Origin of the sequence: Citrobacter sp. wls716 (assembly GCF_005280975.1) — a bacterium.
GTDB lineage: Bacteria > Pseudomonadota > Gammaproteobacteria > Enterobacterales > Enterobacteriaceae > Citrobacter > Citrobacter youngae.
On the sequence record NZ_SZWX01000039.1, the window covers coordinates 1 to 57,671 of the forward strand.

Consider the following 57,671-nt stretch of genomic DNA (forward strand, 5'->3'; position numbering starts at 1 on the left):
TCAGGTGGCCAAATTTACTGTGCCACTACAAATTGTGAGTCTTGATGTGGCGCAGGCGTGGTTGCATCAGCCCGATAAAATCAGCCATGGGCTGCTGAGTGTCAGTAACGATGTCGGTCAGGTGGAAAACTATGCCAGCCGATTGCAGGCTCAATACCCGGATCTGGAGAACCGTCCTATACGGAAAGTCTCCGCATCAGAAGGACAGGTACTGGATAAAATAAAAGGGTTAATGGGGCTGGTATCGGTTGTGATCCTTGCGCTGTCATCTTTGTGCGTGAATACCACGTTGATGGCCATTGTGGGTGAGCGGGCCAGGGAATTTGCGCTGCAAAAAGCGTTGGGGGCCAGCAACGGTGATATTGTCCGGCAAATTCTCCTTGAAACCTGCATTATCGCGCTGGCTGCAGTGGTTTGTGGGTGGATCTTAGGGTACATGTTGGCCCAACTACTGGGACTGACCGTATTCAATGCCGCAATAGCGCTACGCTGGCCAGTGCTGCCCATCACCCTGACATTATCTTTACTGGTCGCCATTCTGGCGGCGATTGTTCCGGTCCGTCGCGCGGTTAGCGTCGAACCCGCAAAAGTGTTGAAAGGAGAGTAACGCAATGTCCGTTGTGCAGACCCCGTCAATGGCGATTGAAACCCGCCATTTATATAAACGGTTCGGCGATGTTACCGCCTTAGATGACATTAACCTGCAAATAGTGCAGGGGGAGTTTGTCGCGATTATGGGCGCTTCTGGTTCGGGTAAAACGACACTGATGAATATTCTGACCTGCCTGGACACCGCGACAGAAGGTCAGGTGTTTTTAGATGGGATTGATGCTGCCGCACTGGATGAAGAGGGGCGTCGCCGTTTTCGTGCTGAGAAAATAGGGTTGGTATTCCAGCAGTTTCATCTGATCCCGTTTTTAACCGCGCTGGAGAATATCATGCTGGCGCAACACTACCATAGCGTGGTAGATGAAGCGGCGGCCAGAAAGGTTCTGGAACAAGTCGGTCTTGGGCATCGAGTAACACACCTGCCGAGTCAACTTTCTGGGGGAGAGCAGCAACGGGTGTGCATTGCCCGGGCGCTGGTCAATGAGCCGCCGGTGATTTTTGCCGATGAACCTACGGGTAACCTTGATGAAGAGAATGAACAGCGGGTGTTGGATCTACTCACTGACCTGCATCGGCAGGGGCGTACGATTGTGATGGTGACACATAATCCGGCGCTGGGGTTATTTGCCGATCGTATTATCCGTTTGCAGCATGGCAAATATCAGGGTGAGGAGGCGAATCAACATGCGCTGGATTAACGTATTAACTTTCGCCATTTTGGTTCTGATTAGTGGGTGTAAAGAAGAGAAGTTGGTGGTTGGGCAGCAAGCCCCGGCGCTGGCAACATTCGACCTGCAGGGGGGAGAAGCAGGGCTTGAACGCTGGCGTGGAAAGGCTGTTTATCTAAACTTTTGGTCGGCGGGATGCGGTGGCTGTCTTGCCGAAATGGACGCGCTGGAAGCGCTAAGTAAAAAGTGGGGCGATAACGTTGTGGTCGTGGCCGTGAATACCGATCCGGCGACGGTTAACATAGATAACTTACTGGCGAAACATCAGGTTTCTTACCCGGTACTCCGCGATCAGCTTAAGATTTCCCAGGAGCGCTATCAGGTCATCGGTACGCCAACCTCTGTGTTAATTGACAGGGACGGTCGTGTACTGGAATTACACCAGGGGATGCGGAAACCGCCTGAGTTAGATGCAACGTTTGCGCGACTGGCCGCCCGATGAACGCGATACAAAGAGAAACACTATATGGCATTCAGGTGGAATAAAGAGAGTCTGGCCGTCCTGCGTGAAAACGCAGGCGTTCTCACGACGGAGCAGATTGCGGGGATGCTTCGCACTAATATTACGGTTGTGCGCAATATGGCGTATCGACTGAAACTCAGCCTGCGGGTATCCGCCTACAATCAAAAACGTATTGAGCAGGTACAAACTCTCTATACGTCTTCTGAACCACTAAATCTGAAAGAGATTGCTGCAAAAACTGGACTGACATTCAGTACGGTGCAATACATTGTATATGTGAAATTAAAAAGTAAACCATATACCAAACGGGAATATGTTTCCTTTGAAACTGATGATGCGGTTCATTATCGGATACAACGAGAGTTCATTGATACTGAGCGTTCCCTTTTACACAACATCCCAGATAACACGTGCTTTCAGCAATTGTATCTGACAGACGGAACCTTATATTGTGCACGTAATATCCGCAGCGAAGTGATTATCTGCGAATAATTGGATGGCATATTTCGTCACCCGACGAAGCAAGTATTCATAGTTGCGTTTAACCTGGCTTATCTTTTTTTGTAGGAAAATAAAGAATGGCCAATGTATACGCATTTGAACCCTCCCTGGTGATGATGATTACCGTCACGTTTGTCCTCGCCGGGATGGTGAAAGGTGTCACCGGTATGGGTTTGCCCACGGTGGCGATGGGGATCCTCGGATCGCTTATTTCTCCGGTCGCGGCGGCGGCGATGTTGCTGTTACCCTCTCTAATTAGCAATCTGTTTCAGTTTGGCGGTGGTGGTAACACTGGCCGATTGCTGCAACGATTGTGGCCTATGCTGCTGGCGGTGGTGATTGCCACTTTGCTTGCCAGTGTCTGGATCACCGGGGGCGACACAACCCGGACCCAGTTTGCGCTGGGTATGGCACTGGTTGCTTATGCTATCTGGACGCTGGCGGGAAAGAAAATTACCGTGGATCCGCAGCGTGAAAAACCCTTTTCCCTTGTCATTGGATTCGTGACCGGTTTATTGACGGGGGGAACGGGGGTATTTGTCATGCCCGCCGTACCCTGGATCCAGTCATTGGGGTTTGAGAAAGATGAACTGGTACAGGCGCTTGGGATCTCTTTTACGTTCTCGACCCTGGCATTGGCACTGGGTCTGTGGTGGCACAACGCGCTGCCCGTACAATCCCTAAGTTTGTCGGCTTTGGCCATTGTTCCTGCACTTATTGGCCAGTGGATAGGAACCCGTGTGCGAAGAGTTATTTCTCCGCTCGTGTTTAAACGCTGTTTTCTGTTTTGTCTGATCGGGCTTGGCGTAGAGATGATGCTGCGAGCGGCGTGACCTGTGCAGTGACTTTAGGGCGCTCTCATGGCATCGTTCATTCAGCTATTTAGGGTCAAAGGGGGCGTTATGGCATCAGTGGTGTTAAATGAAGAAGAGGACGATCTGGAGTCGAGAATGGCGCTTACTGCGGCGGCAATGGCCGATAAGTCGCGCTCGCGTATGCTGTGCGCCCTGATGGATGGGCGCGCCTGGACTGCAACCGAACTTAGCGCTGTGGCGGATGTGTCTGCGTCGACCGCCAGCGCGCATCTGGCGCGTCTGTGCGAACAACGCTTTGTTGTGGCGCTTGCGCAGGGCAGGCATCGTTATTTTCGCCTTGCGAGTCCCGATATCGCCGAACTGCTGGAGCGCCTGATGGGCGTGGCGTGGAGCACATCCGTACCACGAAAAATTACTACGCCGCTAAGCTTGCGGCATGCCCGAACTTGCTACGATCATCTGGCTGGAGAGGTGGCGGTAAGGCTGTTCGATACGCTGGTTTCCCGCCAGTGGTTAACGCCGGATGGCGAAACGCTGACGTTACTTGGACAGGAAAAGCTGGCGCTGATGGGGATTGTCCTCACTGCTGGCTCATCCCGGCGGAAATTAACCTGTGGTTGTCTGGACTGGAGCGAACGACGTTATCATCCCGGCGGCGTGCTTGGCGCATCGCTGCTGCGCTGGTTGATTGAAAAGCAATGGATAAAAACGCAGACAGGCAGCCGCCACGTTACCTTTACCCCACTTGGTGTGCGCAAACTTCAGACGGAGTTTGGCATCCAAACGACACGGTAGATGCCCCATTTTTGCGAAAGCGTTCCCGGAAAAATGTCATATATCTGTCACACTCTGTGGTGATTGATAACAACAAGAGGTCGTAGGGATGAATAAATCGTTAATCGCCGCCGCTGTGGCAGGGGCTGTATTACTGTCCACCGCCGCGCAGGCGCAGACCGCGCCGGAAGGCTATCAGCTTCAACAAGTATTGATGATGAGTCGGCATAACTTACGCGCACCTTTAGCCAATAACGGCAGCGTTCTTGAGCAGTCCACCCCCAAACAATGGCCAGAATGGGATGTCCCCGGCGGACAACTCACCACCAAAGGCGGCGTGCTGGAAATCTATATGGGTCACTATATGCGAGAGTGGCTGGCAGAGCAGGGGATGGTGAAATCGGGCGAATGTCCGGCGCCGGATACGGTTTATACCTATGCTAACAGCCTGCAGCGCACTGTTGCTACGGCGCAGTTCTTTGTCACCGGTGCTTTCCCTGGTTGCGATGTTCCGGTCCATCATCAGGAAAAAATGGGCACCATGGATCCCACCTTTAACCCGGTGATCACCGATGATTCTGCGGCATTTAGTCAGCAGGCCGTTCAGGCGATGGAGAAAGAGCGTAGCAAAATGCAGCTCGACGACAGTTACCAACTGCTTGAGCAAATGACAAACTACAAAGGCTCGCCGTCCTGCAAAGAAAAACAGCAGTGTTCTCTGACCGATGCCAAAGACACATTCAGTGCTAAGTATCAGCAGGAGCCAGGTGTGTCGGGGCCGCTGAAGGTGGGGAATTCGCTGGTTGATGCCTTCACCTTGCAATATTACGAAGGCTTCCCGATGGACAAGGTTGCCTGGGGCGAGATTAAATCCGATCAACAATGGAAGGTGCTGTCGAAGCTGAAAAACGGCTATCAGGACAGTCTGTTCACCTCCCCGGAAGTGGCGCAGAACGTCGCCAAACCGCTGGTGAAATATATTGATAATGCGCTGGTTACTGAACGCGCGAAAGCACCGAAAATAACTGTGCTGGTGGGACATGACTCAAACATCGCATCGCTGCTCACCGCGCTGGATTTCAAACCCTACCAGCTTCACGATCAGAACGAGCGTACGCCGATTGGCGGGAAGATTGTCTTCCAGCGCTGGCATGACAGCAACGCAAATCGTGATCTGATGAAAATCGAGTATGTGTATCAGAGCTCGCAGCAGTTGCGTAATGCAGACGTTCTGACGCTGAAATCCCCGGCGCAGCGCGTAACGCTTGAGCTGAAAGAATGTCCGATAGATGCGGATGGTTTTTGCCCGATAGATAAGTTCGACAGCGTGCTGAATGAGGCGGCGAAGTAAAAGAAAAACTCCCCCGTGTTCGCGGGGGAGTCTGAGCGCTAGACGTTTTTACGTTCGATAGTCTGTTCACCCCAAAAGAGCGAATCTTTGTCTGTTTTTTCAAAGGCTTTGATGAGTACCTCGTCGCTACCTTCTTCCCAAATTTTTTCCGCCAGTTTTTCGTCATAATTCGCGACTTCAAAAATGGCTTCGGCTATTTCCGGCGATGTATTGCGCAGACTTGCCCATTCACCAACGTGATGAGCTTTCGCTTCTTGAGTTGGCATTCGAATCCTCCTGTTGAAGATTAGCCGTTGAGTTTTACTGCCAGACCCGCGACATATTCACCCTGATAGCGGGCGATAGATAACTCTTCCTGACTTGGCTGACGAGAGCCGTCGCCTCCGGCGATGGTCGTTGCGCCGTAAGGTGTGCCTCCACGAACTTGTGAGACATCAAACAGTTCTTGCGCCGCATAACCGATGGGTACAATCACCATCCCATGGTGGGCAAGTGTTGTCCAGGTTGATGTAATGGTTTGTTCCTGACCGCCGCCAGTGCCTGTTGAGCTAAATACGCTGGCGAGTTTGCCGTAAAGGCCGCCAGAAGCCCACAGTCCGCCAGTCTGGTCGAGGAAGGTGCGCATCTGGCCGGACATATTGCCAAAGCGTGTCGGGGTACCAAAAATAATGGCGTCGTAATCAGCCAGTTCTTGCGGGGTGGCGACTGGTGCGTTTTGGGTTTTGCCGCCAGCCTTGAGGAAAATCTCAGGCTGCATGGTCTCTGGTACGCGCTTAATAATCACTTCCGCGCCATCTACCTTATTTGCGCCTTCTGCGACTGCATGGGCCATAGTTTCAATGTGTCCGTACATGGAATAATAAAGCACCAGAACTTTTGCCATTTTACACTACTCCTCGAGTTAACTGTGTCCGTAGCGATTCGCTACCTCCCTTTAAAGATATGACGTACGGCCAGGAGTGCAAATTTCACAATCACTTCTTTGATTTATAACAATTTTTATAACAACTGTTTTTGTTGCAAAATGATACATTTTTAACCGAGCGGAATTTGGTAGCCATAAGAAAGACTTATTGATTTCATGCCGCGATTATTAACATCTGGCGGCCATTCCTGTTGCAGAATATTACAGTTCGCCGGTTATCCGGTTACTCTTCACTATGCTTAATCCCACGCAGTAAAAATCAGGGCACGGCCCTTGCGCTGCGTGAGGTATCACTCCTCAGTACCTATGCAATATGATGGCTAATCAATGACGGAGGTCAGTAATGGCAAACCATCGGGGCGGTTCCGGCAACTTTGCGGAAGACCGCGAAAGAGCATCAGAAGCAGGTCGAAAAGGTGGCCAGCACAGCGGGGGCAACTTCAAGAATGACCCGCAACGCGCTTCAGAAGCAGGAAAAAAAGGGGGCAAGAATAGTCACGGCAATAACAAATCGTAATTGTCGGGCTGTCTGTTAGAGATATCGTGACGGCTGAGTGTTCAGAGACAGACGTTACGTCGCCCCCGCCGCCGGGTCGTTCCGGCGGTTTTTTTTGTCTGCAAGGTTGAACTGTAACAAAACGCAACGCAGACTAATGACATTCAGATAATCGGGTGTCTCATGTCATTACTTTCTCGTTATTCCTTCTCTGTTAAACCCCAGGAGGCGATCCTCATTGTGATCACCATGTTCTGGGGCGGAACGTTTTTGGCTGTGCAATATGCTGTCACGCTGAGCGGTCCCTTTTTCTTTGTCGGCGTGCGTTTTGCCACCGCCGCGCTGGCGGTCGCGCTTTTGTCGTTACGCACATTGCATAAGCTAACGTGGCTGGAATTCAAAGCAGGCGTGGCAATCGGTATCGCCATTGCGCTGGGCTATAGTCTGCAAACCTGGGGACTACAGTTTATTCCCAGCAGTAAATCGGCGTTTATTACTGCGATGTACGTGCCACTGGTACCGCTTTTACAATGGCTGTGTCTGGGACGTATGCCCGGACTGATGCCGTGTGTCGGCATTGTGCTGGCTTTTATCGGGTTGATTTTTCTCGCCGGGCCAGGAGGCAATTTGCTGGCTTTAGGCGAAGGCGAGTGGATCACGCTCGCCGGCGCGGTGGCGATTGCGGCGGAAATTATCCTGATTAGCGCGTGGGCGGGAAAAGTGGATGTGCGGCGGGTAACGGTGGTACAACTGGCAACTGCTTCAATCGTGGCGTTTATTGCAATGGCCCCAGCCGGAGAGACCGTACCGCCAATGTCTACCGGATTGCTGGTGGTGGCGCTGGGGCTGGGGATTTTCAGCGCGATTATTCAGGTCACCATGAACTGGGCGCAGCGCAGCGTTTCGCCGACACGCGCAACGGTAATCTATACCGGTGAGCCTGTATGGGCGGGGATTTTTGGTCGACTCGCAGGGGAACGCCTGCCGCTGCTTGCTCTGTTGGGGGCGGCATTCATTATCATTGGCGTACTGGTCAGCGAACTCAAGTTCAAAAAGAAGAAAGCCGTCCAGCAGGAGGCTCCGCCCGAGTCGCTTTAATTTAACGTTTCAGTGTGCGATTTGTTATGCTGGCGCCCTCAGAACAAGGAGAGGGTGCATGGCTCAAGGCGCAGAGAAAAAAACAGGTAAACGCTCGCAGGCCGTGAGTGCAAAACGCCAGGCTATCTTAACCGCGGCATTAAATGTCTTTTCCCAGTATGGCATTCATGGCACGCGTCTGGAGCAGATTGCGGAACTGGCGGGGGTGTCTAAAACGAATCTGCTTTATTACTACCCTTCTAAAGAAGTGCTCTATATTGCCGTATTACGCCAGATCCTCGATATCTGGCTGGCACCGCTGAAGGCCTTTCGCGAGGACTTTGCGCCACTGTCGGCGATTAAAGAGTACATCCGACTCAAACTGGAAGTGTCCCGCGATTATCCCCAGGCATCGCGACTATTTTGTATGGAAATGCTGGCAGGCGCGCCGTTGTTGATGGCTGAGTTAACTGGCGATCTCAAAACGCTGATTGATGAGAAATCTGCGCTGATTGCTGGGTGGATTAAAAGCGGGAAGCTGGCGCCGGTCGATCCGCATCATCTGATTTTTATGATTTGGGCTTCAACCCAGCATTACGCCGATTTTGCCCCACAGGTAGAGGCAGTGACGGGCGCAACGCTGCGTGATGAAGCCTTTTTTAACCAAACCGTTGAGAGCGTACAGCGGATGATTATTGAAGGGATCCGCGTGCGTTAACCTGCCGGCGGTAACGGGCAGCTTAAGTCACCCTCTTCGCACTGTAAGAGCGAGGCGAGAAACGCTTCGCGCTCGTTGGTTTTGTCCGTTAAACACTGGCTGGTGATCATCGACTGTATGCTGCCGCCTTCTGTGCCTGAACTGATCAATGCGCAGTCTGCATCGCGCAGGGTAATCCATGCGACCTGTGCTTTTTTCAGTAAATCACGTTGGGTGGGGGCGGCGCGCTTCAGTGCATTCTGATAAGTATCATTTAGCTTTGCGTCGGCCGTCTTATACTGCTCAGCGGCGCAGGTATTCATTTCAATTTGGTTGTTTGCGTTGGCGCAGTCATCCGCCAGTGCGTGACTGCTTAGCAGCAGTGCGGCACAGGTCAGTACAATTCGTTTCATGCTTCCCTCTGGCTTCATAAAAAAGGCTCCGTTGCCGGAGCCTTAATTAACCACAACCTTAGCCGATTGTCATCAGGCTGGCGTTCCCCCCGGCAGCGGCGGTATTGACGCTCAGGGAACGTTCAATGTACAGCCTCTCCAGCAGAATATTGCTTTCGCCACGGGCAAATCCTTGTACCGAAACAATCGCCCCTTCGCGGGCTGCCACAGCTTCGCACAATGCGCGTAGCTGGTCGGAATCGCCGTGGAAGATAACGGCATCAAACGGCTGCGAGGTGATGTTGTCCGATTTGGCAAACTGAATACGCCCGGAAACCGCAGTTGGCAGACGTTTTGCCAGGTCGCGATGGAATGCATCATCAGGCCACAAGATTAAGCTACCTACGGAAGCCACCGCGGCAACCTGTACCAGTGCATCCTGCTCATCATCGGCGATACACAGCACGCGTTCGCGCGGCAACAGCGTCCAGGTATTGCGCTCGCCGGTTGGTCCTGGCAGCAGGCGTTGCGTTCCGGCCTGTGCCAGTTCGCCAAACTGCTGACAGAGCGCATGCAGCGACGGGCGATCGATTGCCCATGCGGTGAGCGCTTCCAGCGGTTGAATCAGCGCTGATTTAAGCTGTGCATCGACAGGGTAGTCTGCATCCTGACGCGTAAGCGTAATGCCTAACGCATTTTCCGGACGGTTAGCCAGCAGGCGGTACAGATACAGCGGTCCACCCGCTTTGGGTCCGGTGCCTGACAAGCCTTCGCCACCGAATGGCTGTACGCCGACAACGGCACCGACCATATTGCGGTTAACGTACAGGTTACCCACATGTGCCGATCCCGTGACCTGGGCGATGGTTTCATCGATGCGGGTGTGCACGCCCAGCGTCAGACCGTAGCCGGAGGCATTAATTTGTTCAATCAGGCTGCCCAGATTATTACGGGTGTAACGCACGACGTGCAGTACCGGACCAAACACCTCTTTTTGTAATTCATCGAAGCTTTCCAGCTCAATAAGCGTCGGGGCGATAAAGGTACCGGTTTGCCATTCCCGCGCATCGTCGCTATTTTCGCGCACGGCCTGGAACACCGGACGCCCTTTGGCGCGCATGGCCTGAATATGGCGCTCAATATTGGCTTTGGCTTCTTCATCGATAACCGGTCCAATATCGGTGGTCAGGCGGCCCGGGTTACCCATGCGGCATTCCGCCATCGCGCCGCGCAGCATTTTCAGCGTATGGTCGGCTACATCGTCCTGCAGACACAGGACGCGAAGCGCGGAGCAGCGCTGCCCGGCGCTGTCAAAGGCAGAGGCCAGGACGTCGACCACCACCTGTTCCGTCAGCGCGGAGGAGTCGACGATCATGGCGTTCATCCCGCCGGTTTCGGCGATAAGCGGGATTGGACGTCCCTGAGCATCCAGGCGGGTCGCGATATTGCGTTGTAACAGCGTGGCGACTTCCGTGGAGCCGGTAAACATCACGCCGCGTACGCGCTCATCGGAAGTGAGCTGCGCCCCGACCGTTTCACCCTGACCAGGCAACAGTTGCACCACGCCCGGCGGGACTCCCGCTTCAAGCAAGATTGCGATGCCCTGGGCGGCAATCAGTGGGGTTTGCTCCGCAGGTTTCGCCAGCACGCTATTGCCCGCCGCCAGTGCGGCAGCAATCTGTCCGGTGAAAATAGCCAGCGGGAAGTTCCATGGGCTGATACAGACCACCGGGCCTAACGGACGATGGGTTTCATTATCGAAGTCATCGCGCACCTGGCCGGCATAATAGTGCAGGAAGTCGACCGCTTCGCGTACTTCCGCAATGGCGTTGCTGAAGGTTTTACCCGCTTCTCGCACCAGGATGCCAATCAACTGCTGCATCTGACCTTCCATCAGCACGGCGGCGCGATGCAAAATAGCGGCGCGCTCTTGTGGCGGTGTGGCGAACCAGATCGGCGCGTTATTTACCGCGTTCTGTAATGCCTGTTCCACTTCGCTGTGAGTCGCTTCACGCACGTAACCGACAATGTCTTTCGGTTCGGCCGGGTTGACGACGGGCGTCATTTCACCGTCAGCGACCGGTTGTTCGAGTATTGGCTTAGCGTGCCATTTTTGCAGCGCGCTGTTGAGCAGGGCAGAGGACAGCGAGGCCAGACGATGTTCGTTAGCTAAATCCAGTCCGCCTGAGTTTTCCCGGCCTTTACCGTACAGGTCACGTGGCAGGGCAATCTTCGGATGCGGCAGCCCGGCCTGACCTTCCTGCTGTGCCAGTTTTTCAACGGCTTCGACTGGATCGGCAACCAGTTCGTCCAGCGGCAGGGTGGTGTCTGCAATACGGTTGACGAATGAGGTGTTGGCGCCGTTTTCCAGCAGACGACGCACCAGGTACGCCAGCAGCGTTTCGTGCGTGCCGACCGGTGCATAAATGCGGCATGGACGGTTCAGTTTGCCATCAGCGACTTTGCCGGTGACCTGCTCATACAGCGGTTCGCCCATACCGTGCAGACACTGGAACTCATACTGACCTGGATAGTAGTTTTGACCCGCTAACTGATAAATGGCCGCCAGCGTATGCGCGTTGTGGGTGGCAAACTGTGGGTAGATCAGATTCGGTACAGCAAGCAGTTTTTTCGCACAGGCCAGATAGGAAACGTCGGTGTACACCTTACGGGTGTAAACCGGATAGCCTTCCAGACCGTCCATCTGTGCGCGTTTGATTTCGCTATCCCAGTAGGCGCCCTTAACCAGGCGGATCATCAGGCGACGGCGGCTGCGCGTGGCGAGGTCAATCAGGTAGTCGATAACATACGGGCAGCGCTTCTGGTAGGCTTGAATAACAAAGCCGATACCGTTCCAGCCCGCCAGCTCAGGTTCAAAGCACAGTTTTTCCAGCAGATCGAGGGAGATTTCCAGTCGGTCTGCCTCTTCAGCATCGATATTGATACCGATGTCATACTGGCGTGCCAGCAGGGTCAGCGACTTCAGGCGCGGATAAAGCTCATCCATCACGCGGTCATACTGCGCGCGGCTATAACGCGGATGCAACGCCGACAGCTTGATAGAAATGCCCGGCCCTTCATAGATGCCGCGACCATTTGAGGCTTTACCAATGGCGTGGATTGCCTGTTGGTACGACACCATATAAGCCTGGGCATCAGCGGCGGTTAGAGCCGCTTCACCCAGCATGTCATAAGAGTAGCGGAAACCTTTTTCTTCCAGCTTACGCGCGTTAGCCAGCGCTTCGGCGATAGTCTCTCCGGTGACAAACTGCTCCCCCATCAAACGCATCGCCATGTCGACGCCTTTACGCACCAGTGGTTCACCGCTCTTGCCGATAATACGGTTGAGTGAGCGTGAAAGGCTGGCTTCATTATGCGTAGAAACCAGACGACCGGTAAATAACAGCCCCCAGGTCGCCGCGTTGACGAAAAGTGACGGGCTGCGTCCAATGTGCGATTGCCAGTTGCCGTTGCTGATTTTGTCGCGGATTAACGCATCGCGGGTTGCCTTATCAGGAATACGTAACAGGGCTTCGGCCAGACACATCAGCGCGACGCCTTCCTGTGAAGAAAGGGAGAACTCCTGCAATAAACCTTGTACCATCCCGGCGCGGCCGCTGGCGGTTTTCTGGTTACGCAGTTTGTCGGCCAGATCGTACGCCAGCTTGTGCGCTTGCTCAGCGATGGGTTGCGGCAGACGAGCCTGCTCCATCAGCATCGGCACTGCGTCGGTTTCGGCGCGGCGGTACGCGGCGGTGATTGCTGCGCGGGAAACTGACTGCGGCAGGATCTGCTCGGCAAATTCAAGGAAAGGCTGGTGCGCTTCATTCTGCGGCGTGGTTGGCTCCTCACCCTCATTCGCGGCACCCGCCAGCAGGGCCGGTAGTTCAGGAAGCGCGTCGTCATTTTCCAGTCTTTCGAGATAATTAAAGATGGCTTGTTTGATCAGCCAATGTGGCGTGCGATCGATTCGTGATGCTGCTGTTTTAATACGCTCGCGAGTGGCGTCATCCAGCTTAACCCCCATCGTGGTGGTTCCCATGCCGTTTACTCCTGTTGTACTGAAATACGGGTCTGATAGTTACCGAGAAATATCCACTATGTTGCAACTTTGTGCAACCGTGTTAAATGTGACTTGGTTTGCAAGCTTGGAAATGAATGAAATGTTAATAAATGTGAGTTTTATGATGTGGGCTGTAAAAATTACAAAATCTTTTTCTCTGCGGTAGTTAACACTTTTAAAAGGTGCAACCGAAAAAAATGTGAGAAAGTGCAACCTACAGAAAAATGCTATCTACTCTGGATCAAATTTGATGTAAATGGTGTGTTAAATCGATTGTGAATAACCATCGCTTCCGGCAGGATACGGTCGCCCTGGTCAACATAGATATCTTTGCCACGTTCCGGCAGGGTAATAAAACGGCAAGCCACGGCATTGCTGATACATAATTTTGGAGAGTTTTGATGGCTATTAGCACACCGATGTTAGTGACATTCTGTGTCTATATTTTCGGCATGATATTGATAGGGTTTATTGCTTGGCGTTCGACCAAAAACTTTGACGATTATATTCTGGGTGGACGCAGTCTGGGTCCGTTCGTAACGGCGTTGTCCGCCGGGGCATCTGACATGAGCGGCTGGCTGCTGATGGGGCTGCCTGGCGCGATTTTCCTGTCGGGGATTTCAGAAAGTTGGATCGCTATCGGTCTGGTATTAGGGGCATGGATCAACTGGAAACTGGTGGCCGGGCGTTTACGCGTACACACCGAATACAATAACAACGCGCTGACGTTGCCGGATTATTTTACCGGCCGTTTTGAAGATAAAAGTCGTATCCTGCGAATTATCTCAGCACTGGTTATCCTGCTGTTTTTCACCATCTATTGTGCTTCAGGTATTGTGGCAGGGGCGCGTTTATTCGAAAGCACCTTTGGTATGAGCTACGAAACCGCGCTGTGGGCGGGCGCGGCCGCGACGATCATTTACACCTTTATCGGTGGTTTCCTGGCAGTAAGCTGGACCGATACCGTCCAGGCCAGCCTGATGATCTTCGCCCTGATCCTGACGCCGGTGATGGTTATTATTGGCGTGGGTGGGTTTGATGATTCGCTGGAAGTGATTAAACAAAAGAGCATTGAGAACGTGGATATGTTCAAAGGGCTTAACTTTGTTGCCATCATTTCCCTGATGGGATGGGGACTGGGCTATTTCGGTCAGCCGCATATTCTGGCGCGCTTTATGGCGGCAGATTCTCACCATAGCATTGTCCACGCACGTCGCATTAGTATGACCTGGATGATTCTGTGTCTGGCTGGCGCGGTTGCCGTTGGGTTCTTCGGCATTGCTTACTTCAATAACAACCCGTCGTTGGCGGGTGCCGTGAACCAGAATGCTGAGCGTGTGTTTATTGAACTGGCGCAGATCCTGTTCAATCCATGGATTGCCGGTATTCTGTTGTCTGCGATCCTTGCAGCGGTGATGTCGACGCTGAGCTGCCAGCTGCTGGTATGCTCCAGTGCGATTACCGAAGATTTGTACAAAGCGTTCCTGCGTAAAAATGCCAGCCAGAAAGAGCTGGTATGGATTGGGCGTATCATGGTGCTGGTCGTGGCGCTGGTGTCCATCGCGCTGGCGGCAAACCCAGAGAACCGTGTGCTCGGCCTGGTGAGCTACGCCTGGGCTGGCTTTGGTGCTGCCTTTGGTCCGGTTGTTCTGTTCTCCGTAATGTGGTCGCGTATGACCCGTAACGGCGCACTGGCAGGGATGGTCATTGGTGCAGTGACGGTTATCGTCTGGAAGCAGTTTGCCTGGTTGGGCCTGTATGAAATCATCCCGGGCTTCGTGTTCGGCAGCATCGGGATTGTGGTCTTCAGTCTGTGGGGGAAAGCGCCATCAGCAGCAATGCAGAAACGTTTTGCCGAGGCTGATGCGCATTATCATTCAGCACCGCCGTCGCGTTTGCAGGAAGAATAATCAGCCTCTGTCCTCAAGCCCGCCGTGTGCGGGCTTTTTTATTGACCCGGTCGTAAAACCGTCATAACCGTTACCTACCTAACCTTTTACATTCAGTCATCATTCTCAAAACATTCTGCTTGAGTTTTTCTTTGCTGTAATGATAATCACTATCACTGTAATTTACTTTTCTTTGCATCAGTTGACTGAGAATAACGTTAAAGGGTACTTCGCATGTTTGTTCCATTTCTAATTATGTTGCGCGAAGGGTTAGAGGCCGCGCTGATTGTCAGCCTGATTGCCAGCTACCTGAAACGGACTCAGCGTGGCCGCTGGATTGGCGTGATGTGGATTGGTGTGTTGCTGGCGGCGGCGTTGTGCCTGGCGTTAGGCATTTTCATCAACGAAACCACCGGTGAATTTCCGCAAAAAGAACAGGAGCTGTTTGAAGGTATCGTGGCGCTCATTGCCGTGGTGATTCTGACCTGGATGGTCTTCTGGATGCGTAAAGTATCGCGCAATGTCAAAGTACAACTGGAACAGGCTGTCGATAACGCGTTACAGAAAGGCAATCATCATGGCTGGGCGCTGGTGATGATGGTCTTTTTTGCCGTTGCCCGTGAAGGGCTGGAGTCTGTCTTCTTCCTGCTGGCGGCATTTCAGCAGGATGTGGGTATTTGGCCACCGCTAGGTGCGATACTGGGACTGGCTACCGCGGTGGTACTGGGTTATCTGATTTATCTCGGCGGGATTCGCCTCAATCTCGGGGCTTTCTTTAAATGGACCAGCCTGTTCATTTTGTTGGTTGCCGCAGGTCTTGCTGCGGGGGCCATTCGTGCATTCCACGAAGCCGGGTTATGGAATCATTTCCAGGACGTGGCGTTTGATATGAGCAGCGTTCTGTCAACGCATTCGCTGTTTGGCACATTGATGGAAGGGATCTTCGGTTATCAGGAAGCGCCAAGCGTTAGTGAAGTTGCTGTCTGGTTTATCTACCTGATTCCGGCGTTGATTATGTTTGCACTACCGCCGCGTTCAGGCACTACGGCATCGCGTACCGCACCTTGATAAAAACGCGATGCAGAATACTTTTTAGTTACAACATACTTATTTATAGGGATAGGTTATGACGTTTAATTTTCGCCGTAGTGCGCTGCAGTTGGGTATTGCCGCGCTGTTTGCATCCGCTTTTTCTGCACAAGCCGCCGATATTCCGCAGGTGAAAGTCACGGTTAACGACAAACAGTGTGAACCGATGACGATCACGGTTAACGCCGGGAAAACGCAGTTCATCATCCAGAACCACAGCCAGAAAGCGCTGGAGTGGGAAATTCTTAAAGGCGTTATGGTGGTTGAAGAGCGCGAAAACATTGCGCCCGGTTTTAGCCAGAAAATGACGGCTAACCTGCAGCCGGGTGAATATGATATGACCTGCGGTCTGCTGACCAACCCGAAAGGCAAGCTGATCGTGAAGGGGACTGCAACGGCAGATGCCGCGCACAGCGACGCTCTGCTGAGTCTGAGCGGCGCGATTACTGAATACAAAGCCTATGTAACGGCAGAAACCGCGCAACTGGTGACAGGCACGAAAGCCTTCACGGATGCCATTAAAGCAGGTGATCTGGAAAAAGCGAAATCGCTGTATGCGCCAACCCGTCAGCATTATGAGCGTATTGAGCCAATTGCCGAATTGTTCTCCGATCTCGACGGCAGCATTGATGCGCGTGAAGATGATTATGAGCAAAAAGCCGCCGATCCGAAATTCACCGGCTTCCACCGCCTGGAGAAAGCGCTGTTTGGCGACAATACCACTAAAGGTATGGACAAGTACGCCGACCAATTAAACAGTGATGTTCTTGACCTGCAAACGCGTATTAGCGAGCTGGCTTTCCCACCGTCTAAAGTGGTTGGCGGAGCAGCAGGGCTGATTGAAGAAGTTGCTGCCAGCAAAATCAGTGGGGAAGAAGATCGCTACAGCCATACCGATCTGTGGGATTTCCAGGCCAACGTCGATGGTGCGCAGAAAATTGTCGATCTCCTGCGTCCTCAATTACAAAAATCCAATGCTGAACTGCTGGCGAAGGTGGATGCGAACTTCAAAAAAGTCGATACCATTCTGAGCAAGTACCGTACCAAAGACGGTTTTGATACCTATGACAAACTGACCGATGCCGATCGCAATGCGCTGAAAGGGCCAATCACGACGCTGGCGGAAGACTTGTCGCAATTACGCGGTGTTCTGGGTCTGGATTAAGCACTATGCAGCAAGATAATGAAAACGGCGTGAGCGAACCGTCACGCCGACGTTTACTGAAAGGGATGGGCGCCCTGGGTGGGGCGCTGGCGCTGGCGGGTGGATGCCCGGTCGCTCACGCGCAAAAAACGCAAAGCGCGCCGGGAACACTGTCACCTGATGCACGCAGTGAACAACAACCGTTTTATGGCCAGCACCAGGCCGGGATCCTGACGCCGCAGCAAGCCTCAATGATGCTGGTGGCGTTTGATGTGCTCGCCAGTGATAAGGCTGATCTTGAGCGTCTGTTTCGTTTACTAACCAGCCGGTTTGCGTTTCTAACCACCGGTGGGCCGGCGCCAGAAACGCCGAATCCACGTTTACCGCCAATGGATTCCGGTATTCTTGGGGCATACATAGCGCCGGATAATCTGACGATGACGCTGTCGGTTGGCTCTTCACTGTTTGATGATCGCTTTGGTCTGAAAGCACAGATGCCGAAAAAACTGCAAAAAATGACGCGTTTTCCGAATGACTCACTGGATGCAGCGTTATGTCATGGCGATTTGCTGTTGCAGATTTGCGCCAACACGCAGGACACCGTTATCCATGCGCTGCGCGATATCATTAAGCACACGCCTGATCTGCTCAGCGTGCGCTGGAAGCGGGAAGGGTTTATTTCCGACCACGCCGCACGCAGTAAAGGTAAAGAGACACCTGTCAATTTGCTGGGATTTAAGGATGGAACCGCGAATCCCGACGCAGCCAATGCAACGCTGATGCAAAACGTGGTGTGGGTCACTGCGGAGCAGGGGGAACCGGCATGGGCACAAGATGGTAGCTATCAGGCCGTCAGGCTCATCCAGTTCCGCGTGGAATTCTGGGACCGTACGCCGCTTAAAGAGCAGCAAACGATTTTCGGCCGCGATAAACATACCGGCGCACCGCTGGGTATGCAGCACGAGCATGATGTGCCGGATTACGCCAACGATCCCGAAGGCGAGGTAATTGCACTCGACAGCCATATCCGTCTGGCAAATCCGCGCACCAAAGAGACTGACTCCAGTTTGATGATGCGCCGTGGCTACAGCTATTCGCTCGGCGTGACCAATTCTGGTCAACTGGATATGGGACTGTTGTTTGTTTGCTATCAGCACGACCTGGAAAAAGGGTTTTTGACGGTGCAAAAACGCCTGAACGGTGAAGCGCTTGAGGAGTATGTCAAACCTATTGGTGGGGGATACTTCTTTGCCTTGCCGGGCGTCAAAACTGCAGACCATTATCTGGGACAGGCCCTGCTCGAAGCATGATGATTGTGCCCCGCAGTGCGGCGGGGCATTTCCTGACACTCTGATGAATGAAAAAATTATTTTTCATGATCGGCGGCGACTGAAATAATTCTGTCATCTCTCTGCAAGAGACTGTTGCTGGCGATAAGATGAAATTAAGTTAACAATAAGTAAAAGCATTGTTGCATTAACGAAGGGTTATGATGTAATTATAAGTAATAGCGGTAGTTCCCGGCGGTGATAGTCGTTCACTATGGAGATCGCGAATGGAAAAGTCCTGTACTGGACATGTTTTTCAACGTTATTGCAGTCCCTTACGCGGACGTTTCTCTTCCGGTAGCCATCTCGTCACCGTTAAATCTCTCTCCCTTTCACTTCTTATCCTTGTAACTGACACCCTGTACGGTGCGCGTAGCCGTGTATGGCGTCTTATCCGAAGGCAGGCAATGGCTTACAAGGAAGCCAACCCTCAGATGTTCGTGCGCATAATCGTGCCGCCAACGGCGCGTGTGATGTATACCTACAACTCAAGGTGCTATCCATGGGAAGACAAAAAGCAGTGATCAAAGCTCGTCGCGAAGCAAAACGTGTGCTGAGGCGGGATTCGCGTAGCCATAAACAGCGCGAAGATGAATCGGTCACCTCGCTTGTGCAGATGGGCGGCGTAGAAACGATTGGTATGGCGCGTGATAGCCGCGACGCCACACCGATCACGGCGCGAAATGAAGCTCAGGCGCACTACCTGAATGCTATCGAGAGCAAGCAGCTGATCTTCGCCACCGGTGAAGCCGGGTGTGGTAAAACCTGGATCAGCGCGGCGAAAGCAGCAGAAGCCCTGATCCACAAAGATGTGGACAGGATCATTGTAACCCGTCCAGTTCTGCAAGCTGATGAAGACCTCGGCTTCTTACCTGGGGATGTCTCCGAGAAGTTCGCTCCCTATTTTCGTCCGGTTTATGACGTGCTGGTAAAACGTCTGGGAGCCTCCTTTATGCAATATTGCCTGCGACCTGAGATTGGTAAGGTAGAAATCGCGCCGTTCGCGTATATGCGGGGACGTACATTTGAAAATGCTGTTGTTATTCTGGATGAGGCTCAGAATGTGACTGCTGCGCAAATGAAGATGTTTTTGACTCGCCTCGGAGAGAATGTGACGGTGATTGTGAATGGGGATATTACCCAGTGCGATCTCCCCGCTCATGTTCGTTCAGGGCTAAGCGATGCGCTGGCCCGTTTCGAAGAAGATGACATGATTGGGATCGTTCGATTCAACAAAGATGATTGCGTTCGCTCGGCACTGTGTCAGCGGACGCTCAATGCTTACAACTGATCTGTTTTGCGTCTTCAAGGCCCGGGAAACCGGGCTTTGTTTTTTGTACCCCTATGAGCACAACGGACTGATGGCGTGGCTAACATTGTTGGTGAGGTCAGGTGTTCACGTTGTATCCCGCATGGGAAAATAGCTATATAAAAGCCGCTGGTCGCGGCTTTTTAAATAAAACTGAGGTTACTGTGGGAACCACTGGTCACTGATTTTCTGGTACGTGCCGTCCGCTTTGATGGCGGCCAGCGCACTGTTCAGTTTTTCCAGCAGGGCTTTGTTATCCGGGCGAACAGCAATGCCAAGACCCGTACCAAAGTATTGCGGATCGGTGACTTTTGCCGTTGCAGAACCTAACTGTGGATTAGTTTTCAGCCACTCATTGACGACGGCAGTGTCGCCAAATACGCCATCAATACGGCCATTTTTCAGGTCGATAATCGCATTCTGATAGCTGTCGTAGGCCACGGTTTTTACTTCAGGATGTTTGTCCTGCAGGTATTTCTGGTGCGTGGTGCCGTTTTCCATCCCAATACGTTTGCCTTTCAGATCATCAAAGCTTTTATAGGTGTCTTTCTTCGCAATTACCAGCGCTGAGTTGGCATAGTACGGCTGGGTGAAGGAAACCTGCTTGCTACGTTCAGGCGTGATGTCCATGCCGGAAATCACCGCATCATATTTTTTGAATTTCAGCGCGGGGATCAGGCTGTCAAAAGCGTGATTGGTGAAAGTACAGTCAGCCTGCATTTGTTTGCACAGCGCCGTCGCCAGATCGATGTCAAAACCGACAATTTTATTGCTGGCGTCCAGCGACTCAAATGGCGGGTAAGTCGCTGATACACCGAAATTAATTTTATCTGCAGCTGAGGCGCCAGCGGCGAAAGTAGCAAGTAATGCGGCCAGTACTAACTTTTTCATGGTGGAACTCCCGTCTGTCAATCTTATGATTATTTACCGTGTCTGCGGCGTGGATTAACAATGCCATTTAATGAATTTGTATGCAATAAAAATGATTAAATATTTTTATTGGCATAAAAAAAGACGGGCAATTGTGACACTTGCCCGTCTTGTGTTTTTCAGTTTATGCAGTTATTCGGCTTAATTACGCTGTTCAAACGCCAGCGCTTTACGTTCGATTAAGCGCATCATCAGCGTCAGCAAGCCGTTGACGATCAGGTAAATCACACCCGCAGCACCGAATACCATCACGTCATAAGTACGACCGTACAGCAGCTGGCTATAACCCATAACTTCCATCAGGGTGATGGTGTAAGCCAGTGAGGTACTTTTAAATACCAGCACCACTTCGTTGGAATACGAGGAGAGGGCGCGTTTAAAGGCGTACGGCAACAGAATTGCCAGCGTATCCTTTTTGCTCATCCCCAGCGCACCACAGGACTGCCACTGGCCTTCCGGGATTGCTCGAATCGCACCGTAAAACAGTTGCGTGGTATAGGCCGCACTGTTTAAGGACAGCGCGATTAACGCGCACAGCCACGGTTCTGACAGCAAATGCCAGAGCACCGGATATTCCTGCAGCGCAGGGAACTGCCCTGGTCCGTAGTAGATCAGGAAAATTTGCACCAGCAGCGGTGTACCGGTAAACAACGTGATATAGGCGCGAACCAGCCAGACCACAATCGGCGTCTTAAGCGTCAGGATGACAGTGAAAATCAGCGCCAGCACCAGAGCAACTACGATGGAGGCGACCGTCAGCGTCAGGCTGGTATGTAGCCCTTTCAACAATTCAGGTAAATACTCAAGCATCAGCCCGGTCTCCGCTCAAAACGTGTCGCGCGCAGGTCAATGCGTTTGAGAATGTACTGACTCACCAGTGTAATCACCAGGTAAATAGCGGCCGCCACAATGTACCAGGTAAAGGGTTCCTGGGTACGGGTAGCGATGCTCTTGGTTTGCAGCATCAGATCGTTCACGCTGATAAGGCTGACCAGCGCGGTATCTTTCAGCAATACCAGCCACTGGTTACCGAGCCCCGGCAGCGCGTGACGCCACATTTGCGGCATCACCAGGCGAAAGAAAATCGCGGTTTTAGATAAACCTAATGCCTGACCTGACTCCCATTGCCCGAGTGGTACGGCCTTCAGCGCGCCACGCAGCGTTTGCGACGCGTAAGCGGCATACAGCAATGACAGCGCAATCACACCGCACAGGAACGGGCTGACGTCGAAGTTTTCGATCTGCATCTGCACCGGAATTTGTACAAATCCGAGATTGATCGTAAAGCCATCGGCCAGCGTCAGTAGCAACTGTGAGGAGCCGAAATAGATAAACAGAACCACCAGAATTTCTGGTAACCCGCGCAGAATGGTGACCAGGGCCGAACCCGCCCATGCCACCGGGCGCCATTTTACTGACTCCCAGACGGCAAAAAACATGGCGAGCGCGAGGCCGATGATCAGCGCACAAACGGCAAGGCCGACGGTCATCCCGGCGGCGCTTGCTAAAGGAAAAAATTCATTCATCAAATATTACTTCTGGAACCATTTGTTGTAGATAGTCTCGTAAGTCCCATCTTTCTTCACTTTTTCCAGCGCAGCGTTAAATTTCTGCTGCAGCTCGGTATTACCCTGGCGCACAGCAATGCCCAGACCGGTACCGAAGTAATCTTTATCCGTGACTTTGTCGCCAACCGCGGCCAGTTTCGGATTGTCTTTCAGCCATTCCGTTACTACTGCGGTATCACCAAAGACGCCGTCAATACGACCGTTTTGCAGATCGAGTTTGGCATTCTGATAGCTGTCATACGGCACGGTAGTCACTTCCGGATGTTTATCCATGATGAATTTCTGGTGCGTAGTACCGTTTTGAACACCGACTTTTTTGCCTTTCAGCTGATCAATGCTGGTGTATTTACCCTGTTGGCCAACAAACAGCGCAGAGTTGTCGTAATAAGGAGTGGTGAACAGAACCTGTTTTTCACGTTCAGGCGTGATGTCCATACCGGCCATCACCGCGTCAAAACGACGGAATTTCAGGCTCGGGATCAGGCTGTCGAAGGCCTGATTGGTGAAGGTACATGTGGCGTCAATCTCTTTACACAGCGCATTCGCCAGATCAACGTCAAAGCCTACGATCTTGTTGTTAGCATCGATCGATTCAAATGGAGGATAAGACGCTTCGGTGGCGAAACGAATGGTTTGGGCTGCGGTAGCGGAAAGGCTAAAACCTGCGATTAGCGCGGCAATCAGAACTTTTTTCATTGTATTGTCCCGAATCTTAGTGAGAAAGATAGTTTTTAAACGCTTCGGTTTGCGGGTTGGCAAAGCAGCTCGCATCCCCAAACTCGACGATATGACCGTTTTCCATGTACACCACGCGACTGGCCGTTTTACGAGCAACTTCCACTTCGTGGGTAACGATCACCTGAGTAATATTGGTTTCCGCCAGCTCACGAATGATGCTGACGATTTGGGCGGTGATTTCCGGGTCAAGCGCTGCGGTAGGCTCATCAAACAGCAGCACCTGTGGTTCCATCATCAACGCGCGGGCAATAGCCACACGCTGTTGCTGGCCGCCGGAGAGATGCAGCGGATAGCGATCGCTGTATGGCTTCAGGCGCAGACGTTCCAGCAGTTTCTCGGCACGCGCCATCGCCTGCTCTTTTGTCAGACCCAGTACGCGGCAGGGCGCTTCAATCAGGTTCTGCACCACCGTGAGATGCGGCCAAAGATTATATTGCTGAAAGACCATGCCCACGTTTTGGCGCAGATCCCGAATGGCTTTATCTGACGGGGTTTTCGTGAAGTCGAAACGGTTACCCGCAATAGAGAGCGTGCCCGAGCGCGGCATCTCAAGCAGGTTGAGTACGCGCAGTAGCGAGCTTTTCCCGGCTCCACTTGGGCCAAGTAACACCAGTGTTTCACCCTGAGGGCAATCCAGCGTGATATCGAACAGCGCCTGATGTGCGCCGTAGAAGCAGTTAATGCCGTTTAATTGAATACTCATTGACACTCGATACTGGCAGTCTGATAGCTATTGAAGCCGCAGATACTACCTTTGACAGAATAGTTATGCAATATTTATGCGTTAAAAGTTAAATGCAAACCGCATTCTTATCTAAACATAGCACAAAATTGCGGGGCTACCAGTGGGCAAGAATAATTGTCGGCATTCTATGCAGAATGCCAGACAATTTAAGGGGTTTATGATTTTGACGGTGAATGGGGCGGTTAGCGGTTTTCGACAGACTGGCGCAGCGTCCCGGCTGGCGCGTGTACGCTGCCGCCCAGATAACGCACATCATCGATCACCCAGCACTGGCCTTCGCGGATCATTAGCACTTCATCGCGCCAGCTCTGATCGCCTTGTTTGAGTTCGACGCGCAGCGGAATATTGCGTGCATCACTATTCGGAATGGTTGATGCGCTGGCGACGCTGGCGCTATCTGGTAATGTGGCACGACTGGAAAACGGATCGCTGTTAAACAGAGCGCGATGCGCGTTATCACGGCTGGCATCGTTCAGCAGTTTTGCCAGGTTGTCGCTGAGGTATGGGCGCAGGGCGGTAAGATCGTTGTTTCGATGCTGAATACGGTAATCATAGAATTGTTGAGCCACGCTGTCTGGCCCACCTTCTACGCATGAACCGCTACGCGCGCCGTTATCTTTATAAACCGGCGTCACGGTAGTACAGGCGCTGAGAAGGAGTGCACAGGGAACCAGCAGAGAGAGTTTCGAGTAGCGCATAATGATTTCCTTATTAGCTTTCTACGATTAGTGTTCTACGTTGATAGAATATATCCTTTCAATGATAGTGGATCGGTTCGATAATGCTTTTGAGATCGTGCTCTTAGCGCAAAAAGGAGATTAACCATGCAGTTTTCGACTACCCCTACGCTGGAAGGGCAGAGCATCGTGGAATACTGCGGTGTTGTTACCGGTGAAGCCATTTTAGGCGCGAACATCTTCCGCGATTTCTTCGCTGGCATCCGTGATATTGTCGGCGGTCGTTCCGGTGCGTATGAAAAAGAGCTGCGAAAAGCGCGCGAAATTGCTTTTCAGGAGCTCGGTGAACAGGCCAAAGCGCTGGGCGCTGATGCGGTTGTCGGTATCGATATCGATTACGAAACCGTGGGCAAAGACGGCAGTATGCTGATGGTGAGCGTCAGCGGCACTGCGGTGAAAACTCGCCGATGAAGCGTCTGCTGTATTTACTGGTATTTACGCTGCTGCTGGTGGGATGCGCTGGCGAAAAAGGCATTGTCGACAAAGACGGGTATCAGTTAGATACCCGCCGTCAGGCGCAGGCTGCTTACCCGCGCATTAAGGTGCTGGTTATCCATTACACGGCGGATGATTTTGACTCTTCTCTGGCTACGCTGACCGATAAAAACGTCAGCTCGCATTATTTGATCCCGGCTGTGCCGCCGCTCTACCACGGCAAACCTCGTATCTGGCAACTGGTGCCGGAAAAAGATCTGGCCTGGCATGCGGGGATTAGCTTCTGGCGTGGCGCTACGCGTATTAACGATACCTCGATTGGCATTGAGCTGGAAAACCGCGGCTGGCAAAAATCGGCAGGGATAAAATATTTTGCGCCGTTTGAGCCCGCGCAGATTCAGGCGCTGATCCCATTGGCGAAAGATATTATCGCCCGCTACGACATCAAACCGCAGAACGTGGTAGCCCATGCGGACATCGCGCCGCAACGTAAGGACGATCCTGGACCGCTTTTCCCATGGAAAGTGCTGGCCGAACAGGGTATTGGCGCGTGGCCGGATGCTCAGCGTGTGGCGTTTTATCTTGCCGGGCGAGCGCCTCATACGCCGGTAGCAACCGCATCTTTACTCGATCTGCTGTCGCGTTACGGCTATGAGGTAAAATCTGAAATGACGCCGCGCGAACAGCAGCGGGTGATTATGGCCTTCCAGATGCACTTCCGCCCCACGTTGTGGAACGGCGTGGCGGACGCAGAAACTCAGGCTATTGCCGAAGCGTTACTGGAAAAATACGGGCAGGGTTAACGTAGAACACCAATGCCTGATGGCGCTTCGCTTATCAGGCCTACGGCTAATTTGGGCTGGTTTTTTGTAGGCCGGATAAGGCGCTTGCGCCGCCATCCGGCAATGGTTAACGCGGTAGCTTACCGTGGTCGCGCAGCCAGGCCGCGGTACGTTCAATCCCTGCATCCAGCGTCACAATGGGCTTATAACCCAACTCTTCCTGAGCGCGGGTAGTATCCAGCGTAAAATCAAAATTTAGCTTCGAGACGCCGTAATGCGTCAGCTTTGGCTCTTTTGCCGATTTATTGCCCAAACGCTCCATGCTGCGGGCAATCATGTCCAACATCGGGTAGGGAACTGAGCGGATCCGACAATCAATATTCAGCTCGTCGATGAGCTTCTGCACAATGCTGCGCAGAGTGCGATGCTCGCCGTTGGTAATGTTGTACGCGCGACCTGAAGGCAGCTTATCGCAGGCTTGCTGACTTGCCAGCCACATCGCGTGCACCGCATTTTCGTAGTAGGTCATATCCACCAGCGCACTTCCACCGTGCGGTAACAGGATGCTGCCATAGTGGTACATCATATGGGCCAGGCGCGGGATAAAGACCTTATCGTGTGGTCCGAACAGGCTTTGCGGACGCAATACCGTAAAACGCGTCTGCGGGTTGGCCTGCGCCAGCAACGCGATCACGTCTTCGCCAGCTGCTTTGCTGCGGGCAAATTCATTGGCGAAGCGGTGCGGACGAAAGTCCTCTTTGATATCGCGATGGTGGTGATAATCAAAATAGAGCGACGGCGAGGAGATATGAATGAAGTTACGCACGCCCCAGGCCACGGCCCACTCGCCCAGGCGGCGAGTAGCGCGAACGTTAGCCAGATCGAAGGCTTCCTGAGTTCCCCACGGTGAGGTAAAACTGGAGCAGTGCCACAGCGTGTCGATGCCGGCAAGCATCACTTTTGCCTGCGAAGAAACCAGCTCGGTCAAATCCGCATGCACAAATTCTGCGCCCATTTTCTCCAGCAGCTTGCCCATCGCTTCGTTGCGACCGGTGGCTCTGACGCTGACGCCTCTGCTGCATAAAAACTCAACCGCGTTTCGGCCTAAGCCGCTGGTGGCTCCGGTAACCAGTACCTTCATATCAATCCACTGTGTTTAAAAAACGTCGTGCGCATTCTTCCGTGAATTACGTCTGTATGCAATGGGAAACATGAAAGAATACAGTCTCTTTTTCGCATTAGTCTGTGATTTGTTCTGCAAGTTTGGCAATACGCTTCGCCATCCCTCTGAAAATGAACAGGTGGGCGGGGATCATCAACAGCCAGTAGAAGAGGCCAGGCATGCCGTGCGGATGCCACCAGGCGCGTACATCAATGCGTCGGTGATCGCCTTTATCTTCCAGTGTGAAGCTCAGGCGACCCAAACCCGGCGCTTTCATTCCAAACAGCAGCGTCAGCTGTTTCTCGGGTTCAACAATGATAACTTTCCAGCTATCGACAGTATCGCCAACCTGTAATAGCGGGTGTTGTGGTCGGCCTTTTGCCAGCTTATGGCCGACCAGCAGATCTAACGCCGCACGCGTTTTCCACAAAATGTTGCCAAAGAAGTAGCCTTCTTTGCCGCCGAGCCGGTTCACGACCTGCCACAACGCTTTTTTGCTGGCGGAGGTTTCGACGCTAAAGCCAGCCTGTTTGGCGAAATAGCCATATTCAGGACGCCAGCGGGCAAACGCCTGCGCGTCGTAACCCCAGTCGCTGGAATTGACCAGCTTTTCTTCTTCCTTCAACGTGCTGCGCACCGCGTCATCAAAGGCAATCAGCTTTTGCGGGATCAGCGCACGTAATTCGGTATCATCGGCTAACAGGTCGTGTTTCAGGCCCTGGATCAGCGCTTTGGCCGTGGTCGGCGGCACCGACGTAATGACGTTTAAAAACCAGACCGAAATCCAGCGGGTAGGAAAGGGAATGGGGATCAGCAGGCGATGTTTACCGCTGACCGCCATAAAATGCTCGAACTGTTCCTGATAGCTCAACACCTGCGGCCCGGCGGCTTCGAGTACGCGGTGATGTTGTGTGGGATGGTCCAATAGCGCCACCAGGTAGTACATTAAATTCTCCAGCGCGATAGGCGTGGTACGCGAGCGTACCCAGCGTGGAGGGGTGAGAACCGGCAGGTTGTAAACCATATCGCGCATTACTTCAAAGGCTGCGGAACCTGCCCCCACGATAATGCCCGCACGCAATTCCGTCATTGGCACGCCCGATTCACGCAGAGTATCAGCGGTTATTTGCCGCGCACGCAGATGATCGGATTGTTCATGCCGGGGAGCCTGTAATGAGCTCAGGAAAATAAGCTGTTTGACCGGTGTATTACGCAGCGCATCGCGGACGTTCATCGCCACCTGGCGTTCGTGGGCGATAAAATCACCGCCTTCACCCATGCCATGGACCAGGTAATAAACCGTATCAACGCCGGTCAGCAACGGCGTAAGGTTTTCTGGCCAGTTTAAATCGACCTTATGGCAACTGACGTTGGCCAGTTGCTGCTTTTCCAGCCGTTCAATGCGGCGTGCCGCAGCCAGCACCTGATGCCCTTGCTGGCTGAGCGCCTGTACCAGATGCTGACCAATGTAACCACTGGCGCCAAGAACCAAAATCCGTTGCGGCACGCCCATCTCCTTAGCGGGTTAAAAAAGCGCGCCAGTGGGCGACGACTTCGGTAAGTTGTTCACGCGATACGTCCAGATGCATCACCAGGCGCACAATCGGGGAGGCGTTAATCAGCACACCCTGCGCTTTCATATATTCACCCAGCGCGGCCGCGTGCTCTTCGCCAACGCGAACAAACAGCATGTTGGTGTCGTGGCGCATGACGTCCGCCCCTGCTTCGCGCAGTTGTTCAGCCATCCAGGCTGCGTTGTCATGGTCTTCCTGCAAACGCGCCACGTTATTTTTCAGCGCATACAATCCGGCCGCCGCCAGAATACCCGCCTGGCGCATTCCGCCGCCGGTCATTTTGCGCCAGCGAATGGCACGCTTAATGTACTCGTGGCTGCCGACCAGCAGCGAGCCCACCGGCGTTCCCAGACCTTTGGAAAGACAAATGGTGAACGAGTCGCAGTATTGCGTGACATCTTTAAGCTCACAGCCATAGGCGACGATGGCGTTAAAAATACGCGCGCCGTCGACGTGCAGGGCAAGATTGCGCTCCCGGGTGAATTCCCAGGCCTCTTTCAGATACTCGCGTGGCAGCACTTTGCCGTTATGCGTGTTTTCCAGGCTGAGCAGACGGGTGCGGGCAAAATGGATATCGTCTGCTTTGATTTTTGCTGCAACTTTGTCCAGCGGCAGGGAGCCATCCGGAGCGGCATCGATAGGTTGCGGTTGAATGCTACCAAGCACCGCTGCGCCACCCGCTTCGTAGAGATAGTTATGCGCGCCCTGACCGGCAATGTACTCTTCGCCGCGCTGACAATGGCTGAGCAGGGCCACCAGGTTCGCCTGAGTACCGGTAGGTAAGAAAATGGCGGCTTCTTTGCCAGAAAGCTCGGCTGCGTATTGCTGGAGGGCATTAACGGTAGGATCATCACCGTAGACGTCGTCCCCGACCGGGGCGGCCATCATCTCTTCGAGCATGGCGCGACTGGGTCTGGTGACGGTATCACTGCGTAAATCAATCATGGTATCTCCTTATTACACTTCATCCTTCAAGCTGCCTCGGCGTTGGCCTCACCCTCAAACCCCAGTCACATAGTATTCCTATGCTCCTGGGGATTTTCGGGCTTGCCGCCTTGATGCATCATGAATGATTTTGTGTGTGGTTTAATAAGGATGTTTTACCTGAGCCAGTTAGTTTTCGCCAGTTCGATCACTTCATCACCGCGTCCGCTGATGATTGCGCGCAGCATATACAGGCTAAAACCTTTGGCTTGTTCGAGCTTGATCTGCGGCGGGATTGCCAGCTCTTCTTTCGCCACAACGACATCGACCAGAACCGGACCATCGATTGACATGGCGCGTTGCAGCGCCTCATCAACCTCTGAGGATTTCTCCACGCGAATGCCCGTGATGCCACAGGCCTCGGCAATCCGCGCGAAATTCGTGTCGTGCAGTTCGGTGCCGTCGGTCAGATAACCGCCAGCCTTCATCTCCATCGCCACAAATCCCAGCACGCTGTTGTTGAAGACAATAATCTTCACCGGTAACTTCATTTGCACAACCGACAGAAAATCGCCCATCAGCATGCTAAAGCCGCCGTCACCGCACATGGCGACGACCTGGCGTCCCGGTTCGGTCGCTTGTGCGCCGAGCGCCTGCGGCATGGCATTGGCCATCGACCCATGGTTAAAGGATCCAATCAGGCGGCGTTTGCCGTTCATTTTCAGATAGCGTGCCGCCCAAACCGTTGGCGTGCCCACGTCGCAGGTGAAGATGGCGTCGTCAGCGGCAAAGTGGCTGATTTGCTGTGCCAGATACTGCGGGTGAATGGCTTTATCACTGGGTTTGGCTAAATCATCCAGCCCTTTACGCGCCTCGCGATAGTGTTCCAGCGCTTTATCCAGGAACTGTCGCTCGGTTTTTTCTTCCACCAACGGCAGCAGGGCGCGGAGGGTGGATTTAATATCGCCTACCAGCGCCATATCCACTTTGCTGTGTGCGCCAATGCTTGCGGGATTGATATCAATCTGAATAATTTTGGCATCAGAGGGGTAGAACGGGCGATAGGGGAACTGGGTGCCGAGCAAAACCAGCGTGTCGGCATTCATCATGGTATGGAAGCCGGATGAAAAGCCAATTAACCCGGTCATACCCACGTCGTACGGGTTGTCGTACTCAACATGCTCTTTCCCACGCAGAGCGTGAACAATAGGGGCTTTGATTTTAGCCGCAAACTCAACCAGCTCTTTATGCGCACCGGCGCAGCCGCTGCCGCACATCAGGGCGATATTGCTGGAGTAGCGCAGCAGTTGCGCCAGTTTTCTCAGCTCTTCTTCTTCCGGGGTAACTACCGGGAGCGGCGCATGATACCAGTGCGTGGTGGCGCTTTCAGGGGCGGGTTTCAGCGCCACGTCGCCGGGTAATACCACCACGGAGACGCCACGGTTGAGCACCGCTTTACGCATAGCTATAGCCAGCACCTGGGGGATCTGCTCAGGGCTGGAAACCAGCTCGCAATAGTGGCTACATTCGCGGAACAACTCCTGCGGGTGGGTCTCCTGAAAATAACCACTGCCTATCTCACTGGAGGGAATATGCGCGGCAATCGCCAGCACCGGGACATGGTTGCGGTGGCAATCAAACAGGCCGTTAATCAGGTGCAGGTTTCCCGGTCCGCATGAGCCGGCACAGACGGCCAGCTCACCGGTCAGTTGGGCTTCTGCGCCTGCGGCAAAAGCGGCAACCTCTTCATGGCGGGTTGGCATCCAGTCAATCGTGCCCATACGATTCAGACTGTCACTAAGGCCATTGAGCGAGTCTCCCGTCACACCCCAAATACGTTTAACGCCAGCTTGTTCGAGTGTTTTAGCAATAAAAGCGGCAACCGTTTGTTTCATGGTTTTCCTTCTCCTCTAATGTGATACCGGTTACAAGTTTAGATGAAGATAATCGTTATGCTTCTCATTACCCCTTATTTCCGGCAGGTTTCATTTAATCTGTATTAAGCGTAGTTTGTTAATTGCACATGGTGAAACAAGGAATAAATTCAAATGGTTATAAAACTATTAAATACAGTTAACCGGGTACTGGCTCACGAAGATTTTGGCAAGTTTTTGTTACGCCTTGCTGTCGGTGGACTGATGCTGTTTCATGGGCTGCATAAACTGTTCGCGGGTATTGATGGCATCAGCGGCATGCTGATAGCGAAAGGTTTCCCGGGCTTTATTGCGTACGGCGTTCTGCTGGGAGAGGTTGTAGCGCCGTGTCTGATTATTCTTGGGATCCTGACACGCCCGGCGGCATTAGGGCTGGCGTTTACGATGGTTGTGGCATGGCTGATGGTCGGGATGGGCGAAACCTGGACACTGGATAAAACCGGTGCATGGGCGATTGAAAGTCTGGTGTACTTTTTTGTTGGCGCGATGGCGGTGGCGTTCCTGGGCGCGGGAAAATATGCCCTGGGCGGCAATTCAGCCTGGCGGTGATAAATGACCGGATGACGGTATTAATACTCCGTCCGGCCTACAACGGTTCTTGTAGGCCGGATAAGTATGCCATCCGGCAATGACTCTTTACGCAAGTACCAGATCACCCTGCGGATGACAGGAACAAGCCAGAACGTAACCTTCCGCAATTTCCGCATCGGTCAGCGTCATGGTGCTGCTGACCGTGTAGTTACCGTCAACCACTTTGGTTTTGCAGCAGCCGCAAACGCCTGCACGGCATGCGGCAACGACCGGAACCTTGTTGCTTTCCAGTGCTTCCAGTAGCGTCGTGCCCACCGGCGCATAGAACTCTTGTGCGGGTTGCAGCTTGGTGAACTTCAGACCACTGGTGGCGGCTTCGGCAACAGGTGTGAAGAACTGCTCTTTAAAGAAGCGTGTTACGCCAAGCGCTTTCACTTCTTTTTCGACCAGATCCATATACGGAGCCGGGCCACAGGTCATCACGGTACGTGAGGTCAGATCCGGGACGTTCTTCAGCAGTTCGGTGGTCAGTCGGCCGGAAACAAAACCCTGAGTGGCATTGTTTTCAGCGACTAATGTCACCGGATATTCACGCCATTCATCGGCAAAGATGACATCTTCTGGCGAGCGAACGTTGAAAATCACCTGCACGTCGGCTTGTGGACGGTACTTCGCCAACCAGCGACGCATCGACATGATTGGCGTTACGCCACAGCCGGCAGCCAGCATCAGGAACTTGTCTTCTGCTTTATCTTCACAGGTAAATTCACCCATGGCATCGGACAGCCAGATGTAGTCGCCGCGCTTCACGTCACGGGTCAGCCACTGCGAACCTGCACCCTCGTCAATGCGGCGGATGGTCAGCGTAATGTATTCGCTAACGCCCGGCGTTGAAGAAATGGTGTAAGCACGCAGCGTGTCCGCTGAATTACGTACGCTGACCAGTGCATACTGCCCGGCGCGGTACGGATAATAGTCGTGGCACAGCAACGAAATTGTCCATACATCCGGCGTTTCCTGATGGATGTGATGAACCTGCATCCGCCATGGGCACTGATGAGTTGGCATTGTCATTCTTTACTCCTTACGCGCTCAGCAGTTGCTTCATGTCTTCTTCAACGGTGGTCACGGAACGCAGACCAAATTTCTCGTTGAGAACTGCCAGCAGATCTGGCGTGAAGAAGCCAGGCGCAGTCGGGCCAGTCACGATGTTTTTCACGCCCAGCGACAGCAGGGTCAGCAGAATAACAATCGCTTTCTGTTCGAACCATGAGAGCACCAGAGACAGCGGCAGATCGTTCACGCCACAACCCAGTTTCTCCGCCAGCGTGACCGCCAGGATAATGGCAGAGTAGGCATCGTTACACTGACCGGCATCGACCAGACGCGGCAGACCTTCGATATCGCCGAATTCCAGTTTGTTGAAACGGTATTTACCACAGGCCAGAGTCAGGATCAGGCAGTCATCCGGTACGCTGGTGGCGAAATCGGTGAAGTAGTTACGTTCACCACGTGCGCCGTCGCAGCCGCCAACCAGGAAGATGTGACGCAGTTTTTCGCGGCTCACCAGGTCAATCAGGGTATCAGCTGCACCCAGCAGCGTCTGACGACCGAAACCGACGGTGATCAGATGAGGTATTTCGCTGTACGGGAAGCCAGCCATCTGCTGCGCCTGAGCAATAACCGGACCGAAGTCATCACCTTCGAGGTGGCTCACACCCGGCCAACCAACGATGCTACGGGTCCAGATGCGGTCATCATATGCGCCAACGGTTGGGTCGATGATGCAGTTAGAGGTCATGACGATTGGGCCAGGGAAGCGAGCAAATTCAACCTGCTGGTTCTGCCAGCCGCTGCCGTAGTTACCGATCAGGTGTTTGAACTTACGCAGCTCCGGGTAGCCGTGCGCCGGCAGCATTTCACCGTGGGTATAAACGTTAACACCGGTGCCTTCAGTCTGCTCAAGCAGGTTGTACAAATCTTTCAGGTCGTGACCGGAGATCAGAATGCACTTACCTTCGGTTGCTTTCACGTTGACCTGGGTTGGGGTCGGGTGACCGTATTTCGTGGTTTCACCGGCGTCCAGAATGCTCATCACTTTAAAGTTCATCTGGCCGATTTCCATTGAACACTCCAGCAGAGCGTTCATATCGGAAGGCCAGGTACCCAGCCACGCCATGATTTTGTGGTACTGAGCGTAGATATCGTTGTCGTACTGGCCGAGAACGTGTGCGTGCTCCATGTAAGCTGCCGCACCTTTCAGACCGTACAGACACAGCAGACGCAGGCCGAGGATATTCTCGCCGATGGTCGCTTTGTCTTTGTTCGGGGTGAATTCAGCGGCCTGACGTTGCAGGTCGCCCAGATCGTCGCTGACCAGTTGCAGGTCGGCCATCGGGTTTTCAACAGTGGCGTTAGCATCAATGTTCAGGCATTGCGCTTTCAGTGCATCGCGCATGGCGATAGCTTCACGAGCATAGCCAACAATACGCGGGGAATCGAAGTTCACGTTGGTCAGCGTGGAGAAGAATGCACGCGGCGCAAAGTTATCAACCTCATGGTCGATGATGCCGTATTCACGTGCTTTCACAGCCCATGCAGACAGACCTTGTAGGGCAGCAATCAGCAGATCCTGCAGATCGGAGGTTTCAGCCGTTTTACCGCACATACCCTGCGCGTAAGAGCAGCCGTTTCCCGCCGGAGTACGGATGGTTTGTTCACATTGCACACAAAACATGGTCACACCTTTTAAAGTTATATTTGATATACATGTTTAAGGTTATGCCTGCGCGCGAAGGGATTAAAGGGATTTCTGCTACAACTTGCAGGGAGATTGATTTAGCGCAATTTTGGCGGTAGCTGACTACCGCCAGAGAGGTATTTGTCTGTGTATCAGGCGGAGAAAAAGGCCATTAACAGTGGCACTAACAGACTCAGAATAAAGCCGTGCACAATGGCTGCGGGAACCATCTCCAGACCGCCACTGCGTTGTAACACGGGCAGCGTGAAATCCATTGACGTCGCCCCGCAAAGACCCAATGCGGTTGAACGGCTGCGGACCACCAGTCCAGGGATCAGCATAATGGCAATCAACTCACGCGCCAGGTCGTTAAAGAAGGCGGCGCTGCCAATGACTGGACCGAATGATTCGGTCAACAGAATGCCTGACAGGGAATACCAGCCAAAACCCGATGCCATCGCCAGTGCTGTTTTCAACGGCAGGCCGAGGATCAGCGCATTGATGACGCCGCCCAGCAGAGAACTGGCCACCACGACCACGGCAACAATCATGCCCCGACGGTTCAGTACAATCTGCTTTAATGTCATACCGCTGTTTCGCAGTTGGATCCCGACCAGGAATAATAAAAAGATCAGCGTATATTCGCTGGCTTCGGTCGCGTGCTGCAGCATCGACAATCCGCTAAGACCCAACAGAAAACCCAGCACCACGACGCCGCAAAGCTGTAGCGACTCAAGCGCCATCGCGATCCGGGAGGGGAGCTTCTCTTGCTGGTGGCTGTGTCGCCAGGGGAGTGAGCGCTCCAGCCACAGCAGCGCTGCGATATTACATAGCAGAATGACCGTCACACTAACGGCAGAATAATAAAGAATGGATAACAGATTACTGGCGAGATTATCCAGAAACGCCAGACTGATCCCCATAAAAAAGAGAATAAGGTAGACGATCCAACTCAACAGCCGATTGATAAGTTTTAATGCGGCTCTGTGTCGCAGCGGAATGAGGTAACCCACAATAAGGGGTACCAGAATGATTAACAGCCCTGAGAACATGAAACCCCGATCCTTGCTGAGAAGTAAGACGAAATGCACAACTATAACCTAAATAATTCAAGTTGCAGGAAGGCGGCAAGGGAGTGAATCCCCGGGAGCGTACATAAGTACGTAACTGGGGGGAGCGAGCGCAGTCAACACATCTGCAACTTGAAGTATGACGGATATACACACTACTGAAAGCAAAGAGGGGAGTAAAGTTGCAAATAAAAGGAAATATAGCGAGGAAAAAAAGGCCTGACAATTCATCAGGCCTTGTTGTTAGCGATTAATCGCGTTTTTCCAGCAGGGTGCGGTAAATAAGACCGCCGACGATCCCGCCGATAATCGGCATAACCCAGAATAACCAAAGCTGTTGTAATGCCCAGCCACCCTGGAAGATAGCAACCGCAGTACTACGAGCCGGGTTTACGGATGTATTGGTGACCGGGATACTGATCAGGTGAATCAACGTTAATGCAAGACCGATGGCAATTGGCGCAAAACCTGCCGGAGCATGTTTATCGGTCGCACCGTGGATCACTAATAAGAAACCTGCGGTCAGGACGATTTCAATTACGATGGCAGAAAGCATGGAATACCCGCCAGGTGAATGCTCACCGTAACCGTTTGAGGCGAAGCCACTGGCTGCTGCATCAAAACCGGCTTTGCCGCTGGCAATAAGATAAAGTACTGCTGCTGCTACAATGCCGCCCACAACCTGAGCAATAACATAACCAATAACGTCTTTCGCCGGGAAGCGACCACCAGCCCATAAACCGAATGTCACTGCTGGGTTAAAATGGCCACCTGAAATATGACCCACAGCGAATGCCATGGTTAATACTGTCAGACCAAAGGCCAGGGCGACACCGGCAAACCCAATACCTAACTCCGGGAAAGCCGCGGCCAGAACGGCACTACCACACCCGCCAAAAACAAGCCAAAACGTGCCGAAGAATTCGGCTGCTAATTTCCTGAACATAACCACCTCAATTAAAAGTTCCGGGTTAGTTTTTCTATCCCGGTATTTCATCGCTAAAAGGGACGATGATTAAAACGCGCTTATTCTAGAAAAAAATCTCATCCCTTCGCCACTTAAATTAATAAAAAAATTTGATTTAAGGCAATGTGATGCGAATCCTTTTTGGAGTTCAGGTGAATAAAGCATAGTTCAGTTATCAGAAGTCTGATGATTGACGTCTGAAATTATATTCAAAAGTAATTTTTAAAGAGAATATTCTTAACTCTTTCGATTTATCTGCGGATGATATCGGGTGTTCTGAGCGCCCGCTTACCGTTATACTCCTGATAACTTGAAGGAAAAAGTGAGCATTTCCGGAGGCTATATGATTCTCGAACGCGTTGAGATTGTTGGGTTTCGTGGTATTAATCGGCTGTCGTTGATGCTGGAGCAAAACAACGTGCTGATTGGGGAAAACGCGTGGGGTAAGTCCAGCCTGCTGGATGCGTTAACCCTGCTGTTGTCGCCAGAGTCGGATTTGTACCACTTTAACCGCGAAGATTTCTGGTTCCCGCCGGGTGACATCCAGGGCCGGGAACATCATCTGCATATTGTCCTGACATTTCGTGAATCTCAACCGGGTCGCCATCGTGTGCGCCGATATCGCCCGTTAGAAGCGTGCTGGTCGCCGTGCCATGATAACTATCACCGTATATTTTATCGGCTGGAAGGCGAGTGCGCTGATGACGGCAGCGTCCTGACATTACGCAGTTTTCTTGATGGCGAAGGCCACCCATTACCCATCGACAATATTAACGATCAGGCGCGTCATTTGGTGCGTTTGATGCCAGTATTACGTTTACGTGATGCGCGTTTTATGCGGCGCATCCGTAATGGAACGGTGCCGGATTCCGCGGATGTTGAAGTGACTGCGCGTCAACTGGATTTTATGGCACGTGAGTTGGCCACCCGACCGCAGAATCTGACAGATGGGCAGATTCGCCAGGGGCTTTCGGCGATGGTTCAACTGCTGGAGCACTACTTTTCAGAACAAGGTTCCGGTCAATCCCGCTATCGTCTGATGCGCCGACGCTCCAACAACGAGCAACGCAGCTGGCGTTATCTGGATATTATCAACCGTATGATTGATAAACCCGGAGGGCGCACGCACCGTGTGATTCTGCTGGGACTGTTTTCTACGCTGTTACAGGCCAAAGGGTCGCTAAGACTGGATAAAGATGCTCGTCCGTTGCTACTGGTAGAGGATCCTGAAACGCGCTTACACCCCATTATGTTGTCTGTTGCCTGGCAACTGTTGAATCTGCTTCCCCTACAGCGGGTGACGACGACCAACTCTGGTGAACTGTTATCGCTTACGCCCGTTGAACATGTGGTCCGTTTGGTTCGAGAATCTTCCCGCGTCGCGGCCTGGCGACTGGGACCGGGAGGACTCAATGCGGAAGATGGGCGGCGCATTGCCTTCCATATCCGTTTTAATCGGGCGTCTTCACTGTTTGCCCGTTGCTGGCTGTTGGTGGAGGGAGAAACAGAAACATGGGTCATTAACGAACTGGCTCGTCAGTGTGGGCATCACTTTGATGCCGAAGGGATTAAAGTCATTGAATTTGCCCAGTCAGGGCTTAAACCCCTGGTGAAGTTTGCCCGCCGGATGGGAATTGAGTGGCATGTGTTGGTCGATGGCGATGAGGCGGGGAAAAAGTATGCGGCCACGGTACGCAGCCTGCTGAACGATGACAAAGAGGAAGAGCGCGAGCATTTGACCATGTTACCTGCGCTGGATATGGAACACTTTATGTACCGCCAGGGGTTCTCGGACGTTTTTCATCGGGTGGCGCAAATACCGGAAAATGTGCCGATGAATATGCGGAAAATTATAGCGAAGGCGATCCATCGCTCGTCAAAACCGGATCTGGCGATTGAAGTGGCGATGGAAGCGGGGCGACGCGGTGTTGAAGCGGTGCCAACGTTGCTGCGGAAAATGTTCTCCCGCGTGCTGTGGTTAGCACGCGGGCGAGCGGATTAGCGGCGGAACATGACTGATAACTGCGAGTGGATACTGTCGAGTAACTGATAGCGGCGGCGATATTCCGCGCGCTTCTTACTGGCAATATCTGTTTCGCTTTTACGCGCCAGCGTACGCGGAATATGATAGTAGCCATTGCTGTCACATTCGCCGCCAACTGACTCCCAAAATGAATTGTAGTCAGAAAGAATAACCTTGTTTTTATCATGGTAACGCTGGCTGCGAAAAATATGCTGGTCATTGCTGACGGCCAGTACTTGTTCAATATTCAATTGTTCTGCAAAACGACAAATAGCTTCCATTACAATACGTTTAGGAAACAAACCATGGCATGATTTTGTCGCTTTTTGAATTTCTTCGTGCGGCATTAATCGGTTACCCCCCTGCAAGCCACCAATAAAAAGCGCGCTGCGCCCTTCATAGTTGCACAGGGTGAAGGTCATTTCTGCTAATGTATCGCCCTCACTATTACGGACAAGAATGGTACTTTCACCTTCTTTATCCAGGGCAATAAATGATGACATTATAATGGTGTATATTGCGCTGTCTTTGCCTTCAATTTGTGCCAGTTGTAACCCATCGGCACTTAAATAATCATTAAATTCTGTCGATGAAAAAGCGTTGCGAATAACATTGTAATGAAAACGCACAGCATCGAGTTTTGTTTTACGGTCAAGGTTTACTGCGAGATACGCGCGATGCAGGCGAACCGGTATACGGGGTTGGATCGCGAGAATTTTTTCGAGATCCGGCCATTGCGCCAGCTCAGCCATCCATTCACGTGTTAATCGTGGCATCAGCAATGAGCGCCATACAAACTTACGGCGAAAGCTTCGTTGATGCCAAAATTTACCTGGCCGCCATTGTCCGGTTGTCAGACGACAAAAAAGACTAAAACTTGTGGCGGGTCTGGAAGAATGAAAAGTGCTTTCTGTTAGCTGGCTCATAATAACAATCCAATAGATACTCTGATACCAATTTCAGCACAGTGGACCTTAACGGTTCATCAATAACTCTGTTATTCTTTGCACTTTTCAACGTCTGTTAATTTATCGTTGATGGTTATCACTCCACTCTGGTAGGCGTATTGGGGGACACTGGGACATTTATGAAGCTCAAGGGAAAAATTAAAAAACGTTATTTTCTGCTCGCCATCATCATTATTGTGGCGATGATTTCACTTTGGCGAACGCTTAATGCGCCACTACCACAGTATCAAACGTTAATTGTACGTCCAGGCGATCTCCAGCAAAGTGTGCTGGCTACCGGGAAACTGGATGCGTTACGCAAAGTTGATGTTGGTGCACAAGTGAGTGGGCAGTTAAAAACGCTGTCAGTAGCCATCGGCGATAAAGTTAAAAAAGATCAGTTGCTCGGCGTTATCGATCCTGAGCAGGCGCAAAACCAAATCAAAGAAGTAGAAGCGACGCTCATGGAGCTGCGGGCTCAGCGTTTACAGGCCGAAGCTGAGTGGAAACTGGCGCGCGTAACGCTTTCTCGTCAGCAACAACTGGCGAAAACGCAGGCGGTTTCGCAGCAGGATCTCGATACGGCAGCGACCGAAATGGCGGTCAAGCAGGCACAGATTGGCACTATTGATGCACAAATTAAGCGTAATCAGGCTTCCCTTGATACGGCAAAAACGAACCTCGATTATACGCGAATCGTCGCGCCAATGGCGGGTGAAGTGACGCAAATCACCACCCTCCAGGGGCAAACCGTGATTGCCGCCCAGCAGGCGCCCAACATTTTGACGTTGGCAGATATGGGCACCATGCTGGTAAAAGCGCAGGTCTCCGAGGCAGATGTTATTCACCTGCAGCCAGGCCAAAAAGCCTGGTTCACTGTGCTGGGCGATCCGCAGACACGGTATGAAGGCGTGCTCAAAGATGTCCTTCCGACGCCTGAGAAGGTGAATGACGCCATTTTCTACTACGCCCGCTTCGAAGTGCCTAACCCGAAAGGGATCCTGCGCCTTGATATGACCGCGCAGGTGCACATCCAGCTCACAGACGTTAAAAATGTACTGACGATCCCGCTGTCGGCGTTGGGCGATCCTATTGGCAACAACCGCTATAACGTCAGGCTGCTGCGCAATGGTGAAACCCGCGAGCGCGAGGTGGTCATCGGTGCCCGTAATGATACCGACGTAGAGATTGTGAAAGGGTTGGAAGAGGGTGATGAAGTTATCACCGGTGAGGGTAAAGCGGGAGTAGCACAATGACGGCATTGCTTGAGTTGAGCAATATCCGCCGTAGTTACCCGTCAGGCGAGGGACAGGTCGAGGTATTAAAGGACGTTTCCTTGCGCATCCAGGCCGGTGAAATGGTGGCGATTGTCGGGGCGTCAGGCTCGGGTAAATCGACGCTGATGAACATTCTGGGATGCCTGGACAAGCCGACCAGTGGAACCTATCGGGTTGCGGGGAGGGATGTTTCTACACTGGATAGCGATGCGTTAGCGCAACTGCGGCGTGAGCATTTCGGCTTTATCTTCCAGCGTTATCATTTGCTGTCACATTTAACGGCGGCACAAAACGTTGAGGTCCCGGCGGTGTATGCCGGGACTGAACGTAAGCAGCGTCTGGCGCGTGCTCAGGAATTACTTCAGCGCCTGGGATTGGGTGACCGGGTTGATTATCAGCCTTCCCAGCTTTCCGGTGGTCAGCAGCAACGTGTCAGTATTGCGCGTGCGTTGATGAACGGTGGTCAGGTTATTCTGGCCGATGAACCCACTGGCGCGTTGGACAGCCACTCCGGCGAAGAGGTGATGGCTATTCTGCATCAGCTACGCGATCGCGGGCATACGGTAATTATCGTCACGCACGACAGCCAGGTTGCCGCCCAGGCAGAACGCGTCATTGAAATTCGTGATGGCGAGATTGTGCGTAATCCACCACCACAAAAAACCACTGCCGGACGTGATATTGATGAACCAACGGTGACGACGGCTTCTGGCTGGAGCCAGTTTGTCAGCGGTTTTCGTGAAGCATTGACCATGGCATGGCTTGCCATGGCCGCTAACAAGATGCGTACACTGCTCACAATGCTGGGTATTATCATCGGTATCGCTTCGGTGGTGTCGATTGTGGTGGTGGGCGATGCGGCAAAACAGCTGGTGCTGGCAGACATCCGGGCGATTGGTACGAATACTATCGATATCTATCCGGGCAAAGATTTCGGTGATGACGACCCACAATATCAGCAGGCGCTGAAGTATGACGATTTAGTCGCGATTCAGAAGCAACCCTGGGTCAGTTCTGTTACGCCTGCGGTATCGAAGAACCTACGCCTGCGCTATGGCAATATTGATGTCGCCGCCAGCGCAAACGGCGTTAGCGGTGATTACTTCAACGTCTATGGCATGACGTTCAGTGAAGGCGCCACCTTTAATGCAGAACAGCTGGCGGGTAGGGCGCAGGTGGTGGTGCTTGACAGCAATACCCGACGTCAGTTGTTCCCCAGCAAAGCAAAAGTGGTGGGTGAGGTTATTCTGGTGGGAAATATGCCAGCCACCGTTATTGGCGTCGCGGAAGAAAAACAATCGATGTTTGGCAGCAGCAAGATCCTGCGCGTCTGGCTGCCATACAGCACCATGTCAGGGCGGATCATGGGGCAATCGTGGTTAAACTCTATTACCGTGCGGGTAAAAGAGGGTTTTGATAGCGCCCAGGCCGAGCAGCAACTCACCCGTCTGTTATCGCTGCGTCATGGCAAAAAAGATTTCTTCACCTGGAATATGGATGGCATCTTGAAAACCGCCGAAAAAACCACACGTACATTACAGCTCTTTCTGACGCTGGTGGCGGTGATTTCGCTGGTGGTGGGCGGGATCGGTGTGATGAACATTATGCTCGTATCGGTGACAGAGCGTACGCGTGAAATCGGTATTCGGATGGCCGTGGGTGCGCGGGCCAGCGATGTGTTACAACAGTTCTTAATTGAGGCTGTGCTGGTGTGTCTGGTGGGCGGCGCGCTCGGCATCAGTTTGTCGATGTTAATTGCCTTTACGTTACAGCTGTTCCTGCCCGGGTGGGAAATTGGTTTCTCTCCTGTCGCGCTGCTAACGGCTTTCCTGTGTTCAACCGCCACCGGAATTTTGTTTGGCTGGCTTCCGGCCCGTAATGCAGCGCGTCTGGATCCCGTTGATGCTCTGGCACGAGAATAACGCGTTGTATTGCATAAGAAATAAAAATGCCAGCCTTAGGGGCTGGCATTTTGTCTGCGGGATGTACACAATGAGACAGAAGAGCTATGCGACAGCTTCTGCTTCAATGACGGGCACGATAAGACTGGCATGATTGCCTTTTGGCCCCTGGTGGACATCAAACTGGACAGACTGTCCGGCTTTTAGCGTTCTGTAACCATCCATCTGAATGGTGGAGTAATGGGCGAAGATATCTTCACCACCGCCTTCGGGGCAGATGAAACCAAACCCTTTGGCATTGTTGAACCACTTAACAGTACCCGTTTCCATACTTCGACATCCTTCGTAAATCTTATATAAGTAAGATGGAATGAACCGGTGGCGGAGTGGGGGCTGTTCAAAACCTCGCCAACTCTCGAAACTACAATTTAGAGAAATCAGGCGAGGCGTCAAGCGCCAGGCAGGTGGAATAGGGTAAAAATGCATCAAAATTTGAAGCAGTTAACGCTATTGTCGGATATGTGACAGATGTCGCGGATGGCACTGATAGATGATAGTTATCTAATACTTGAGGTAGATTGATTGTCCGCATAGGCTCTTGTCAGCGGCAAGTTATTCTGCCGGTAACCGTAACTGAAGATGACGACTGACAATGGGTAAGACGAACGACTGGCTGGATTTCGAACAGCTGGCGGAAGACAAATTGCGCGACGCGCTAAAACCGCCATCTATGTATAAAGTGATATTAGTCAATGATGATTACACTCCGATGGAGTTTGTTATTGACGTGTTACAAAAATTCTTTTCTTATGATGTAGAACGTGCAACGCAACTGATGCTTGCTGTTCACTATCAAGGTAAAGCCATCTGCGGCGTATTTACCGCCGAGGTTGCTGAAACCAAAGTGGCGATGGTGAACAAATATGCGAGGGAAAACGAGCATCCGTTGCTGTGTACGCTGGAAAAAGCCTGAATGCAGGCATAAATATTGGGGGAGGTGCCTATGCTCAATCAAGAACTGGAACTCAGTTTAAACATGGCTTTCGCCAGAGCGCGCGAGCACCGACATGAGTTTATGACCGTCGAGCACTTGTTACTGGCGTTGCTCAGTAACCCATCGGCCCGCGAAGCGCTGGAAGCGTGTTCTGTGGATCTGGTGGCGCTCCGTCAGGAACTCGAAGCCTTCATTGAACAAACCACACCCGTATTGCCTGCCAGCGAAGAAGAGCGCGACACGCAGCCGACGTTGAGTTTTCAGCGTGTTTTGCAACGCGCTGTCTTTCATGTTCAGTCTTCCGGGCGCAATGAAGTGACCGGCGCGAATGTGCTGGTCGCTATTTTCAGCGAGCAGGAGTCACAGGCGGCCTATCTGCTGCGTAAGCATGAAGTCAGTCGCCTGGACGTGGTGAATTTCATTTCTCATGGCACGCGTAAAGACGAACCGAGTCAATCTTCTGACTCCGGGAATCAGCCAAATAACGAAGAGCAAGCTGGCGGGGAGGACCGTATGGAGAACTTCACGACTAACCTTAACCAGCTTGCCCGTGTGGGCGGAATTGATCCGCTCATTGGCCGGGACAAAGAGCTGGAGCGCGCCATTCAGGTCCTGTGCCGTCGCAGAAAAAACAACCCGCTGCTGGTGGGAGAGTCTGGTGTCGGTAAAACCGCCATTGCCGAAGGTCTCGCCTGGCGTATCGTCCAGGGCGACGTGCCGGAAGTGATGGCTGATTGCACCCTTTACTCTCTGGATATCGGTTCGCTGCTGGCTGGTACCAAGTACCGCGGCGATTTTGAAAAACGCTTTAAGGCGCTGCTGAAACAACTGGAACAGGATACCAACAGCATTCTGTTTATCGATGAGATCCACACCATTATCGGTGCGGGTGCGGCATCGGGCGGTCAGGTGGATGCGGCTAATCTGATCAAGCCGCTGCTCTCCAGCGGGAAAATCCGTGTGATAGGTTCAACCACTTATCAGGAGTTCAGCAATATCTTTGAGAAAGACCGTGCGTTAGCACGTCGCTTCCAGAAAATCGATATCACTGAGCCGTCAGTGGAAGAGACAGTGCAGATCATCAACGGTCTGAAACCGAAGTACGAAGCGCACCATGATGTTCGCTACACCGCCAAAGCGGTACGTGCAGCGGTCGAACTGGCGGTGAAATACATTAACGATCGTCATCTGCCGGATAAAGCGATTGACGTGATTGATGAAGCGGGCGCACGTGCGCGTCTGATGCCGGTCAGCAAGCGCAAGAAAACCGTCAACGTGGCAGATATCGAGTCCGTCGTGGCCCGCATTGCGCGGATCCCGGAGAAGAGCGTTTCGCAGAGCGATCGTGATACGCTGAAAAATCTGGGCAACCGTCTGAAAATGCTGGTATTCGGGCAGGATAAAGCCATTGAAGCACTGACCGAAGCGATCAAAATGAGCCGTGCTGGTCTGGGACACGAGCATAAACCGGTCGGGTCGTTCCTGTTTGCCGGGCCGACTGGCGTTGGTAAGACCGAGGTCACGGTACAACTGTCCAAAGCGCTCGGCATTGAGCTGCTGCGTTTTGATATGTCCGAATATATGGAGCGCCACACCGTCAGCCGCCTGATTGGTGCGCCTCCGGGTTATGTCGGTTTTGACCAGGGTGGTTTACTGACCGATGCGGTGATTAAACATCCTCATGCGGTACTGTTGCTGGATGAAATCGAAAAAGCGCACCCGGACGTCTTCAACCTGCTGCTGCAGGTGATGGATAACGGTACGCTGACCGACAATAACGGGCGTAAAGCGGATTTCCGCAACGTGGTGCTGGTGATGACGACCAACGCCGGGGTACGTGAAACTGAGCGTAAATCGATTGGGCTTATTCATCAGGACAACAGTACTGATGCGATGGGCGAAATCAAAAAAGTGTTTACGCCGGAATTCCGTAACCGCCTCGACAACATTATCTGGTTCGATCATCTCTCTACTGAGGTGATTCATCAGGTGGTGGATAAATTTATTGTCGAGCTGCAGGTTCAACTGGATCAGAAAGGTGTCTCTCTGGAAGTGAGTCAGGAAGCACGTAACTGGCTGGCAGAGAAAGGCTATGACCGCGCAATGGGCGCACGTCCAATGACGCGTGTTGTCCAGGATAACCTGAAAAAACCATTGGCTAACGAATTGCTGTTTGGTTCGCTGGTGGATGGCGGTCAGGTTACCGTCGCACTGGACAAAGAAAAAAATGAGCTGACCTATGGTTTCCAGAGTGCGCAAAAGCACAAGCCAGAAGCTGCCCATTAATTTCTAATTACATGATAAACCGGGTGTAATGCCCGGTTTTTTTTCGCCTGAAAGTAGTGATTTGAATTGGGGGGACTCGGAGAGTTTAAACGGCAGGCAAAAAATAAGCCTGCGTAAGGGAGATTACGCAGGCTAAGGAGGTGGTTCCTGGTACAGCTAGCATTTATGGGTTATGTTTTTCAGCGGAGGGGATAATACCCTTAATGAACGAAACGGTATGTGATCGATTTCTAAGAATCTTCCGAACGCTGAAAAATAACCGTAATTAACTACTTAGCATGCGGGTTGCGCGTAGACTCACCGGCAAAATTACGCATCAACAATGCATAATTCAGATCGATATCCTGCGGTACGGGCATCCATACGGTATAACCATCACCAGGCGCAACTGGCATAGCTTCGCCTTTCGCGTTTTCCATCTGCTCAAGGGTGAAATTGACGTTACCCTGAGGCGTCATCAGCTCCAGACTGTCACCGACGGTGAATTTGTTTTTCACCAGTACAGCGGCCAGATCGCCTTTGCGTTCGCCGGTGAATTCGCCGACAAACTGCTGACGTTCGGAAACAGAAAAACCGTATTCGTAGTTCTGATAGTCGTCATGCGTATGGCGGCGCAGGAATCCTTCGGTATAACCACGGTGTGCCAGGCCTTCCAGTGTTTCCAGCAGTTGCGGATCGAACGGTTTACCGGCTGCAGCATCGTCAATGGCTTTACGATAGACCTGTGCGGTACGGGCGCAGTAATAGTAAGACTTGGTACGGCCTTCGATTTTCAGCGAATGCACGCCCATCTGGGTCAGGCGTTCAACGTGGGCAATTGCGCGTAAATCTTTTGAGTTCATGATGTAAGTACCGTGTTCGTCTTCGAACGCGGTCATGTATTCACCCGGACGCTGGGCTTCTTCAATCATAAACACTTTGTCCGTAGGCGCGCCGATCCCAAGCGTCGGTTCCACGTTTTGTACCGGTATGGGTTCATATTTGTGTACGATATTACCCACTACATCTTCTTTCCCTTCCTGCACGTTGTATTCCCAGCGGCAGGCATTGGTACAGGTACCCTGGTTAGGGTCGCGTTTGTTGATGTAGCCGGAGAGCAGGCAACGGCCGGAGTAGGCCATGCACAGCGCACCGTGCACGAAGATTTCAAGCTCCATATCCGGAACCTGGGTGCGGATCTCTTCAATTTCTTCCAGCGACAGTTCGCGAGACAGGATCACGCGGGTCAGCCCCATTTGTTTCCAGAATTTCACCGTTGCCCAGTTTACGGCGTTAGCCTGTACCGAAAGGTGAATGTCCATCTCCGGGAAGTTTTCGCGCACCAGCATGATAAGCCCTGGATCGGACATGATCAGCGCATCCGGCCCCATTTCCACAACGGGTTTCAGGTCACGAATGAAGGTTTTCAGCTTGGCGTTGTGCGGGGCAATGTTCACCACCACATAGAATTTTTTACCCAGTTCATGGGCTTCATTAATGCCGAGCTGCAGGTTTTCGTGGTTGAATTCGTTGTTGCGTACACGCAGAGAGTAACGCGGTTGGCCCGCATACACAGCATCTGCGCCATAGGCGAAAGCGTAACGCATATTTTTCAGCGTTCCCGCCGGGGAAAGGAGTTCCGGTTTAAACATAGTTTTCTCGTTCTGATGACAGGTCAGACTCGCTTCACTGAATGAAGCGGTTGGGGGAGTGCCCCCATATTAAGGGCGGGCATTGTATCGCTGCGTGACGGGTAGGTAAAGTTATTGTGCCGGGTGGGCGTTTCGCCTTACCCGGCCTTTTTGACTTCTGGCAGATTAAGCAATCCGGCAGGCATCGGCTTCCCAGCGATATCCTACGCCATAGACCGCGCGGATAAACGACTGCTCTGTATCAAGCGATTCCAGTTTACGGCGCAGGTTCTTGATATGGCTGTCGATAGTGCGGTCGGTAACCACGCGGTAATCGTCGTAGAGATGATTAAGCAACTGTTCGCGGGAGAACACTTTTCCCGGTTCATGCGACAGCGTTTTGAGTAAGCGAAATTCAGCGGGCGTCAGGTCGAGCATTTTTCCACGCCACGATGCCTGAAAACGACCTTCATCGACAATCAGCGGGCTGTCTGCATCCATTTGTTGCAGTTCGCGCTGTGGCTTGCAACGGCGCAGGATCGTTTTCACTCGCGCGACGACTTCCCGCGGGCTGTACGGTTTACAAATGTAGTCATCGGCGCCGATCTCCAGCCCCAGCAGGCGGTCAATCTCTTCGATTTTGGCGGTCACCATCATGATGGGGACTTCCGAGAAACGACGAATCTCCCGACACAGAGTCAGACCGTCGGTACCTGGCAACATCAGATCTAACAAGATCAGATCGGGCGGCGTCTGGCGTACGTAAGGCAACACCAGATCACCGTGATTGATGAGTGTAGGGGCATAGCTTGCCGCACGCAGGTAGTCGATTAGCAGTTGCCCCAGCTTGGGTTCGTCTTCCACGATCAGAATACGCGGCGTGTTTTCATCAATGGGTAACTCAGTCATACATCTCTCTGTAAATCGCGTTCCAGCGGTAATTCTACTGTAATGCTAACCCCGCCAAAAGGCGAATGGGCGGCGCGGATCAGACCATTATGCGCCTGGACGATGTTGACGCAAATTGCCAGCCCCAGCCCGGACCCTCCGCTGGCTCGGTTACGGGACCCTTCGGTGCGGTAAAAACGTTCAAACAGTTTCTGTAGCTGTTCGTCGCTAACGCCGGGGGCGGAATCGGCGAAGGTTAATAACACCATCCGCTCGCGCTGTTCGGCGCTGATATGCAGACCGCCACCGCTGTCGGTGTAGCGCAGGCTGTTTTCCAGTAGGTTGTTAAACAGTTGCATCAGGCGATCCCTGTCGCCAAAGACTGTCATGCTGTCCGGGAGTGAAAGTTGGATCGTCAGTCCACGGCTGGCAAAACGTTCACGAAACGCGCCGCTGGCCACTTCCAGCAGAGGGATCAGGTCCAGCGAGGTTTTCTGATAGGCCAGCGCACCTTCATCAGACATAGAAAGCTGATGGAGATCGTCTACCAGTTTGGTGAGCGTACCGACTTCGGCCTGCAGTGAGGCTACCGAATCCGGCGTGAACTGACGTACACCATCCTGGATGGCTTCGAGTTCGCCGCGCAAAACTGCCAGCGGCGTGCGTAGTTCGTGAGAAATATCGGCCATAAAGTCACGGCGCATCTGCTGGTTTTTTTCCAGCGTACTGGCGAGCTGGTTAAAGTCCAGCGCCAGTTTACCCAGCTCATCCGTACTGGTCGGCGCAACGCGAGTGGTGAAATCACCAGCCGCAAGTTTGTGCGTGCCTTCCACCAGCCGTTTGACCGGGGCCAGCAGGCTACGCGCCAGCGTAAACGTTGCCAGCGCCGCCAGGATCGTGGAGAGCGCAACGATAAGCCAGCTGGAACGTCTTTGCTGCATGTCGAAATTGATATCGGTATTACGCGTTAAGCGCTCCACCGGAGAGGCAATCACAGCACCCACTTCGCTACCGTTGACGCGGATGGGATGGCGCATACCGTCGCGGGGGACCGGAGCCCGCGGGCCGACCAGTACGTGGGCATTTTGATCGACAACCCAAAACTGTGTACGCCAGCCGTGCGGCGGCATACCTGGACCCGGTTTATCATCGTCGTTGTCGTGTTCAAAAGAACGTAGGATCTGAAAAACAAACCGATCGTTATTGCGCAAAAATCGCCAGTTGCCATGTTGTTCATACTGTTCGCCGAGCGCATCGCTCAACATTTGCAGCCGCTGTTCGTTACCGTGCTTAATATAGTCGATAAAACCGCGTTCGAAGCTTATGCGTACGGCCCAGTGCATGCTGATCAGCAACACAATGCAGGTGGCGAAAATCGCCAGAAACAGTTTGCCGGTGATACCGGGCCGCCAGAACTTCATCAGGTGCTCCTTTTGCGCCGTGAAATCACCGCGTTGGTCTGCGTGTCGTCCGGCACGCGGGCAAAAATGATGGCGGGCAGTGCGATAAGGAACGCAATGCACAGCCAGGTATACATAAAGACGGTATGCGTAGACGCGCTGTCGATGGCGATATGTTGCTGCCCGAACATGCCTAACAACAGACCGGCGATGGTTACCCCGATACTCATCGACAGTTGCATGATCATCGACAGCAGGCTGTTGCCGCTGCTCGCGAGGTCATCCGGCAGGTCTTTTAGCGTCAGCGTGTTCATTGAGGAGAAGCGGGTAGAATTGACCATTCCCTGTAAGAACAGTATGAACGGCAGGGCGTAATACCAACCGAGTAACGCGGTGCTCATCAGCAACAAGCTGACCATCGACAGGCCAAGCGTGGTGGTGACCAGTACGCGACGGTAACCAAACCGGTTGACGACCTGCACCACGATGCGTTTCATTCCCATACTGCCCAGCACCATCGGGATCATCATCAAGCCAGCATGAAATGGCGAAAAGCCCAATCCAATCTGCAGGAATACCGGGGTCATGAACGGTAACATCCCGCTACCAATCCGCCCGGCAAAGCTGCCAAACAGGCCTAACGAGAAGGTGTGTGTACGAAACAGGTGCAGGCTAAACAGTGCACGAGGGTTGTTGTGGGCGTGTTTCAGATACAGCAGGATCGCCAGTACGCCACAGATAACCAGTGCTGCCAGCGTGATGTGGGAAATGCCGGTTCCCTTACTACCATCAAGCGCTAAGGTGAGTACCGCCATGCCGACAGCCAGCATCATGAATCCAGAAAGGTCGAAACGGCGAGTTTGCATGGTGTAGTTGGGCATCAGCATTAACGTCGCTATTGCCCCGACAATGCCTACCGGAATGTTAATCAAAAAGATCCAGTGCCAGGAGGCGTACTCAACCAGAATACCGCCTAATGCCGGGCCCAGAAGTGGACCAATCTGACCGGGCAAGGTGACGAATGTCATTGCCGCCATGTATTGCTCGCGTGGGACGATTTTCATCACCGTCAATCTGCCGACCGGCACCATCATCGCGCCGCCTACACCTTGTAACACGCGAGCCATCACCAGTTCATTCAGCGTTCCGGACCAGGCGCAAAAAAGCGATCCCAGCGTAAACAGAATGATAGCGGTGAAGAATATATTGCGCACACCGATTTTATCAGCCAGCCAGCCGCTGGCGGGGAGCATTACGGCAACGGTAAGCACATACGACACAATGACCATGTGCATATGCAGTGGGCTTTCCCCGAGGCTTTTGGCCATCGAGGGAAGCGCGGTGTTGACGATGGTGGTATCCAGCGACTGCATAAAAAAGCCAAATGCCACAATCCAAAGTTGCCAGCGGGTGCTGTCGGGAAGTTCTGTCATAACTCTGCTACCGGTTTGCTGTTTTTACGCGAAAAACGCAGACGCAGACGGTCGAAAAAGAGATAGACCACAGGCGTGGTGTACAGCGTCAGGAGCTGACTGACAACCAGCCCGCCAACAATGGTTATCCCCAGTGGTTGACGCAGTTCAGAGCCGTCACCTGCGGATAATACCAGCGGCAGCGCACCAAACAGGGCCGCCAGCGTGGTCATCATTATTGGGCGAAAACGCAGCAGGCAGGCCTGGAAAATCGCTTCTTCCGGCTGCAAATTGCCATTTCTCTGCGCTTCCAGCGCAAAATCGACCATCATGATGGCGTTTTTCTTCACAATGCCAATTAATAGCATGATCCCTATCAGGGCGATTAGGCTGAACGGGGCATTGAACAGCTCCAGCGCCAGCAAAGCCCCAACGCCCGCTGAAGGTAGCGTGGAGAGAATGGTCAGCGGGTGAACATAGCTTTCATACAGCATGCCCAGCACGATGTAGACCGTGGCAATAGCGGCGATGATCAGGATCACCTGTGAGTTCATGGTGTCCTGAAATACCTGCGCCGTACCGGCAAAGCTGCCGCGAACCGTGGAGGGAACGCCGAGCTGGGTCATGGTTCGGTTGATGGCCTCTGTCGCCTCAGATAAAGAAGAACCTGTCGGCAGGTTAAACGACACGGTTGAGGCGGCAGATAATCCCTGATGATTTACCGATAGCGGCGCATTCGCCGGTTGCCATTTGGCAAAGTACGATAACGGGATCGCCTTACCGTCATTGTTGATGACGAACATTTTGTCCAGCGCGCTAATGTCCTGGGTGTAACGCCTGTCGACCTCCATCACCACTTTGTACTGGTTCATCGGCTGATAGATGGTTGAAATTTGTCGCTGACCAAAGGCGTTATTCAGCAGGCTGTTGGCGGCTGCGACGTCGATCCCCAGACGAGACATGGTGTCGCGATCGTAGATAAGATTCATCTCCGCGCCATTGTCCTGCTGATCGGAGTTGACGTCAGCCAGTTGGGGCAGGGCGGCAAGCGCCTTACGGATTTTCGGTTCCCACTCGCGTAGTGCTGCGAGGTCATCTGATAACAGAGTGTATTGGTAGCTGGCATTAGCCTGGCGACCACCGACGCGAATATCCTGCACCGCCATCAGAAACAGGTTTGCGCCGGGTTCTTTGGCAAGCGCGACACGCAGGCGGTCGATCACCTGTTGCGCCGTTTCGTGACGTTCGCCACGTGGCTTCAGGGTGATAAACATCATTCCGCTGTTGACGCGTGATCCGCCGGTAAACCCGGTAACGTTATTTACCGCAGGATCGTCGCGGATGATCTTCATAAAGTCCTGCAGTTTGCCGCGCATCGCCTGGAAAGAGATGCTCTGGTCGGCCTGGATCCCGCCCATGAGCACGCCGGTGTCCTGCTCCGGGAAGAAGGTTTTGGGGATTGAAATATAGAGCCAGACGTTCAGAGCAATGGTTGCGAGTAGCACCACGCCCACCATGCGCGTGTGGCGTAGCACCCACTTCAGCGAGGTGGCGTAGCTTTGTTGTAATGCCACCAATACACGGCCAAATCCCCGCTTACGCGACTGTTCGCGTGGCGTGCTGGATTTGAGCATCCAGCCGCACATCATCGGCGTCAACGTCAGCGATACCAGCAGTGAAATACCGATGGCAACCGACAGCGTGACGGCAAACTCGCGCAGCAGGCGCCCAGGCAATCCCCCCATTAACAGCAGAGGCAGGAAAACCGCCACCAGCGACAGGCTCATGGAGAGCACCGTGAATCCTACTTCGCGCGTACCCTGTAATGCCGCCTGGAGTGGCTTCATTCCCGCTTCCAGGTGGCGGGCAATATTTTCCAGTACCACAATGGCATCATCGACGACAAATCCCGTCGCAATGGTTAACGCCATCAACGACAGGTTATTCAGGCTGAATCCGCACAGATACATGGCGGCAAAGGTACCAATCAGCGAGACCGGAACCGCTACTGCGGGGATTAAGGTCGCGCGCCCGGAGCGCAGGAAAACAAACACCACCAGGATAACCAACGCGACGGAGATAATCAGCGTCTGTTCGACTTCCTCCAGCGAGGCGCGAATAGTCGGCGAACGGTCCTGGGCGATTTGCAGATCGATGGCGGCCGGGACCAGCGTTTGTAATTCCGGCAATTTGGCGCGAATGCTGTCTACTGTCTGAATAATATTGGCTTCCGGCAGTTTGCGGATCATCAGCAGAATGGCCGGTTTGGCGTTGGTCATCCCCGCGTTACGAACGTCCTGTACCGAGTCGGTTACAGACGCAACGTCACCCAGCCGCACCGCTGCGCCGTTGTTATAGTGGATGATAATAGGTTGATATTCGGCGGCGGTTTTCAGCTCATCGTTAGTTTGTACCTGCCAGCGATGGGTTTCATCTTCGATAGCGCCCTGTGGCTTACGCACATTAGCGTTGTCGATCGCGCTACGCACTGCGTCCAGTGATACACCCTGGTTAAACAGCGCCTGCGGATTAAGCCCCACACGCACGGCGGGAAGAGAGCTTCCTCCGACATCCACATCACCGACGCCATTGATTTGTGCGATGGTCTGCGCCAGTTGCGTCGATGCGAAATCGTACAGTTCACCCTGTGAGTATGTGTCAGACGTGAGCGTCAGGATCATGATTGGCGCATCAGAAGGGTTGGCCTTCCGATACGTCGGGCGGCTGGGCATCCCGCTGGGCAGCAGGCTTTGCGCTGCGTTAATGGCGGCCTGTACGTCCCGCGCTGCACCGTTGATGTCGCGGTCAAATTTAAATTCGAGAATAATGCGCGTACTGCCAAGCGAACTGCTTGATGTCATCTCATTTACGCCCGCAATCCGCCCAAGTGAGCGCTCCAGCGGAGTTGCGACCGAAGATGCCATCGTTTCAGGGGAGGCACCGGGTAATGATGCGCTGACCATAATCACCGGGAAATCAACCTGCGGCAGTGGAGCGACCGGCAGCAGACGAAAGCCCAGAATGCCGCACAGCGTAATCGCCACCGAGATGAGAATGGTCGCTACCGGACGATGAATGAAAAGCGCGAAAAAGTTCATTTACGCTTCCTCTTCCTGACGTGGGAAGCGGCTTTTCACGTACAGCGATAGTCGATCAAACAGCAGATAAATCACCGGCGTGGTAAACAGAGTTAATACCTGACTTACCAACAGACCGCCAACCATGCCAATCCCTAATGGACGGCGTAACTCCGCGCCCACACCGGTACTTAACATCAGCGGCAACGCGCCGAGCAGCGCTGCCAGCGTAGTCATCAGGATTGGGCGAAAACGCAGTAAACACGCCTGGAAAATGGCGTCACGTGGCGCCATACCCTGTTCGCGTTCAGCGGCAAGGGCAAAGTCGATCATCATGATGGCGTTTTTCTTGACGATCCCAATGAGCAAAATAATGCCGATAATCGCGATGACGTCCAGTTCGCTGCCGGCAATCATGAGCGCCAGCAGCGCTCCGACACCCGCGGTGGGGAGTGTAGAGAGAATCGTAATCGGGTGAATAAAGCTTTCGTACAATACGCCGAGCACGATATACATCGCGACCACTGCCGCCACAATCAACCAGATGGTATTACCCAGCGCAGCCTGGAAGGCCAGCGTACTGCCCTGGAACTGAGTGGTAATGTTAGCAGGCAGGTTAAGCGTTTTTTCAGTATCCAGAATCGCCTGTACTGCATCGCCCAATGACTGATTATCTGGCACATTGAACGAGATAGTCGTCACCGGGAACTGATCAAGATGGTTAATTGATAGCGGTGCAAAGCGCTGCTCAATGCTGGCGATCGTGCTGAGCGGTACGATCCCGCCATCGCTACTGGTCAGACGAATGGTATCCAGCGCAGCAATCCCAGGGGTATTGTTGGTGTCATGTTCTAACACCACGCGATACTGGTTGGCTTGGGTGTAAATGGTTGAAATCAGCCGCTGACCGAAGGCGTTGTACAGGGCGTTATCGACATCCGCCATGCTGATGCCTAAACGGCTGGCGCTGTCGCGATTGACGTTCACATACGCCACCAGACCTTGATCCTGCCAGTCGCTGCTGACATCGGATAGTTGCGGTAGCTGCTGTAGTTTTGCTAACAGCTGCGGAACCCAGGTGCTGAGGGCATCCAGGGAAGTTGCTTGCAGCGTGAACTGATATTGCGTCCGGCTGACCTGGGTATCAATTGTCAGGTCCTGGGTCGGCTGAAGGTAGAGGTCAACGCCGGGGACTCTGTCAACCGCGTCCTGTAACCGGGCGATCACTTTCTGCACGCGATCGTCACGTTCATCCAGCGGTTTAAGGTTGATTTGCAAACGCGCGCTGTTTAATGCCGGATTCGTACCATCTACGCCAACAAACGCGGTCAGGCTCTCTACCGCCGGATCTTTAAGGATGACATCTGAAACCTGACGCTGGCGCTCGGACATGCTGGCAAATGAACTGGATTGTGGAGCCTGCAGCGTGCCCTGAATAATGCCGTTGTCCTGAATTGGGAAGAAACCTTTGGGGATGAAAACCCACAGCATGACGCTCAATGCCAGCGTGCCGAGCGCCACGCTCAGCGTCAGCCACGGATGGTTAAGCACTTTTGCCAGCCAGTGACCGTACCCGGCAATCACACGATCGAACATGCGCTCCGAGGCGCGGGAAAAGCGGTTTTGCTTACGCAACGAGGCCTGACTAAGCATACGCGCGCACATCATCGGCGTGAGGGTAAGTGAAACGACGGCGGAAATCAGAATCGCCACGGCCAGCGTAACGGCGAATTCACGGAACAAGCGCCCGACGATATCGCCCATGAATAGCAGAGGGATCAATACCGCAATCAATGAAAACGTCAGGGAGATGATGGTAAAACCAATCTCGCCTGCGCCTTTCAGGGCGGCAGTCAGCGGTTTTTCCCCTTTTTCGATATAGCGCGAAATATTCTCGATAACCACGATAGCGTCATCCACCACAAAGCCCGTTGCGATGGTGAGCGCCATTAAGGTCAGGTTGTTGATGGAGAAATCAAGAAATACCATCACCGCGAAAGTGCCGACTAGCGATAGCGGTACGGCGACGGCGGGAATAATTGTCGCCGGAACATTGCGCAGAAACAGGTAGATAATCATCACCACCAGCGCTATCGCCAGCATCAGCTCGAACTGGGTGTCTGCCACAGAGGCACGAATATTGGTTGTACGATCCGAAAGCACGCTGACCTTAACTGATTTGGGCAGGCTTTCGGTGAGCTGCGGCAGCATCTGACGGATACTGTCAGCTGTGGAGATGATGTTTGCCCCAGGCTGGCGCTGCACATTCATCACAATGGCTGGTTGCTTATTTGCCCATGCACCCAGCCAGCTGTTTTCTGCCCCTTGTTCGACGGTAGCGACATCGCCCAGACGAACCGGCGCACCGTTTTTATAGGCAATAATGAGCTGACGATATTCATCTGCGGACTGCATCTGGTCGTTAGCTGAAAGGGTAACGGCACGCGTAGGCCCATCAAGACTCCCTTTTGCTGAATTGACGTTGGCACCGGTGATGGCCGCTCGGATGGCTTCGCTGGTCAGACCGAGTGCGGCAATGGCCTGTGCGTTAAGCTTCACGCGGACCGCCGGACTTTGTCCACCGGAAAGTGTTACCAGACCGACGCCGGAAACCTGAGATATTTTCTGCGCGACGCGGGTTTCGACCATATCTTCCACCTGCGTCATCGGCATGGCGGTCGAGGTGACGGCCAGCGTCATGATTGGCGGATCGGCTGGATTAACTTTGCTGTAGACCGGTGGGTTAGGTAGGTCACTCGGCAATAAATTGGTAGCAGCATTGATGGCGGCCTGAACTTCCTGCTCGGCAACATCCAGTGGCAGGGTCAGTTGAAACTGTAACGTAACGACCGATGCGCCACCGGAGCTTTGTGATGACATCTGTTTTAAGCCAGACATCTGGCCAAACTGACGTTCAAGCGGCGCGGTAACCGCAGACGTCATGACATCCGGGCTGGCTCCGGGATAGAGCGTTATGACCTGAATGGTGGGGTAATCCACTTCCGGCAATGCCGCAATGGGCAGGAAACGATAGCCGATGATACCCGCAAGCAGAATCGCGACCATCAGCAACGTGGTGGCGACGGGGCGCAGAATAAACAGGCGGGACGGGCCGCCTGTATTGCCGGGAGGTAACACCTGCATCAGGAGCTCGCTCCTTTTTTGCCATAGCCGCGCGGTGTGGCTTTGTCGTCGCTAGTGGTGGCGGCGTGAGCCTCCACGACCTCGACTTTAGCTCCTTCCGTCAGACGATCAATCCCGTCGGTGACGACGCGATCGCCCGCGGACAACCCTGCGGCGATCACCACTTTTTGGCTGTCCTGAATACCCGGTTTAACCAGATGTTTGCTGACTTTGTTGTTGCTGTTC

At 53.0% G+C, this 57,671-nt stretch carries 50 protein-coding genes (1 of these 50 running past the window's edge); 23 read left to right on the forward strand and 27 right to left on the reverse strand.

Annotation, left to right across the window (positions count from 1 at the left end):
- The 7 genes from FDX24_RS14885 to agp form a co-directional block, all read left to right on the forward strand.
- Positions 1-607 (forward strand): ABC transporter permease (locus FDX24_RS14885; RefSeq protein ID WP_137364536.1); only part of this gene is annotated, 607 nt, incomplete at its 5' end.
- A gap of 4 nt (positions 608-611) precedes the next feature.
- On the forward strand, positions 612-1,307 hold the full coding sequence (locus FDX24_RS14890; protein ID WP_048212087.1) for an ABC transporter ATP-binding protein: 696 nt from the start codon (positions 612-614) through the stop codon (positions 1,305-1,307).
- Complete coding sequence (locus tag FDX24_RS14895) at positions 1,294-1,779, forward strand: TlpA disulfide reductase family protein (protein WP_137364537.1); 486 nt, start codon at positions 1,294-1,296, stop codon at positions 1,777-1,779. The genes FDX24_RS14890 and FDX24_RS14895 overlap by 14 nt, the downstream gene beginning before the upstream one ends.
- A 24-nt stretch (positions 1,780-1,803) precedes the next feature.
- Positions 1,804-2,292, forward strand: a complete 489-nt coding sequence (locus FDX24_RS14900; RefSeq protein WP_137364538.1) for a hypothetical protein — start codon at positions 1,804-1,806, stop codon at positions 2,290-2,292.
- Between the two features lie 86 nt (positions 2,293-2,378).
- Positions 2,379-3,134, forward strand: a complete 756-nt coding sequence (locus FDX24_RS14905) for a sulfite exporter TauE/SafE family protein (RefSeq protein ID WP_101741507.1) — start codon at positions 2,379-2,381, stop codon at positions 3,132-3,134.
- A gap of 69 nt (positions 3,135-3,203) precedes the next feature.
- On the forward strand, positions 3,204-3,911 hold the full coding sequence (locus tag FDX24_RS14910; protein ID WP_048212084.1) for a helix-turn-helix transcriptional regulator: 708 nt from the start codon (positions 3,204-3,206) through the stop codon (positions 3,909-3,911).
- 88 nt (positions 3,912-3,999) lie between these two features.
- Positions 4,000-5,241 (forward strand): bifunctional glucose-1-phosphatase/inositol phosphatase, encoded by a 1,242-nt coding sequence (agp, locus tag FDX24_RS14915; RefSeq protein WP_137364539.1) that lies wholly within the window; start codon positions 4,000-4,002, stop codon positions 5,239-5,241.
- A gap of 38 nt (positions 5,242-5,279) precedes the next feature.
- Here agp and FDX24_RS14920 read toward each other — a convergent pair whose 3' ends face one another.
- Positions 5,280-5,507: a YccJ family protein gene (locus FDX24_RS14920; protein ID WP_061067654.1), complete on the reverse strand. Its 228-nt coding sequence runs from the start codon at positions 5,505-5,507 to the stop codon at positions 5,280-5,282.
- A 20-nt stretch (positions 5,508-5,527) separates the two neighbouring features.
- Positions 5,528-6,124: an NAD(P)H:quinone oxidoreductase gene (wrbA, locus tag FDX24_RS14925; RefSeq protein WP_003832057.1), complete on the reverse strand. Its 597-nt coding sequence runs from the start codon at positions 6,122-6,124 to the stop codon at positions 5,528-5,530.
- A 385-nt stretch (positions 6,125-6,509) separates the two neighbouring features.
- On the opposite strand from wrbA, the gene FDX24_RS14930 reads away from it, so the two are divergent.
- The 3 genes from FDX24_RS14930 to rutR all read left to right on the forward strand — a co-directional run bounded on the left by FDX24_RS14930 (position 6,510) and on the right by rutR (position 8,457).
- The gene (locus tag FDX24_RS14930; protein WP_003036022.1) at positions 6,510-6,683 is read left to right on the forward strand and encodes a general stress protein; all 174 of its coding nucleotides are present in this window, start codon (positions 6,510-6,512) and stop codon (positions 6,681-6,683) included.
- Positions 6,684-6,845: 162 nt separating this feature from the next.
- On the forward strand, positions 6,846-7,760 hold the full coding sequence (locus FDX24_RS14935; RefSeq protein WP_137364540.1) for a DMT family transporter: 915 nt from the start codon (positions 6,846-6,848) through the stop codon (positions 7,758-7,760).
- A 58-nt stretch (positions 7,761-7,818) separates the two neighbouring features.
- Positions 7,819-8,457, forward strand: coding sequence for an HTH-type transcriptional regulator RutR (gene rutR, locus FDX24_RS14940; protein WP_101741504.1), 639 nt, complete (start codon positions 7,819-7,821; stop codon positions 8,455-8,457).
- On the opposite strand, the gene FDX24_RS14945 is transcribed toward rutR, so the two are convergent.
- Both FDX24_RS14945 and putA read right to left on the reverse strand, forming a co-directional pair.
- Positions 8,454-8,849: a lysozyme inhibitor LprI family protein gene (locus FDX24_RS14945; RefSeq protein ID WP_005122117.1), complete on the reverse strand. Its 396-nt coding sequence runs from the start codon at positions 8,847-8,849 to the stop codon at positions 8,454-8,456. The two genes, rutR and FDX24_RS14945, sit on opposite strands and share 4 nt — an antisense overlap.
- A gap of 58 nt (positions 8,850-8,907) precedes the next feature.
- Positions 8,908-12,870: a trifunctional transcriptional regulator/proline dehydrogenase/L-glutamate gamma-semialdehyde dehydrogenase gene (putA, locus tag FDX24_RS14950; protein WP_137364541.1), complete on the reverse strand. Its 3,963-nt coding sequence runs from the start codon at positions 12,868-12,870 to the stop codon at positions 8,908-8,910.
- Between the two features lie 422 nt (positions 12,871-13,292).
- Between putA and putP the strand changes: the two genes are divergently transcribed.
- The 5 genes from putP to phoH all read left to right on the forward strand — a co-directional run bounded on the left by putP (position 13,293) and on the right by phoH (position 19,632).
- On the forward strand, positions 13,293-14,801 hold the full coding sequence (gene putP, locus FDX24_RS14955) for a sodium/proline symporter PutP (RefSeq protein WP_048212078.1): 1,509 nt from the start codon (positions 13,293-13,295) through the stop codon (positions 14,799-14,801).
- A gap of 213 nt (positions 14,802-15,014) precedes the next feature.
- Complete coding sequence (gene efeU, locus FDX24_RS14960) at positions 15,015-15,848, forward strand: iron uptake transporter permease EfeU (protein ID WP_137364542.1); 834 nt, start codon at positions 15,015-15,017, stop codon at positions 15,846-15,848.
- Positions 15,849-15,906: 58 nt separating this feature from the next.
- Positions 15,907-17,034 carry an iron uptake system protein EfeO gene (gene efeO / locus FDX24_RS14965; protein WP_137364543.1) on the forward strand — a complete coding sequence of 376 codons (1,128 nt, stop codon included), beginning with the start codon at positions 15,907-15,909 and terminating at the stop codon, positions 17,032-17,034.
- 5 nt (positions 17,035-17,039) lie between these two features.
- Positions 17,040-18,323, forward strand: coding sequence for an iron uptake transporter deferrochelatase/peroxidase subunit (efeB, locus tag FDX24_RS14970; RefSeq protein ID WP_137364544.1), 1,284 nt, complete (start codon positions 17,040-17,042; stop codon positions 18,321-18,323).
- 520 nt (positions 18,324-18,843) lie between these two features.
- Positions 18,844-19,632, forward strand: a complete 789-nt coding sequence (phoH, locus tag FDX24_RS14975) for a phosphate starvation-inducible protein PhoH (RefSeq protein WP_170973076.1) — start codon at positions 18,844-18,846, stop codon at positions 19,630-19,632.
- A gap of 177 nt (positions 19,633-19,809) precedes the next feature.
- Here the strand turns inward: phoH and artJ are convergent, their stop codons facing one another.
- The 6 genes from artJ to FDX24_RS15005 form a co-directional block, all read right to left on the reverse strand.
- Entirely contained in the window at positions 19,810-20,541 is a 732-nt protein-coding gene (gene artJ, locus FDX24_RS14980) for an arginine ABC transporter substrate-binding protein ArtJ (RefSeq protein WP_137364546.1), read from the reverse strand.
- A gap of 180 nt (positions 20,542-20,721) precedes the next feature.
- Positions 20,722-21,390 carry an arginine ABC transporter permease ArtM gene (gene artM / locus FDX24_RS14985; RefSeq protein WP_048212073.1) on the reverse strand — a complete coding sequence of 223 codons (669 nt, stop codon included), beginning with the start codon at positions 21,388-21,390 and terminating at the stop codon, positions 20,722-20,724.
- Positions 21,390-22,106 carry an arginine ABC transporter permease ArtQ gene (gene artQ, locus FDX24_RS14990; RefSeq protein ID WP_040231854.1) on the reverse strand — a complete coding sequence of 239 codons (717 nt, stop codon included), beginning with the start codon at positions 22,104-22,106 and terminating at the stop codon, positions 21,390-21,392. Before artQ ends, artM begins: the two co-directional genes overlap by 1 nt.
- A 6-nt stretch (positions 22,107-22,112) precedes the next feature.
- Positions 22,113-22,844 (reverse strand): arginine ABC transporter substrate-binding protein ArtI, encoded by a 732-nt coding sequence (gene artI / locus FDX24_RS14995; RefSeq protein WP_003027298.1) that lies wholly within the window; start codon positions 22,842-22,844, stop codon positions 22,113-22,115.
- A 16-nt stretch (positions 22,845-22,860) separates the two neighbouring features.
- Positions 22,861-23,589 carry an arginine ABC transporter ATP-binding protein ArtP gene (gene artP, locus FDX24_RS15000; RefSeq protein ID WP_003027295.1) on the reverse strand — a complete coding sequence of 243 codons (729 nt, stop codon included), beginning with the start codon at positions 23,587-23,589 and terminating at the stop codon, positions 22,861-22,863.
- A gap of 224 nt (positions 23,590-23,813) precedes the next feature.
- Positions 23,814-24,329: a lipoprotein gene (locus FDX24_RS15005; RefSeq protein ID WP_115602268.1), complete on the reverse strand. Its 516-nt coding sequence runs from the start codon at positions 24,327-24,329 to the stop codon at positions 23,814-23,816.
- A 126-nt stretch (positions 24,330-24,455) separates the two neighbouring features.
- Between FDX24_RS15005 and FDX24_RS15010 the strand changes: the two genes are divergently transcribed.
- Both FDX24_RS15010 and FDX24_RS15015 read left to right on the forward strand, forming a co-directional pair.
- Positions 24,456-24,779, forward strand: coding sequence for a heavy metal-binding domain-containing protein (locus FDX24_RS15010; RefSeq protein ID WP_001160725.1), 324 nt, complete (start codon positions 24,456-24,458; stop codon positions 24,777-24,779).
- Complete coding sequence (locus FDX24_RS15015; protein ID WP_137364547.1) at positions 24,776-25,606, forward strand: N-acetylmuramoyl-L-alanine amidase; 831 nt, start codon at positions 24,776-24,778, stop codon at positions 25,604-25,606. The genes FDX24_RS15010 and FDX24_RS15015 overlap by 4 nt, the downstream gene beginning before the upstream one ends.
- Before the next feature lie 106 nt (positions 25,607-25,712).
- On the opposite strand, the gene FDX24_RS15020 is transcribed toward FDX24_RS15015, so the two are convergent.
- From FDX24_RS15020 to poxB, 4 genes are all read right to left on the reverse strand, one after another.
- The gene (locus FDX24_RS15020) at positions 25,713-26,726 is read right to left on the reverse strand and encodes an NAD(P)-dependent oxidoreductase (protein ID WP_061067663.1); all 1,014 of its coding nucleotides are present in this window, start codon (positions 26,724-26,726) and stop codon (positions 25,713-25,715) included.
- Between the two features lie 97 nt (positions 26,727-26,823).
- Positions 26,824-28,254 (reverse strand): SDR family oxidoreductase, encoded by a 1,431-nt coding sequence (locus FDX24_RS15025; RefSeq protein WP_137364548.1) that lies wholly within the window; start codon positions 28,252-28,254, stop codon positions 26,824-26,826.
- A 10-nt stretch (positions 28,255-28,264) separates the two neighbouring features.
- Positions 28,265-29,266 (reverse strand): low-specificity L-threonine aldolase, encoded by a 1,002-nt coding sequence (gene ltaE, locus FDX24_RS15030; protein ID WP_048212067.1) that lies wholly within the window; start codon positions 29,264-29,266, stop codon positions 28,265-28,267.
- Positions 29,267-29,421: 155 nt separating this feature from the next.
- Complete coding sequence (poxB, locus tag FDX24_RS15035) at positions 29,422-31,140, reverse strand: ubiquinone-dependent pyruvate dehydrogenase (protein WP_048212066.1); 1,719 nt, start codon at positions 31,138-31,140, stop codon at positions 29,422-29,424.
- Between the two features lie 153 nt (positions 31,141-31,293).
- On the opposite strand from poxB, the gene FDX24_RS15040 reads away from it, so the two are divergent.
- On the forward strand, positions 31,294-31,728 hold the full coding sequence (locus FDX24_RS15040; protein WP_048212065.1) for a DoxX family protein: 435 nt from the start codon (positions 31,294-31,296) through the stop codon (positions 31,726-31,728).
- Between the two features lie 87 nt (positions 31,729-31,815).
- On the opposite strand, the gene hcr is transcribed toward FDX24_RS15040, so the two are convergent.
- The 4 genes from hcr to aqpZ all read right to left on the reverse strand — a co-directional run bounded on the left by hcr (position 31,816) and on the right by aqpZ (position 36,466).
- Positions 31,816-32,784: an NADH oxidoreductase gene (gene hcr / locus FDX24_RS15045; protein WP_048212064.1), complete on the reverse strand. Its 969-nt coding sequence runs from the start codon at positions 32,782-32,784 to the stop codon at positions 31,816-31,818.
- A 10-nt stretch (positions 32,785-32,794) separates the two neighbouring features.
- Entirely contained in the window at positions 32,795-34,447 is a 1,653-nt protein-coding gene (gene hcp, locus FDX24_RS15050; RefSeq protein ID WP_048212063.1) for a hydroxylamine reductase, read from the reverse strand.
- A gap of 155 nt (positions 34,448-34,602) precedes the next feature.
- Positions 34,603-35,502 (reverse strand): lysine exporter LysO family protein, encoded by a 900-nt coding sequence (locus FDX24_RS15055; RefSeq protein WP_101741491.1) that lies wholly within the window; start codon positions 35,500-35,502, stop codon positions 34,603-34,605.
- A gap of 268 nt (positions 35,503-35,770) precedes the next feature.
- On the reverse strand, positions 35,771-36,466 hold the full coding sequence (aqpZ, locus tag FDX24_RS15060; protein ID WP_048212061.1) for an aquaporin Z: 696 nt from the start codon (positions 36,464-36,466) through the stop codon (positions 35,771-35,773).
- A 364-nt stretch (positions 36,467-36,830) separates the two neighbouring features.
- Between aqpZ and FDX24_RS15065 the strand changes: the two genes are divergently transcribed.
- Positions 36,831-38,489, forward strand: coding sequence for an ATP-dependent endonuclease (locus FDX24_RS15065; RefSeq protein ID WP_048212060.1), 1,659 nt, complete (start codon positions 36,831-36,833; stop codon positions 38,487-38,489).
- On the opposite strand, the gene FDX24_RS15070 is transcribed toward FDX24_RS15065, so the two are convergent.
- Positions 38,486-39,436, reverse strand: a complete 951-nt coding sequence (locus FDX24_RS15070) for a VirK/YbjX family protein (RefSeq protein ID WP_137364549.1) — start codon at positions 39,434-39,436, stop codon at positions 38,486-38,488. The genes FDX24_RS15065 and FDX24_RS15070 overlap by 4 nt on opposite strands.
- A 161-nt stretch (positions 39,437-39,597) precedes the next feature.
- On the opposite strand from FDX24_RS15070, the gene macA reads away from it, so the two are divergent.
- Positions 39,598-40,713: a macrolide transporter subunit MacA gene (macA, locus tag FDX24_RS15075; protein ID WP_048212058.1), complete on the forward strand. Its 1,116-nt coding sequence runs from the start codon at positions 39,598-39,600 to the stop codon at positions 40,711-40,713.
- Positions 40,710-42,656, forward strand: coding sequence for a macrolide ABC transporter ATP-binding protein/permease MacB (gene macB, locus FDX24_RS15080; RefSeq protein WP_115643585.1), 1,947 nt, complete (start codon positions 40,710-40,712; stop codon positions 42,654-42,656). The genes macA and macB overlap by 4 nt, the downstream gene beginning before the upstream one ends.
- A gap of 84 nt (positions 42,657-42,740) precedes the next feature.
- On the opposite strand, the gene cspD is transcribed toward macB, so the two are convergent.
- Positions 42,741-42,965: a cold shock-like protein CspD gene (cspD, locus tag FDX24_RS15085; protein WP_005128369.1), complete on the reverse strand. Its 225-nt coding sequence runs from the start codon at positions 42,963-42,965 to the stop codon at positions 42,741-42,743.
- Positions 42,966-43,287: 322 nt separating this feature from the next.
- On the opposite strand from cspD, the gene clpS reads away from it, so the two are divergent.
- Together clpS and clpA are read left to right on the forward strand one after the other, a co-directional pair.
- Entirely contained in the window at positions 43,288-43,608 is a 321-nt protein-coding gene (gene clpS / locus FDX24_RS15090) for an ATP-dependent Clp protease adapter ClpS (RefSeq protein ID WP_005128368.1), read from the forward strand.
- Between the two features lie 30 nt (positions 43,609-43,638).
- Positions 43,639-45,915: an ATP-dependent Clp protease ATP-binding subunit ClpA gene (gene clpA / locus FDX24_RS15095; protein ID WP_048212056.1), complete on the forward strand. Its 2,277-nt coding sequence runs from the start codon at positions 43,639-43,641 to the stop codon at positions 45,913-45,915.
- Positions 45,916-46,184: 269 nt separating this feature from the next.
- Here clpA and yegQ read toward each other — a convergent pair whose 3' ends face one another.
- From yegQ to FDX24_RS15130, 7 genes are all read right to left on the reverse strand, one after another.
- Complete coding sequence (yegQ, locus tag FDX24_RS15100; RefSeq protein WP_048212055.1) at positions 46,185-47,546, reverse strand: tRNA 5-hydroxyuridine modification protein YegQ; 1,362 nt, start codon at positions 47,544-47,546, stop codon at positions 46,185-46,187.
- 165 nt (positions 47,547-47,711) lie between these two features.
- Positions 47,712-48,434 (reverse strand): two-component system response regulator BaeR, encoded by a 723-nt coding sequence (gene baeR / locus FDX24_RS15105; protein WP_008785214.1) that lies wholly within the window; start codon positions 48,432-48,434, stop codon positions 47,712-47,714.
- The gene (gene baeS, locus FDX24_RS15110; RefSeq protein ID WP_048212054.1) at positions 48,431-49,834 is read right to left on the reverse strand and encodes a two-component system sensor histidine kinase BaeS; all 1,404 of its coding nucleotides are present in this window, start codon (positions 49,832-49,834) and stop codon (positions 48,431-48,433) included. Before baeS ends, baeR begins: the two co-directional genes overlap by 4 nt.
- Positions 49,834-51,246: an MFS transporter gene (locus FDX24_RS15115; RefSeq protein ID WP_048212053.1), complete on the reverse strand. Its 1,413-nt coding sequence runs from the start codon at positions 51,244-51,246 to the stop codon at positions 49,834-49,836. Before FDX24_RS15115 ends, baeS begins: the two co-directional genes overlap by 1 nt.
- Entirely contained in the window at positions 51,243-54,323 is a 3,081-nt protein-coding gene (gene mdtC, locus FDX24_RS15120) for a multidrug efflux RND transporter permease subunit MdtC (RefSeq protein ID WP_116360253.1), read from the reverse strand. The genes FDX24_RS15115 and mdtC overlap by 4 nt, the downstream gene beginning before the upstream one ends.
- Complete coding sequence (locus FDX24_RS15125; protein WP_137364550.1) at positions 54,324-57,446, reverse strand: MdtB/MuxB family multidrug efflux RND transporter permease subunit; 3,123 nt, start codon at positions 57,444-57,446, stop codon at positions 54,324-54,326.
- Positions 57,446-57,671, reverse strand: the 3' portion of a protein-coding gene (locus FDX24_RS15130; RefSeq protein WP_137364551.1) for an MdtA/MuxA family multidrug efflux RND transporter periplasmic adaptor subunit. Its footprint extends 1,022 nt past the window's final position; 226 of the gene's 1,248 nt are visible here — the last part of the coding sequence; its start codon lies beyond the right edge, outside the window — the gene reads right to left on this strand; its stop codon occupies positions 57,446-57,448. The genes FDX24_RS15125 and FDX24_RS15130 overlap by 1 nt, the downstream gene beginning before the upstream one ends.

Excerpts from the sequence above, each read along its gene's own strand:
- baeS (WP_048212054.1), bottom strand. The coding sequence starts at position 49,834 with ATGAAGTTCTGGCGGCCCGGTATCACCGGCAAACTGTTTCTGGCGATT.
- FDX24_RS14935 (WP_137364540.1), top strand. The coding sequence starts at position 6,846 with ATGTCATTACTTTCTCGTTATTCCTTCTCTGTTAAACCCCAGGAGGCG.
- mdtC (WP_116360253.1), bottom strand. The coding sequence starts at position 54,323 with ATGAACTTTTTCGCGCTTTTCATTCATCGTCCGGTAGCGACCATTCTC.
- macA (WP_048212058.1), top strand. The coding sequence starts at position 39,598 with ATGAAGCTCAAGGGAAAAATTAAAAAACGTTATTTTCTGCTCGCCATC.
- rutR (WP_101741504.1), top strand. The coding sequence starts at position 7,819 with ATGGCTCAAGGCGCAGAGAAAAAAACAGGTAAACGCTCGCAGGCCGTG.
- hcp (WP_048212063.1), bottom strand. The coding sequence starts at position 34,447 with ATGTTTTGTGTGCAATGTGAACAAACCATCCGTACTCCGGCGGGAAAC.
- ltaE (WP_048212067.1), bottom strand. The coding sequence starts at position 29,266 with ATGATTGATTTACGCAGTGATACCGTCACCAGACCCAGTCGCGCCATG.
- artP (WP_003027295.1), bottom strand. The coding sequence starts at position 23,589 with ATGAGTATTCAATTAAACGGCATTAACTGCTTCTACGGCGCACATCAG.
- FDX24_RS14890 (WP_048212087.1), top strand. The coding sequence starts at position 612 with ATGTCCGTTGTGCAGACCCCGTCAATGGCGATTGAAACCCGCCATTTA.
- clpA (WP_048212056.1), top strand. The coding sequence starts at position 43,639 with ATGCTCAATCAAGAACTGGAACTCAGTTTAAACATGGCTTTCGCCAGA.
- phoH (WP_170973076.1), top strand. The coding sequence starts at position 18,844 with ATGGGAAGACAAAAAGCAGTGATCAAAGCTCGTCGCGAAGCAAAACGT.
- macB (WP_115643585.1), top strand. The coding sequence starts at position 40,710 with ATGACGGCATTGCTTGAGTTGAGCAATATCCGCCGTAGTTACCCGTCA.
- cspD (WP_005128369.1), bottom strand. The coding sequence starts at position 42,965 with ATGGAAACGGGTACTGTTAAGTGGTTCAACAATGCCAAAGGGTTTGGT.
- FDX24_RS15015 (WP_137364547.1), top strand. The coding sequence starts at position 24,776 with ATGAAGCGTCTGCTGTATTTACTGGTATTTACGCTGCTGCTGGTGGGA.
- efeB (WP_137364544.1), top strand. The coding sequence starts at position 17,040 with ATGCAGCAAGATAATGAAAACGGCGTGAGCGAACCGTCACGCCGACGT.
- FDX24_RS14905 (WP_101741507.1), top strand. The coding sequence starts at position 2,379 with ATGGCCAATGTATACGCATTTGAACCCTCCCTGGTGATGATGATTACC.
- FDX24_RS15115 (WP_048212053.1), bottom strand. The coding sequence starts at position 51,246 with ATGACAGAACTTCCCGACAGCACCCGCTGGCAACTTTGGATTGTGGCA.
- hcr (WP_048212064.1), bottom strand. The coding sequence starts at position 32,784 with ATGACAATGCCAACTCATCAGTGCCCATGGCGGATGCAGGTTCATCAC.
- wrbA (WP_003832057.1), bottom strand. The coding sequence starts at position 6,124 with ATGGCAAAAGTTCTGGTGCTTTATTATTCCATGTACGGACACATTGAA.
- FDX24_RS14930 (WP_003036022.1), top strand. The coding sequence starts at position 6,510 with ATGGCAAACCATCGGGGCGGTTCCGGCAACTTTGCGGAAGACCGCGAA.
- FDX24_RS14895 (WP_137364537.1), top strand. The coding sequence starts at position 1,294 with ATGCGCTGGATTAACGTATTAACTTTCGCCATTTTGGTTCTGATTAGT.
- putP (WP_048212078.1), top strand. The coding sequence starts at position 13,293 with ATGGCTATTAGCACACCGATGTTAGTGACATTCTGTGTCTATATTTTC.
- FDX24_RS14945 (WP_005122117.1), bottom strand. The coding sequence starts at position 8,849 with ATGAAACGAATTGTACTGACCTGTGCCGCACTGCTGCTAAGCAGTCAC.
- FDX24_RS15055 (WP_101741491.1), bottom strand. The coding sequence starts at position 35,502 with ATGTTCTCAGGGCTGTTAATCATTCTGGTACCCCTTATTGTGGGTTAC.
- FDX24_RS15040 (WP_048212065.1), top strand. The coding sequence starts at position 31,294 with ATGGTTATAAAACTATTAAATACAGTTAACCGGGTACTGGCTCACGAA.
- putA (WP_137364541.1), bottom strand. The coding sequence starts at position 12,870 with ATGGGAACCACCACGATGGGGGTTAAGCTGGATGACGCCACTCGCGAG.
- FDX24_RS15005 (WP_115602268.1), bottom strand. The coding sequence starts at position 24,329 with ATGCGCTACTCGAAACTCTCTCTGCTGGTTCCCTGTGCACTCCTTCTC.
- artM (WP_048212073.1), bottom strand. The coding sequence starts at position 21,390 with ATGCTTGAGTATTTACCTGAATTGTTGAAAGGGCTACATACCAGCCTG.
- FDX24_RS15010 (WP_001160725.1), top strand. The coding sequence starts at position 24,456 with ATGCAGTTTTCGACTACCCCTACGCTGGAAGGGCAGAGCATCGTGGAA.
- yegQ (WP_048212055.1), bottom strand. The coding sequence starts at position 47,546 with ATGTTTAAACCGGAACTCCTTTCCCCGGCGGGAACGCTGAAAAATATG.
- FDX24_RS15070 (WP_137364549.1), bottom strand. The coding sequence starts at position 39,436 with ATGAGCCAGCTAACAGAAAGCACTTTTCATTCTTCCAGACCCGCCACA.
- artI (WP_003027298.1), bottom strand. The coding sequence starts at position 22,844 with ATGAAAAAAGTTCTGATTGCCGCGCTAATCGCAGGTTTTAGCCTTTCC.
- FDX24_RS15125 (WP_137364550.1), bottom strand. The coding sequence starts at position 57,446 with ATGCAGGTGTTACCTCCCGGCAATACAGGCGGCCCGTCCCGCCTGTTT.
- agp (WP_137364539.1), top strand. The coding sequence starts at position 4,000 with ATGAATAAATCGTTAATCGCCGCCGCTGTGGCAGGGGCTGTATTACTG.
- FDX24_RS14910 (WP_048212084.1), top strand. The coding sequence starts at position 3,204 with ATGGCATCAGTGGTGTTAAATGAAGAAGAGGACGATCTGGAGTCGAGA.
- baeR (WP_008785214.1), bottom strand. The coding sequence starts at position 48,434 with ATGACTGAGTTACCCATTGATGAAAACACGCCGCGTATTCTGATCGTG.
- efeO (WP_137364543.1), top strand. The coding sequence starts at position 15,907 with ATGACGTTTAATTTTCGCCGTAGTGCGCTGCAGTTGGGTATTGCCGCG.
- FDX24_RS15020 (WP_061067663.1), bottom strand. The coding sequence starts at position 26,726 with ATGAAGGTACTGGTTACCGGAGCCACCAGCGGCTTAGGCCGAAACGCG.
- FDX24_RS14900 (WP_137364538.1), top strand. The coding sequence starts at position 1,804 with ATGGCATTCAGGTGGAATAAAGAGAGTCTGGCCGTCCTGCGTGAAAAC.
- aqpZ (WP_048212061.1), bottom strand. The coding sequence starts at position 36,466 with ATGTTCAGGAAATTAGCAGCCGAATTCTTCGGCACGTTTTGGCTTGTT.
- poxB (WP_048212066.1), bottom strand. The coding sequence starts at position 31,140 with ATGAAACAAACGGTTGCCGCTTTTATTGCTAAAACACTCGAACAAGCT.
- FDX24_RS15065 (WP_048212060.1), top strand. The coding sequence starts at position 36,831 with ATGATTCTCGAACGCGTTGAGATTGTTGGGTTTCGTGGTATTAATCGG.
- artQ (WP_040231854.1), bottom strand. The coding sequence starts at position 22,106 with ATGAATGAATTTTTTCCTTTAGCAAGCGCCGCCGGGATGACCGTCGGC.
- artJ (WP_137364546.1), bottom strand. The coding sequence starts at position 20,541 with ATGAAAAAGTTAGTACTGGCCGCATTACTTGCTACTTTCGCCGCTGGC.
- efeU (WP_137364542.1), top strand. The coding sequence starts at position 15,015 with ATGTTTGTTCCATTTCTAATTATGTTGCGCGAAGGGTTAGAGGCCGCG.
- FDX24_RS14920 (WP_061067654.1), bottom strand. The coding sequence starts at position 5,507 with ATGCCAACTCAAGAAGCGAAAGCTCATCACGTTGGTGAATGGGCAAGT.
- clpS (WP_005128368.1), top strand. The coding sequence starts at position 43,288 with ATGGGTAAGACGAACGACTGGCTGGATTTCGAACAGCTGGCGGAAGAC.